Annotated in this window: 54 protein-coding genes (2 of these 54 only partly in view); 33 read left to right on the top strand and 21 right to left on the bottom strand. The window is 65.8% G+C overall.

The genetic code is table 11. From position 1 onward, the window contains the following. Positions 1-164, bottom strand: partial view of a carbohydrate kinase family protein gene (locus OHB26_RS38420; protein ID WP_330182138.1) — the 5' portion only. 808 nt of this gene lie to the left of the window's left edge; the window shows 164 of its 972 coding nt (coding positions 1-164); it begins with the start codon at positions 162-164; its stop codon lies off the left edge, out of view. Positions 165-575: 411 nt separating this feature from the next. Next, complete coding sequence (locus OHB26_RS38415) at positions 576-926, bottom strand: HesB/IscA family protein (RefSeq protein WP_067565240.1); 351 nt, start codon at positions 924-926, stop codon at positions 576-578. 198 nt (positions 927-1124) lie between these two features. On the opposite strand from OHB26_RS38415, the gene OHB26_RS38410 reads away from it, so the two are divergent. Next, complete coding sequence (locus OHB26_RS38410) at positions 1125-1778, top strand: DUF3043 domain-containing protein (protein WP_330182137.1); 654 nt, start codon at positions 1125-1127, stop codon at positions 1776-1778. A 197-nt stretch (positions 1779-1975) separates the two neighbouring features. Here OHB26_RS38410 and OHB26_RS38405 read toward each other — a convergent pair whose 3' ends face one another. Further along, positions 1976-2206 (bottom strand): hypothetical protein, encoded by a 231-nt coding sequence (locus OHB26_RS38405; RefSeq protein WP_330182136.1) that lies wholly within the window; start codon positions 2204-2206, stop codon positions 1976-1978. Beyond that, positions 2203-2325, bottom strand: a complete 123-nt coding sequence (locus OHB26_RS38400) for a hypothetical protein (protein WP_330182135.1) — start codon at positions 2323-2325, stop codon at positions 2203-2205. Before OHB26_RS38400 ends, OHB26_RS38405 begins: the two co-directional genes overlap by 4 nt. Positions 2326-2411: 86 nt before the next feature. On the opposite strand from OHB26_RS38400, the gene OHB26_RS38395 reads away from it, so the two are divergent. The 5 genes from OHB26_RS38395 (at position 2412) to OHB26_RS38375 (ending at position 8406) form a co-directional block, all read left to right on the top strand. Further along, positions 2412-3380 carry a GlxA family transcriptional regulator gene (locus tag OHB26_RS38395; RefSeq protein ID WP_330182134.1) on the top strand — a complete coding sequence of 323 codons (969 nt, stop codon included), beginning with the start codon at positions 2412-2414 and terminating at the stop codon, positions 3378-3380. A gap of 46 nt (positions 3381-3426) precedes the next feature. Beyond that, positions 3427-5394 carry a nicotinate-nucleotide--dimethylbenzimidazole phosphoribosyltransferase gene (gene cobT, locus OHB26_RS38390; protein ID WP_330182133.1) on the top strand — a complete coding sequence of 656 codons (1968 nt, stop codon included), beginning with the start codon at positions 3427-3429 and terminating at the stop codon, positions 5392-5394. A 318-nt stretch (positions 5395-5712) separates the two neighbouring features. Further along, positions 5713-6456: an adenosylcobinamide-GDP ribazoletransferase gene (locus OHB26_RS38385; RefSeq protein ID WP_330182132.1), complete on the top strand. Its 744-nt coding sequence runs from the start codon at positions 5713-5715 to the stop codon at positions 6454-6456. A 122-nt stretch (positions 6457-6578) separates the two neighbouring features. Continuing rightward, complete coding sequence (locus OHB26_RS38380; protein WP_330182131.1) at positions 6579-7370, top strand: bestrophin-like domain; 792 nt, start codon at positions 6579-6581, stop codon at positions 7368-7370. 16 nt (positions 7371-7386) lie between these two features. Beyond that, a complete protein-coding gene (locus OHB26_RS38375; RefSeq protein ID WP_330182130.1) occupies positions 7387-8406 on the top strand; it encodes a hypothetical protein in 1020 nt (339 codons plus the stop codon). A 58-nt stretch (positions 8407-8464) separates the two neighbouring features. Here the strand turns inward: OHB26_RS38375 and OHB26_RS38370 are convergent, their stop codons facing one another. Together OHB26_RS38370 and OHB26_RS38365 are read right to left on the bottom strand one after the other, a co-directional pair. After that, the gene (locus tag OHB26_RS38370; RefSeq protein ID WP_330182129.1) at positions 8465-9175 is read right to left on the bottom strand and encodes a hypothetical protein; all 711 of its coding nucleotides are present in this window, start codon (positions 9173-9175) and stop codon (positions 8465-8467) included. Between the two features lie 131 nt (positions 9176-9306). Continuing rightward, positions 9307-10680 carry an FAD-dependent oxidoreductase gene (locus OHB26_RS38365; protein ID WP_330182128.1) on the bottom strand — a complete coding sequence of 458 codons (1374 nt, stop codon included), beginning with the start codon at positions 10678-10680 and terminating at the stop codon, positions 9307-9309. A gap of 96 nt (positions 10681-10776) precedes the next feature. On the opposite strand from OHB26_RS38365, the gene OHB26_RS38360 reads away from it, so the two are divergent. After that, entirely contained in the window at positions 10777-11172 is a 396-nt protein-coding gene (locus OHB26_RS38360) for an ankyrin repeat domain-containing protein (RefSeq protein WP_330182127.1), read from the top strand. A gap of 106 nt (positions 11173-11278) precedes the next feature. Here OHB26_RS38360 and OHB26_RS38355 read toward each other — a convergent pair whose 3' ends face one another. Further along, complete coding sequence (locus OHB26_RS38355) at positions 11279-12808, bottom strand: APC family permease (protein ID WP_330182126.1); 1530 nt, start codon at positions 12806-12808, stop codon at positions 11279-11281. Positions 12809-12849: 41 nt separating this feature from the next. Beyond that, the gene (locus tag OHB26_RS38350; RefSeq protein WP_330182125.1) at positions 12850-14394 is read right to left on the bottom strand and encodes an amidase; all 1545 of its coding nucleotides are present in this window, start codon (positions 14392-14394) and stop codon (positions 12850-12852) included. A gap of 391 nt (positions 14395-14785) precedes the next feature. On the opposite strand from OHB26_RS38350, the gene OHB26_RS38345 reads away from it, so the two are divergent. The 3 genes from OHB26_RS38345 (at position 14786) to OHB26_RS38335 (ending at position 19177) form a co-directional block, all read left to right on the top strand. Continuing rightward, the gene (locus OHB26_RS38345; RefSeq protein ID WP_330182124.1) at positions 14786-16255 is read left to right on the top strand and encodes an APC family permease; all 1470 of its coding nucleotides are present in this window, start codon (positions 14786-14788) and stop codon (positions 16253-16255) included. A 7-nt stretch (positions 16256-16262) separates the two neighbouring features. Then, complete coding sequence (locus OHB26_RS38340) at positions 16263-16991, top strand: IclR family transcriptional regulator (RefSeq protein WP_330182123.1); 729 nt, start codon at positions 16263-16265, stop codon at positions 16989-16991. Between the two features lie 266 nt (positions 16992-17257). Continuing rightward, complete coding sequence (locus tag OHB26_RS38335) at positions 17258-19177, top strand: sigma-54-dependent Fis family transcriptional regulator (protein ID WP_330182122.1); 1920 nt, start codon at positions 17258-17260, stop codon at positions 19175-19177. A gap of 58 nt (positions 19178-19235) precedes the next feature. On the opposite strand, the gene asnB is transcribed toward OHB26_RS38335, so the two are convergent. Next, positions 19236-21197, bottom strand: a complete 1962-nt coding sequence (asnB, locus tag OHB26_RS38330) for an asparagine synthase (glutamine-hydrolyzing) (RefSeq protein WP_330182121.1) — start codon at positions 21195-21197, stop codon at positions 19236-19238. A 589-nt stretch (positions 21198-21786) separates the two neighbouring features. Here asnB and ctaC point away from each other — a divergent pair. The 3 genes from ctaC (at position 21787) to OHB26_RS38315 (ending at position 24114) form a co-directional block, all read left to right on the top strand. Beyond that, complete coding sequence (ctaC, locus tag OHB26_RS38325; protein ID WP_330182120.1) at positions 21787-22782, top strand: aa3-type cytochrome oxidase subunit II; 996 nt, start codon at positions 21787-21789, stop codon at positions 22780-22782. Between the two features lie 13 nt (positions 22783-22795). Continuing rightward, the gene (locus OHB26_RS38320; RefSeq protein WP_330182119.1) at positions 22796-23212 is read left to right on the top strand and encodes a cytochrome c oxidase subunit 4; all 417 of its coding nucleotides are present in this window, start codon (positions 22796-22798) and stop codon (positions 23210-23212) included. Positions 23213-23328: 116 nt separating this feature from the next. Next, positions 23329-24114, top strand: coding sequence for a ParA family protein (locus OHB26_RS38315; RefSeq protein WP_330182118.1), 786 nt, complete (start codon positions 23329-23331; stop codon positions 24112-24114). 415 nt (positions 24115-24529) lie between these two features. Here the strand turns inward: OHB26_RS38315 and OHB26_RS38310 are convergent, their stop codons facing one another. The 3 genes from OHB26_RS38310 to OHB26_RS38300 all read right to left on the bottom strand — a co-directional run bounded on the left by OHB26_RS38310 (position 24530) and on the right by OHB26_RS38300 (position 28314). Next, positions 24530-25333: an SDR family NAD(P)-dependent oxidoreductase gene (locus tag OHB26_RS38310; protein WP_330182117.1), complete on the bottom strand. Its 804-nt coding sequence runs from the start codon at positions 25331-25333 to the stop codon at positions 24530-24532. Between the two features lie 122 nt (positions 25334-25455). Beyond that, positions 25456-26715 carry an FAD-binding oxidoreductase gene (locus OHB26_RS38305; protein WP_330182116.1) on the bottom strand — a complete coding sequence of 420 codons (1260 nt, stop codon included), beginning with the start codon at positions 26713-26715 and terminating at the stop codon, positions 25456-25458. A gap of 54 nt (positions 26716-26769) precedes the next feature. Further along, positions 26770-28314, bottom strand: a complete 1545-nt coding sequence (locus tag OHB26_RS38300; protein ID WP_330185914.1) for an alkaline phosphatase D family protein — start codon at positions 28312-28314, stop codon at positions 26770-26772. A gap of 143 nt (positions 28315-28457) precedes the next feature. Between OHB26_RS38300 and OHB26_RS38295 the strand changes: the two genes are divergently transcribed. After that, positions 28458-29663, top strand: coding sequence for a hypothetical protein (locus tag OHB26_RS38295; RefSeq protein WP_330182115.1), 1206 nt, complete (start codon positions 28458-28460; stop codon positions 29661-29663). A 151-nt stretch (positions 29664-29814) separates the two neighbouring features. Next, the gene (locus OHB26_RS38290) at positions 29815-30363 is read left to right on the top strand and encodes an NADAR family protein (protein ID WP_330182114.1); all 549 of its coding nucleotides are present in this window, start codon (positions 29815-29817) and stop codon (positions 30361-30363) included. A 4-nt stretch (positions 30364-30367) separates the two neighbouring features. Here OHB26_RS38290 and OHB26_RS38285 read toward each other — a convergent pair whose 3' ends face one another. After that, positions 30368-31534, bottom strand: coding sequence for an FAD-dependent monooxygenase (locus OHB26_RS38285; RefSeq protein ID WP_330182113.1), 1167 nt, complete (start codon positions 31532-31534; stop codon positions 30368-30370). A 105-nt stretch (positions 31535-31639) separates the two neighbouring features. On the opposite strand from OHB26_RS38285, the gene OHB26_RS38280 reads away from it, so the two are divergent. Further along, complete coding sequence (locus OHB26_RS38280) at positions 31640-32215, top strand: TetR/AcrR family transcriptional regulator (RefSeq protein WP_330182112.1); 576 nt, start codon at positions 31640-31642, stop codon at positions 32213-32215. An 84-nt stretch (positions 32216-32299) separates the two neighbouring features. On the opposite strand, the gene OHB26_RS38275 is transcribed toward OHB26_RS38280, so the two are convergent. After that, positions 32300-33133, bottom strand: coding sequence for a helix-turn-helix transcriptional regulator (locus OHB26_RS38275; protein ID WP_330182111.1), 834 nt, complete (start codon positions 33131-33133; stop codon positions 32300-32302). A gap of 290 nt (positions 33134-33423) precedes the next feature. Beyond that, positions 33424-33735, bottom strand: coding sequence for a hypothetical protein (locus tag OHB26_RS38270; RefSeq protein ID WP_442942815.1), 312 nt, complete (start codon positions 33733-33735; stop codon positions 33424-33426). A gap of 426 nt (positions 33736-34161) precedes the next feature. Here OHB26_RS38270 and OHB26_RS38265 point away from each other — a divergent pair, with 426 nt between their 5' ends. The 6 genes from OHB26_RS38265 (at position 34162) to OHB26_RS38240 (ending at position 40045) form a co-directional block, all read left to right on the top strand. Beyond that, complete coding sequence (locus OHB26_RS38265; RefSeq protein ID WP_330182109.1) at positions 34162-35499, top strand: helix-turn-helix domain-containing protein; 1338 nt, start codon at positions 34162-34164, stop codon at positions 35497-35499. Continuing rightward, positions 35496-36077 carry a GNAT family N-acetyltransferase gene (locus OHB26_RS38260; RefSeq protein ID WP_330182108.1) on the top strand — a complete coding sequence of 194 codons (582 nt, stop codon included), beginning with the start codon at positions 35496-35498 and terminating at the stop codon, positions 36075-36077. The genes OHB26_RS38265 and OHB26_RS38260 overlap by 4 nt, the downstream gene beginning before the upstream one ends. Positions 36078-36279: 202 nt before the next feature. Then, the gene (locus OHB26_RS38255) at positions 36280-36795 is read left to right on the top strand and encodes a hypothetical protein (protein WP_330182107.1); all 516 of its coding nucleotides are present in this window, start codon (positions 36280-36282) and stop codon (positions 36793-36795) included. 103 nt (positions 36796-36898) lie between these two features. Further along, positions 36899-37195, top strand: a complete 297-nt coding sequence (locus OHB26_RS38250; protein ID WP_330182106.1) for a type VII secretion target — start codon at positions 36899-36901, stop codon at positions 37193-37195. Next, positions 37192-39138: a hypothetical protein gene (locus OHB26_RS38245; protein ID WP_330182105.1), complete on the top strand. Its 1947-nt coding sequence runs from the start codon at positions 37192-37194 to the stop codon at positions 39136-39138. The genes OHB26_RS38250 and OHB26_RS38245 overlap by 4 nt, the downstream gene beginning before the upstream one ends. Positions 39139-39259: 121 nt before the next feature. Continuing rightward, the gene (locus tag OHB26_RS38240; protein ID WP_330182104.1) at positions 39260-40045 is read left to right on the top strand and encodes a hypothetical protein; all 786 of its coding nucleotides are present in this window, start codon (positions 39260-39262) and stop codon (positions 40043-40045) included. 76 nt (positions 40046-40121) lie between these two features. Here OHB26_RS38240 and OHB26_RS38235 read toward each other — a convergent pair whose 3' ends face one another. Continuing rightward, positions 40122-40292: a hypothetical protein gene (locus OHB26_RS38235; protein WP_442942814.1), complete on the bottom strand. Its 171-nt coding sequence runs from the start codon at positions 40290-40292 to the stop codon at positions 40122-40124. Between the two features lie 85 nt (positions 40293-40377). Between OHB26_RS38235 and OHB26_RS38230 the strand changes: the two genes are divergently transcribed. Next, the gene (locus OHB26_RS38230) at positions 40378-41124 is read left to right on the top strand and encodes an SDR family oxidoreductase (RefSeq protein WP_330182103.1); all 747 of its coding nucleotides are present in this window, start codon (positions 40378-40380) and stop codon (positions 41122-41124) included. A gap of 77 nt (positions 41125-41201) precedes the next feature. Here the strand turns inward: OHB26_RS38230 and OHB26_RS38225 are convergent, their stop codons facing one another. From OHB26_RS38225 to OHB26_RS38215, 3 genes are all read right to left on the bottom strand, one after another. Further along, entirely contained in the window at positions 41202-41723 is a 522-nt protein-coding gene (locus tag OHB26_RS38225; protein WP_330182102.1) for a L,D-transpeptidase, read from the bottom strand. A gap of 205 nt (positions 41724-41928) precedes the next feature. After that, entirely contained in the window at positions 41929-42462 is a 534-nt protein-coding gene (locus tag OHB26_RS38220; protein ID WP_330182101.1) for an NUDIX hydrolase, read from the bottom strand. 115 nt (positions 42463-42577) lie between these two features. Beyond that, on the bottom strand, positions 42578-43489 hold the full coding sequence (locus tag OHB26_RS38215) for an IclR family transcriptional regulator (RefSeq protein ID WP_330182100.1): 912 nt from the start codon (positions 43487-43489) through the stop codon (positions 42578-42580). Between the two features lie 296 nt (positions 43490-43785). Here OHB26_RS38215 and cysD point away from each other — a divergent pair, with 296 nt between their 5' ends. The 6 genes from cysD (at position 43786) to OHB26_RS38185 (ending at position 51213) form a co-directional block, all read left to right on the top strand. Further along, positions 43786-44691, top strand: a complete 906-nt coding sequence (gene cysD / locus OHB26_RS38210; protein WP_330182099.1) for a sulfate adenylyltransferase subunit CysD — start codon at positions 43786-43788, stop codon at positions 44689-44691. Continuing rightward, positions 44691-46577, top strand: coding sequence for an adenylyl-sulfate kinase (gene cysC, locus OHB26_RS38205; RefSeq protein ID WP_330182098.1), 1887 nt, complete (start codon positions 44691-44693; stop codon positions 46575-46577). The genes cysD and cysC overlap by 1 nt, the downstream gene beginning before the upstream one ends. 17 nt (positions 46578-46594) lie before the next feature. Then, entirely contained in the window at positions 46595-47794 is a 1200-nt protein-coding gene (locus OHB26_RS38200) for a hypothetical protein (protein WP_330182097.1), read from the top strand. Then, a complete protein-coding gene (locus OHB26_RS38195; protein ID WP_330182096.1) occupies positions 47791-48585 on the top strand; it encodes an SDR family oxidoreductase in 795 nt (264 codons plus the stop codon). The genes OHB26_RS38200 and OHB26_RS38195 overlap by 4 nt, the downstream gene beginning before the upstream one ends. Positions 48586-48605: 20 nt before the next feature. After that, the gene (locus tag OHB26_RS38190) at positions 48606-49739 is read left to right on the top strand and encodes a sulfotransferase family protein (RefSeq protein ID WP_330182095.1); all 1134 of its coding nucleotides are present in this window, start codon (positions 48606-48608) and stop codon (positions 49737-49739) included. 154 nt (positions 49740-49893) lie between these two features. Next, positions 49894-51213, top strand: coding sequence for a TIGR03118 family protein (locus OHB26_RS38185; protein WP_330182094.1), 1320 nt, complete (start codon positions 49894-49896; stop codon positions 51211-51213). A 424-nt stretch (positions 51214-51637) separates the two neighbouring features. Here the strand turns inward: OHB26_RS38185 and OHB26_RS38180 are convergent, their stop codons facing one another. Then, complete coding sequence (locus tag OHB26_RS38180) at positions 51638-52522, bottom strand: peptidoglycan recognition protein family protein (RefSeq protein WP_330185913.1); 885 nt, start codon at positions 52520-52522, stop codon at positions 51638-51640. Positions 52523-52722: 200 nt separating this feature from the next. Beyond that, the gene (locus OHB26_RS38175; RefSeq protein ID WP_330182093.1) at positions 52723-53355 is read right to left on the bottom strand and encodes a TetR/AcrR family transcriptional regulator; all 633 of its coding nucleotides are present in this window, start codon (positions 53353-53355) and stop codon (positions 52723-52725) included. A gap of 96 nt (positions 53356-53451) precedes the next feature. Between OHB26_RS38175 and OHB26_RS38170 the strand changes: the two genes are divergently transcribed. The 4 genes in view from OHB26_RS38170 to OHB26_RS38155 are tightly spaced (at most 39 nt apart) and all read left to right on the top strand, a layout consistent with a single transcriptional unit that may run on beyond the window. Beyond that, positions 53452-54603, top strand: coding sequence for an acyl-CoA dehydrogenase family protein (locus tag OHB26_RS38170; protein WP_330182092.1), 1152 nt, complete (start codon positions 53452-53454; stop codon positions 54601-54603). A gap of 39 nt (positions 54604-54642) precedes the next feature. Further along, a complete protein-coding gene (locus OHB26_RS38165) occupies positions 54643-55395 on the top strand; it encodes an SDR family NAD(P)-dependent oxidoreductase (RefSeq protein WP_330182091.1) in 753 nt (250 codons plus the stop codon). A gap of 21 nt (positions 55396-55416) precedes the next feature. After that, complete coding sequence (locus OHB26_RS38160) at positions 55417-56574, top strand: acyl-CoA dehydrogenase family protein (protein ID WP_330182090.1); 1158 nt, start codon at positions 55417-55419, stop codon at positions 56572-56574. A gap of 36 nt (positions 56575-56610) precedes the next feature. Next, positions 56611-57671: the 5' portion of a long-chain-fatty-acid--CoA ligase gene (locus OHB26_RS38155; RefSeq protein WP_330182089.1), read on the top strand. It continues 424 nt past the right edge of the window; the window shows 1061 of its 1485 coding nt (coding positions 1-1061); its start codon is at positions 56611-56613; its stop codon lies off the right edge, out of view.

The raw sequence follows: 57671 nt of genomic DNA, 5'->3' as shown, positions 1-57671 counted from the left end.
TAGGCGATATTGCCCGCCACGCCGCCGCGGCGGATAACCAGGTCGTCGACGAGGAAGCTCAGGGATACATGCTGCAACTGGTCGGCGAGCAGTACATCGGAGAATTTCCCCGGGAAGCGCATGAGATGGTCGGTCGCAATGGAGGCGGACACGGCGATGGTCACGGGTGTCGATCCTTCGGTGACGTGCGCTGCGCACACCTATACGAGACGGGGCAGACGCGGGGCCGGGTGGATTGGGCGAACCGACAGGTCCGCACCTTGAAAATACACTGTCCGAGACGGGGAAACCCAACTCTCGGGGCTCTCAGGGGCTTCGCCCCCGAACCCCCAGGAGCATTCCAGGGGCGCTGCCCCCGGACCCCCGGAGTTGGCAGGGGTGCTGCCTCCGGTCTCCTGGAGTTGGCAGGGGTGCTGCCTCCGGTCTCCTGGAGTTGGCAGGGGTGCTGCCTCCGGTCTCCTGGAGTTGGCAGGGGTGCTGCCCTGGACTCCCGAAGTGGGTGGGGTCCGTTCTGTTCGGACATGCAACAGCGCGGAACCTCCTGTCAAGGAATGTTCCGCGCTGGATGCGTCAGATCAGTTGAAGCTGTCGCCGCAGGCGCAGGAGCCGGTGGCGTTCGGGTTGTCGATGGTGAAGCCCTGCTTCTCGATGGTGTCGACGAAGTCGATCGAGGCGCCCTGGATGTACGGGGCGCTCATGCGGTCGACGGCGAGCTTGACGCCACCGAACTCGACAACCAGATCGCCGTCGAGCGAACGATCATCGAAGAAGAGCTGGTAGCGCAGACCGGCACAGCCACCGGGCTGCACGGCGATCCGCAGCGCGAGGTCGTCGCGGCCCTCCTGGTCGAGCAGCGCCTTCGCCTTGGCGGCAGCGGCGTCCGTCAGAGTCGCACCGTGAGTGGTGGTCTCGTTCTGCACAGTCATGAACTCTCCTAAAGGACCTGTTTTCAACCCGTGAGAAGGGGCACGGCTCGATGCGTGTCAACGCCTCTTCGCGGACGACTATTCCCAATCCTACGCGGCGGTGATTCTGTCGGCGGAGCGGCCGCGCCACCGCTGGGATATCAAAGATGGGCGGACCAGGTTTTTCCGGCGGACAGGTCATCGAATAGCCTGGTCGCCGTGAAGTTCCTGCGCCGTGGCGATTCCGACACCACCTCCGACACCTCCGCCGTCGATGCCGGTGGCGCCGCGACGGTCCAGGACCGGCCGTCGACCGCCGGTAAGGGGCGGCCCACTCCCAAGCGCCGTGAGGCCGAGGCCCGCCGTCGCGGGCCGGTCGCACCCGCGCCGCTGACCTCGAAGGAAGCGCGTGCGCGTCGCAAGGAGCTGCGTGGTTCGCGGGCCGAGCGCAAGGTCGACGCGGCCGAGCGCAAGGCCGCGACGCAGGATCGCCGCGCGCGCATGCTCGCCGGTGAGGAGCAGTACCTGCTGCCGCGCGACAAGGGGCCGGTGAAGGGTTATGTGCGTGACATCGTCGACGCGCGCCGCAATCTGCTCGGTTTGTTCATGCCCCTTGCGCTCGTGCTGATTCTGAGCATGATTCTCTCGCCCGCACTCCAGGCGATCGTGACGCTGGCAATGCTGGTGATGATGGTCTTCATGATCATCGAGGGCATCATTCTCGGTCGCATCGTGAACAAGCGGGTGCGTGAGCGCTTCCCGGATGCCACCGATTCGAGCTTCTCGCTGGGCTGGTACTCGTTCGTGCGCGCCTCGCAGATTCGCCGCATGCGTGCGCCGAAGCCGCGGGTCAGCGCGGGGGACAGCATCTAGTCGCAGCATTGAGACGACGAGGGCCGCCGAATCATTCGGCGGCCCTCAGTTGTTGGTGGATTCACCACTCGCGCTGCGACACGAGGGTGGTGGTTCGGGCGGGTGGTGTGGTCGTTCGTCGCCGAAGCGGACCGATGTCGCCGTGGTGCCCCAGTGCCGCGGTGCGGGACCGACCAGGGCCGCTGCCAGCCAGCTCATCAGCCGTGCTCGCGCATGGAGGCGATGGCGCTCAGTTCGAGCGCGGCGCGGGCCTGGTCACGGTCGGTGATGCCGGTGGATCCGATGCGGCCCCAACCGGATTCGCGGTGGAAGGGGACCGCACGCCCGGCGGCGGCGAAGAGGGTGAAGAACCTGGTGAACATCGCGGATGCCTTGTGTTCGGTGGTGCTGCGGGTCGGGGATACGAACCCGGTGCTGATGGTGGTCATGCGCGTGCCTCGCCTTCGTCGGTGGAATCGGTTGTGTCCCATGCCATGGCGGCGTAGGTGAGATATCCGAGTGCGCTCATCGCGGTTCCGGCTGCGGTGATTGCGGTTATCGCTTGCATGGCAGTAAGTTTTCTCCAATGCGGTTACTGCCAACAGTGGCTGTTCTGACATTGATCGCAAAGATTCAGCCAGGTATGGTGGGGGCATGCTCTCGAAGGTCGCGGTCGTACTGAACGAACGCCTCGCCATGTTCGAATTCGGCGTGGTCTGTGAGGTTTTCGGGCTGGATCGGACCGCGGACGGACTGCCGCCCTTCGACTTCCGCGTCTGCGGAGCCGATCCGGGTAAGCTGCTCGCGTCCAGTTCGCCGGGGATATCGGTGACCGCGCAATACGGACTGGAAGAGCTGCGGGACGCGGATCTGGTGGCGATTCCGGCCTTTCCCTACTCGACCGAAGGGGCGATGGACCCGCGGGTCGTGGATGCGGTGCGGGACGCGTCGCAGCACGGTGCCACCGTCTTGACGGTGTGCTCCGGGGCGTTCCTCGCGGGTGAGGCCGGACTGCTCGACGGGCGCAAATGCACCACGCACTGGCGGTACGTCGATCAACTGGCCGAACGGTTTCCGCTCGCCACCGTCGATCCCGATGTGCTGTTCGTGGACGAGGGCAATCTGATCACCAGCGCCGGGACGGCCGCCGGGATCGATGCCTGCCTGCATCTGGTGCGGCGCGAACTCGGCAGTTCGGTCGCCAATGCCATCGCCCGGCGCATGGTGGTGCCGCCGCAGCGGGACGGCGGACAGCGGCAATTCATCGAGCGGCCCGTGGTGGATTGCAGCTCGGACAGCCTCAGCGAGACGCTGCACTGGCTGGAGAAGAACCTGGAACTACCGCATACGGTCGAATCGCTCTCCGCGCGCTCGAATATGTCCACCCGCACCTTCGCCCGCAAATTCGCCGCCGAGACCGGCACCACCCCGGTGAAATGGTTGACCGGGCAGCGCATTCTGCATGCCAAGCAGTTGCTCGAGGACACCGATATGGATTTGGAAACCGTCGCCCACCACTGCGGATTCGGCTCCGGCGCACTGCTGCGCCACCACTTCCAGCGCCTGGTCGGTATCGCCCCCGCGGAATATCGACGCCGATTCGGTGGGGTGCGCAGCGCATAGCGTGCCTAGTCGGTGCGGGAGTGCGGGCTGTTGATACCGTGCTGACGTGTCGCACAGTGCTCAGTCAACCGATCGACCGCTACGGACGCTGGTGCTCGGTGGAGCCCGGTCCGGGAAGTCGGCTTTCGCGGAACAGTTGGTTGCCTCGGAGGCGGTGCGATATATCGCGACCGCGATCCCGGACCCCGAGGATGCGGATTTCGCCGAACGCATTGCGGCACACCGGGTCCGGCGACCCGCGAATTGGACCGTGGTGGAGGGTGATCCGGTCGCGGCGCTGGCCCAGGCCGTTCCGGCCACCCTTGTCGACGATCTCGGTACCTGGCTGACCGCTCGTATCGATGCGCGCCAGGCCTGGGAATCGCCGCGCGGGACCATCGCGCCCGAGGTGGACTCGCTGGTCGCCGCCGTGGCCGAGTACCCCGAACGCCTCATTATCGTGAGCCCGGAGGTCGGGCTCGGCGTCATTCCCGCCACCCACTCCGGGCGGCTGTTCCGCGATGAGCTCGGTGCGCTGAATCAGCGCCTGGCGCAGCTCTGCGATGAGGTGTACCTCGTGGTCGCGGGTCAGGCGATGCGCGTCAAACCCGATCGTGCTTTCGTCTCGGGCGCAGCTCTCACCGACGCCGCCGCGACCGCGGATGCTCAGTCGGCCGCGGTCGTGCCGGGTGCGCCCGCCGCCAGCGTGGCGGATGCTCCTGCCGCACAAGCGGACTCGGCCGCCTCCCCGGGCAGCGCCGCAGTGGATTCGACGGCTGTGACCGCCGCCGGTGGGAGCGCGGTGGATCATTCTGCTGCGCATGCGGATCAGGCTGTGGCTGCCGGGGACGCTCACACGGTGGTCGTGGGGTCGACGGCCGGGCTCGATGCCGCTCAGGGTGCGGTCGATGTCGCTGGTGCGGCGAGTGTTGCCGGGGCCATGAGTCTTTCGAAGCCGGTACGGATCTCGTTCGGACCCGTGCCGGGGCCGGACGCCGGGGTGCGGTCGGCCGCTGAAGGGCGGCAGCTGGAGCTGACCAAGCCAGCCGGGGCGTTGGGGCGGCTGGAGACTCTGGGCAATTGGGTGGCGGCCTGCCAGGGCCTCTGCCCGCCCAAGCAGTTCGAGCGGGCGCGGATTGTGGTGTTCGCGGGCGATCATGGCGTTGCGGCGCATGGTGTTTCGGCCTATCCGAGTGAGGTGACCGCGCAGATGGTCGCCACCTTCCTGGCCGGTGGGGCCGCGGTGAATGTGCTGGCGCGGTTGGCCGATGCCACGGTGCGGGTGGAAGACATCGCGGTGCAGGGGGATACGTCTCCGGAGATTTCACGGCACAAGGTGCGGCGGTCGAGTGGATCCATCGATCGCGAGGACGCGCTGAGCGAGGCCGAGGTCCAGGCCGCGCTCGCGGCCGGTGCCGCCATCGCCGACGAGGAGATCGATTCCGGCGCGGACCTTCTCATCGCCGGTGATATGGGCATCGGGAACACGACGCCCGCGACCGTCCTGATCGCGACGATCACCGATACCGAACCGGTGGTGGCGGTCGGTCGTGGCACCGGTGTCGACGATGCCGGGTGGATTCGCAAGACCGCCGCGATCCGCGACGCCATGTGGCGCGCGCGGCCGGAGGTCAAGGACCCGATTGCCCTGCTGCGCATAGCCGGTGGCGCGGATCTGGCCGCCATGGCCGGATTCCTCGCGCGCGCCGCCGCCCGCCGCACCCCGGTGATTCTCGATGGCGTGGTGGTCACCGCCGCCGCGCTCGTCGCGAACCAGCTGGCGTTGGGTGCGCGCGAATGGTGGGTGGCGGGCCATCGCTCGAGCGAGCCGTCGCACACCATCGCCCTGGAGAAGTTGCAGCTCGAGCCGCTCGTCGAGATGAATATGCGCCTCGGCGAAGGCTCCGGCGCGGTAACCGCGCTGCCCGTCCTGCGCGCCGCCGTCGCGACCCTCGCCGAAATGGCGACCTTCGCCCAGGCCGGAGTCAGCACCGCCGACGATCTGGCCGACAGCGAAGCCGCCGACCGCGCATGATCGGCCTGATGCCGATCGGGCAGGCGTCAACGGCTGGCCGTGGATCGTGCGGAGGTCGGTGGTGGGGCCGTCGATGACGACTACCGAGATTCGACGCGCAATGCCGCCTCTCGTCGTCCCGGCAGGCTTTTGGCCGGGATCCGCACCGGCTATGGTCCAACAGGTTTCGATGGATCCCGGCCAAAAGCGCGCCGGGATGACGGGGCGACTTCATGCCGCACAGCTCAGTAGGACAGTGGCGGAACTGCCGGTCGTGTGTCCGTTGATCGCTGTGCCGACGTCGCGCACGGCGGAAGTTCCGCTGGCGCGTAGGCGTTCGTGAACGGGCTGCGGCTGGCGGTTTCGTGGTTGACGGTGCTGCCCGTGCGTGGACCGGACGAGGTGGATCGCGCGGCCGCCGGACGAGCTATCGGGTGGGCTCCCGTGGTGGGAGCGTTGCTCGGGGTCGGCGCGGCCGGGGTCATGTGGGCGCTCGGCGCGGCCGGAGCCCCTTGGTTGCTCGCCGGGTTCGTGGCGGTGGCGGGGCTGGCGTTGATTACGCGCGGGATGCATATCGACGGGCTCGCCGACACCATGGATGGGCTCGGCAGCTATGGGCCGCCGGAGCGTGCGCGCGAGATCATGAAGAGTGGCGGGGCCGGTCCATTCGGAGTCGCGGCGCTGATCTTCGTGATTGCGATTCAAGCGGTTTCGTTCGCGGCGCTCGCGCAGGACGGGCGATCGATGGCGATTGTGTCGGCGGTCGCGGTGGGGCGGGTCGCGGTGGTCCTGGCCTGCCGTCGGGGCATCGAGGCTGCGCCAGGAGCCGGATTCGGAGCCTTGGTCGCGGGCACACAGGGCCCGCTGATCGGATTGTTCTGGGCTGGAATCGCCCTGTTGGCATCGGTTTTCGCCGGTGGCCACTGGTGGCTCGGCCCGATCGGTGTGCTCGCCGCGCTCGTTTTGTCGCTGGTCCTGGTGCGCCACTGCGTGCGTAGATTCGGCGGTCTCAATGGCGATGTCCTAGGCGCCGCACTGGAACTCGCCGTCACTCTCGCGGCCGGAGTCTTCACCCTGACCTGAGTTCGGCGTGCCGGGGATCGCCGTCTCTCATAACAGTTGGTCGCCCGGCACAATCCGACCGCCCCGTGGCCGCGAATAACTCGTGATCGAAGTTGCCCGGGGACTGGGAGGCGGAGCCGAGTATGGCATTGCAATTGGGTGTGCTCGCGCTGTTCGCGGTCGTGGCCGTGACGGTCTTCCTGGTGGGGGATCGGGTGCGGCCGAAGTCGTGGCGGCACAGTGACGATGAGGCATCCAGCACCATGGTGCTGGATCTGGTGAATATGTTCTTCGCGGCGATCGTCGCGTTCATTGTCGTCATCCTGTGGCAGCAGTACGACAATTCGCATTCGCACACCGTCACCGAGGCCAAGGCGCTCCTCGCGGTATACGAGGCGGCGAATGATCTGCCCGATTCCGAACGCGCACAGGTGCAGGGGCTGGTGCACGACTACACCGCGCGGGTGGTCGGCGAGGAGTGGCAGGTGATGAGCCGTGACGCCAAGCTCAGCCAGAACACCCAGGACACCTTCGACGATCTGCGCGCGGCCGTCTCGGCGCTGCCGACCGCCGATCCGAGTGTGAAGGATATTCAGGACAAGATCGATACCGGGCTCGACGCGGTCGCGGACGCTCGCTACGACCGCGGGATGGATGCCGAATACCGTTTGCCCACTTTCCTTTACGTGGCGCTGTGGTTCGGCACCGGCATGCTGCTGCTGGGCACGGTCTTCTCCGGTGTGGTCGTCACCAAGCGCAGCGTGATCATGACCGGACTCTTCGGTGTCGTGGTCGGTGCGGTGATTCTGGCCGTGTACCAGCTGGATCGGCCGTTCGCGGGCGGGAACACGGTCTCCAGGGATGCCTATGAGCTGGCGCTGTCGCGGTTCCAGCACATTGTCTCCGGTGCCACGCCGACCGGATTGCCGCGCTGAGAAGAGGTTTTCGCATATGAGTAAGAGAAAGCACGGCGGCGCGGGCAGATTCGCGGCGGCGACGGCGGCACCGATCGCGGCGGCGATACTGGCCATGCATGCGGGGGTGGCCGCGGCGGATCCGGGAATTCCCGATTCGATCGGCGAGATCCTCAGTGGCAGTGCGGGTTCGGATGGCCTCGCACCCATCGACGGGCCGACCGGAAGTTCACTGGGGTTGGGCTCCGGCAGTAGCGGCTCCGGCAGCAGCTCGGGCGTGGGCGCCGGAGCCTCGGGTAGCAGCTCCGCCAATGGTGGTGCCTCCTCGGGCAGCAGCACCGGTGCCGGTGGCGCGACCTCCGGCAGTGCGCTGGCCTTGAATCCGGTCGCCGAGGGTGCCTATCCGAGTACCGGCAGCTCGGCGACCGGTAGTGCGGGCAGCAGTGGCGCGGATCCCGTCGCGGCCGGAATCGCGCTGGCCGGTGGGGCCATCGCGCACGCCTTCGGCGGGCCGGTGCGTCCCGCCGCGGGCACGCTCGGCGACAAGCTCGGCCTGGAGCCCGGCAGTGTGCTGACCGCGTGTGCGGGCAGCGCCGTAATCGGCAGCGCCGCCATCGGTCTCGGCTTGATCACCGGCAGTGGATTCGGCTCCGGACTGATCGGTCCCGGCTTCGTTCCTGGCTCCAGTGGGCTGGTCGGCCCCGGCTCGGCGGGTGCGGGCAGCGTCATGCTGGGCAGCGCGGTCACCGGCAGCGCGCTGCTCACCTGCCTGCTGCTGCTCCCGGTCCCGGACGAACCGGCGGGCATTCCATTGCTCTTCCCGTCCGCACCCGCCGCGGCCCCGGTCGTCGCGCCTATTACGCCGCCCGAGGTGCCCGCCCCGGTCGCCGTGCCGCCCGCTCCGCCGGTGGTCAAACCGCCGCCGCGCCAAATTCCCATTGCCGCAACACTTCCCGCCGAGCCGCTGGACTGGAACACACTCCAGATGATGACCGTCATGATCCTCACCATTCTGGGTGCGGCCCGGGTGAAGGCCGCTCGCGGCCGGCGCGGCTGAGCCACCTCCCGAATGTGCCTTCGATGGTTGGAATGGGTGGGGAGGATCGGTTGCGCGATCACCGCTTGCCCGGGGTCCTTGCGCCACCGAAGCGTTGTGCCAGTTCATATCTGCGCGCGGCTTCGCCGGCCTCACCGCGCGCTTCCGCCAGCTCGGCCAGCCGCAGGAACCAATCCGACCTGCTGGCCGGGCCGAGGGCGTACAGCACCTGCCATACCGGCACCGATGACCCGGAGAACTGATAGCGCTCGAAATGCCGGTCCACCAGCCCGGTCAGATGTTCGCGGGCCAGCCGCCGGAACTCGGCCGACACCACCTCGGCGCGCACCGAATTGGCCAGCCACACACCGAGTTCGGCATTGTCCTCGATCAGGCATTCGGCCGCGAACCAGGTGCGCGCGAACTCGGCGGCCACCGGTTCCCGCGTCCACACCGTGAGGGCCTGCCGCCCGGCCTCGGTCTCTATCCCGCACCGATCCGCCACATCGCACAGCAGCCGCAATGCCGCATCGGGTGCGATCCGCGCCGCCTCGACCAGACGCTCCTGCACCAGCCGCCGATCCCGGGCCAACTCGGCGTCGTCATCGCGTCCGAGCAGTTCGCGAACCGCGGTCAATACCAGTCGAGTTCGCGCCTCGGGCTCGGCATCGGCCGCGCGCATAGCGGTCTCGAAAACCGATGGCCCGCGCGGTTTCACGGCTCTGCGCACCGGCTCGACCCCGGCGGGCTTCGCCGGTTCTTCCTCGCCCCGAGACCATCGCCACTTCACGCGCAACACTCCTGCCGGGGGCCCTATGGACAGCTGCGGGAGATTACTGCCCGGACCTCGCCCCTAACAATGCCCGACAATCTCCTCCGCTGAGCTATTCCCGTCAACTCCGCCGGTATTCCCCGCCGATTTCACCGATTGCGCTCCACCGCGAGCGCGGCCTTGCGGGCGGCGACCAGGATGGGGTCCCAGACGGGGGAGAAGGGGGGTGCGTAGCCGAGATCGAGGGCGATCATCTGCTCGACGGTCATGCGGGCGGTGAGCGCCACGGCGGCGATGTCGATCCGTTTGGCCGCGCCTTCGCGGCCGACCAGTTGCACGCCGAGCAGGCGACCGGTGCGGCGTTCGGCGAGCATTTTGACGGTCATGGGGGCGGTGCCCGGGAAGTATCCGGAACGGCTGGTGGATTCGATGGTGACGGTCACGAATTGCAGGCCCGCGGCGTGAGCGTCCTTCTCCCGCAAGCCGGTTCGGGCCACCTCCAGATCGCAGACCTTGCTGACGGCGGTACCGACGACGCCGGGGAAGGTGGCATAACCGCCGCCGATATTCGCGCCGATGATCTGGCCGTGCTTATTGGCGTGTGTGCCCAGCGCGATATGGCGTTCGGTGCCCGAGACCAGGTCCAGCACCTCGACGCAGTCACCGCCCGCCCAGATGTCCTCGTACCCGCGCACCCGCATGGATAGATCGGTCAGCAGCCCGTCGTGCAGGCCGAGGGGAAGCCCTGCGGCACGGGCCAATTCGGTATTCGGGCGCACGCCGATACCGAGTACGACCACATCGGCCGGAAATTCGGCCTCGGCGGTGGCGACGGCGCGCACCCGGCCGGTGTCATCGGTCAGCACCTTGGTGAGCTCGGCGGTGCAGAGCACGCGAATACCCATGCCCTCCATGGACTTCCGGATGAGCGCACCCATATCCGGGTCGAGGGTGGCCATGGGCTGCGGGCCACGGTTGATCATGGTGACCTCGTAGCCGCGATTGATCAGCGCCTCGGCCATCTCGACGCCGATATAGCCCGCGCCGACCACCACCGCGCGCCGGCCCGGATTCGATTCCAGCGATTCGATGAGCGCCTGACCGTCGTCCAGGGTCTGCACCCCGTGCACGCCGGGTGCGTCGATGCCGGGAATCGGCGGCCGAATGGGTGTCGCGCCGGTGGCGATGACGAGCTTGTCGTAATCGACCCAGGTCTCGGTGCCCGCCTCCAGATCTCGCGCCCGCACCCGGTGACCGGGGACATCGAGCTCGAGCGCCTCCACGCGCATCCGCAGGTCGATATCGCGGGCCCGATGCTCCTGGGGTGTGCGGGCGATGAGTTCGTCGCGCTCGCGCACCTCACCACCCACCCAGTACGGGATTCCGCAGGCGGAGAAGGAGGTGAAATGCCCGCGCTCGAAGACGATGATCTGCAACTGCTCCGCGGATTTCATTCGCCGTGCCTGCGAGGCCGCCGACATGCCGGCCGCATCCCCGCCGATGATCACCAGACGCTCAGTCATACCGATGACGTTACGTCCCGGTCCGGGTCGTGCGCCGACGCGGCACCCGCGAATCGCCTGTTCCGGACTGCACCCGGTGGTGGTAGTACTGGACCAATGAGCGCGAACGACCCCGATGCCGACAAGGTCCTCGAGTTGGCCGGTCAGATCTTCGACTTCGCCCGCCAGGGTGACGCCGAGAAATTGGCGGCCTACCTCGATGCCGGTGTACCGGCCAACCTCACCAACGAGAACGGTGACAGCATTCTGATGCTGGCCGCCTATCACGGCAACGAAGCCGCCGTGACCACCCTGCTCGCGCATGGCGCGGACCCCAATGTCACCAATGACGCGGGCCAAACACCTTTGGCGGGAGCGATTTTCAAGGGTGAGACGGAGATCTTGAAGGCGCTGATCGCCGCCGGAGCCGATCCGGACGCGGGGAGCCCCTCGGCGCGGGACACGGCCGCCATGTTCGATCGGACGGCATTTCTGGAGAGCTTCCTGAAGTAGAAGGCTGCTGGTACGGGTGGATCCCGGCCCAAAAGCATGCCGGGATGACGGGCAGTTGACAGCCGAAAGGCGGGCATCGAATGCGATGCCCGCCCTCGTCTTGTTGTCAGCGCTTGTGCGTCTCCTCCAGGACCGTCCGGCCCAGCAGTGCGTAGCGGTTCGGGCTGCGCTTCTTCAGGTATTGTGCCGCGGCGAGACCACCCACCGCGATCACGCCGACCAGCCACGGTGTCGCGTGCAGCACCAGCGAACCGGATTCACTGCCCGCCGCCACGCCCATATTCACGATCAGCAGGCCGACCACCGCGAGCATGGCCAGCCCGCCCGCGAGCGGGGCCACGAAGGTCCGGAACCAGTGCCGGGTCTCGGGATGGTTCTTGCGGAAGTACCACAGCACGGCGAACGAGCAGGTGGACTGCACCACCAGGATCGCCATGGTGCCCAGGATGGCCAGCAGCGTGTAGGTGCCCGAGTACGGATCCTTGCCCGCGAGACCGAAGGCCAGCACCAGCAGCGCGGCGAACACCGTCTGCACCAGGCCCGCGATATGCGGTGACCCGTGCCCGGGATGGGTGCGGCCGATGGTGCGCCGCAGCGCCGGGATCACGCCTTCGCGGCCGAGGGCGTACAGGTAGCGGGCCGCGCAATTGTGGAAGGCCATACCGCAGGCCAGCGATCCGGTCATCATGAGCCACTGCATGGCGATCACGGCCCAGTGCCCGACATAGGCATTGGTGGGATTGAAGAACACATCCATCGGACTGTCCGAGGCGGCCAGGCTCGCGGATTCGCCGATGCCGTTGCCGGACATGGCCATCCACGACACCAGCACGTAGAACACGCCCACGCCGAGCACCGCGATCATGGTGGCCTTGGGGATGATCTTCTTCGGATTCTTGGACTCCTCGCCGTACATGGCGGTCGATTCGAATCCGACCCACGACCAGAAGGCGAAGAACAATCCCAGCCCCGCAGACGGTCCGGCGAAGGCGTTCACCGGATTCAACGGTTCGAACGAGAACCCGTGCGGCCCACCGCCGTGCAGCGCGACCGCGACCGCCATGACCGCGAGCACCAGCACCTCGGTGCCGAGCAGCAGTACCAGCAGCTTTTCCGCGACGGCGATGCCGAACCAGGTGCCGATCGCATTGATCCCGAGCATGATGATGGCGAACACCCACCACGGCACATGGATACCGAATTGCGCCCCAACGGTATTGGTGCCGAAGCTGGCGAAGATGCCGACCAGCGAGGGCTCGAACACCATGTACGCGAAGGCGGCGAGCAATCCCGCCGCCAGGCCGACGGTGCGGCCCAGCCCGTAGGAGATGAATCCGTAGAACGCTCCGGTGGCGGTGATGTGCTTGCTCATGGTGGTGAATCCCACCGAGAAGATCGCCAGCACCACCATGGCAATCAGGAATCCGGCGGGCGTGCCGGTCCCGGTGCCGGAGGAGATCATGAACGGTACATTGCCGGTCATGGCGGTGATCGGGGCCGCGGTGGCAATGGCCATGAAGACCACGCCGAGCAGTCCGACCGCATTCGGCTTCAATCGGTGCACACCCGATGCGCCACTGGATGATTCGGCTGATGCGGCCGGGACTACCGCCTCGGCCTGTATTTGCTGGGTCATGAACTCATCTCTCTACGAACCGATTTCAGAGCTGTGGTAATTCAGCGGACCGGGGGCCGGGTATTCGACCACGGCCGGGCCTGTTCGATCTGCGCGGCCAGGGAAATCAGCCGCAATTCGCTGTTCGGCGGGCCGATCAATTGCGCGGACAAAGGTAGTCCGGCACCGGAGAATCCGGTGGGAATGGCGGCGGCCGGATTACCGCAGACATTCCAGATATTGGTCCAGCTCGCCGCCGGAAGGGATTTGAGCGCCGCACCGTGGAAATCCATTCCGGTGAGCTGTCCGACGGGCCAGGCGGGACCCGGCGTGGTCGGGGTGATCAGTACATCGGCGGTATCGAAGAACGGCATGACGCGCGCGATCACATCGTCGGTGGCGGCGCGGGCGGCGGCCATGGCGGCGGGATTGTCGAAAGGTATGGCGTAGAGCGCGAGTTCCTTGGTGCGCAGCTCCAGCAGCTCCGGATGATCGGCGCGCCGGGATTCGGCGGCGGGGGAGACCAGCCACATCGGCTCGAAGGCCGCGGTGATGTCCGGATAGGCGGGCTCACCGTGAAAGACGTGGTGGCCCAGCGATTCCAGCAGATGGCCGAGGGATTCCAGCGCGGCCGCGGTCTCCGGGTCCACCGTGGCGGTGAGACTGGCCGGTTTGGTGGAGATGGCGATGCGCAGGGGGCCGGGCGGGGTCGCCGCGGCTTGGACGAAGCTGCCGTCCAGCGCGGCCGCGCTGTACACGTCCACGTCGGGCGTCGAGCCCTGGGTGATGTCGTAGAACAGCGCCGAATCCGCGACCGACCGCGACAGGCAGCCGATGACGCCGAGGTTGTTCCACAGCTCCCGATTCGGGGCGGCGCTCACCCGCCCCAATTGCGGTTTGAGCCCGAACAGTCCGCACCAGGACGAGGGGAGCCGAATCGATCCGCCACCGTCGCCGCCCACACCCAGCGGGGCCAGCCCCGCCGCGACGGCGGCCGCCGTACCACCGGATGATCCCGCGGTGGACCGCGACAGATCCCACGGGTTCCGGGTGATGCCGTGTGCGTCGGATTCGGTGAACGCCCAGATTCCGAACTCCGGCATGGTGGTTTTGCCCAGCATCACCGCACCGGCGGCCCGCAGCCGCGCCACGACCGCGCTGTCCCGTGCGGCCGGAACCGAGAACGCCCCGCCGCCATAGGTGGTGACAATGCCCTCGACATGGTCCTCGTCCTTCACCACGATCGGCACACCGTGCAGCGGGCCGAGTCGTTCACCCCGCGCCTGCCGCGCATCGAGCTCGGCGGCCTGGCGCAGCGCCTGGTCGCGCATGACGGTGGTGAAGGCATTGAGCGCCGGATTCAACCGATCGACGCGATCGAGGAACAGCGTGGCGAGCTCGGTGGCCGAGACCTGCCCGGCCGCGACCAGGCGGGCCAATTCGGTCGCTGAGGTGAAGGCCAGCTCCGCGGCGTCGGGCGCCTCGGCGGTGGCGGGAGCGGCGCGGAGCATACCGATCGAACCGGCGGCCAGCGCGGCCGTCATCGCCGCTTTCGCCGCCAATCCCATTGCGGTGCGGCGATTCACGGCCCGCGTACTGCCGACCATCGGACCCGTTGTCGAGGGCGGAAACTCATGCGGCGCGGGTGTCGAATCATGTCGTGACGCGGCAGTGGAATTCCGCGCTCCGGAATTGTGGTCGGCAATTCCCCTTCGGGAATTCTCGCCGCGCTGTTCGGCCACCGCTGATTCCACCTTCCGTAGCTATGGTGCGAGTCACTGTCCGCGGATTCGGTATGCACCGCGTGCTGTGTTGCTGCGAAACCGTAGTCGGCGGCTGTAACGGGGGAGTCGTGTCACGGTGACCGGGAACGAGAGAATCGGGGCGGGAATTCTCTCACCTCGCGATAAATGGTCGTAACCGGAATTAACCTGCCCGACATCGGCATCGAGCACGCTGTGGGACTTCGACCGACCGCAGCAGGGAGCCGGATCCAGCATGCCCACCTCCACGCCCAGTCCGCCACTGGTGGTGCGGCGGTCGTCGCTGCGTGGGCTCACTCGCCGCAAACTGCCGTTCCTGCCGGTGTTCGCGCAGTCGGTGGCGGCCATCGCGCCGTCCGGAACCGCCGCTGTCACACCACCTTTCGTGATCAGCGCGGTGGGCGGGGGCGCGAGTGTGCTGGCCTTCGTCGCGGCCGGGCTGCTGGCGACCTGTGTGGCGCTGTTGATCCGGCCGATGGCGCAGCGGCTCGCGGTCAGTGGCGGGCTCTATACCTATGTGGCACAGGGGCTCGGGCCGACCGTGGCGATTCCGGTGGGCTGGTCCGCGATCGTGGGATACGGCAGTGTGAGCGTGGCCGGGTTGATCGCCGTCGGCACCTACGCGGGGCAGATCGGCGTCACCGCCGGAGTGAGCGGATTCGGTTCCACCGTGGCCGTTATCGCGGTGCTGCTGGTGGCCGCGGCGGTCGCGGTCCTGCTCATGGTGCGCGGGATTCGCATCTCGGCGGGGGTGACGCTACTGGTCGAATGCGTTTCGGTGGGCGTGATGCTGGCGCTGATGGGGTATCTGCTGCTGCGCGGCGGAGACGGGCCCCGGGTGCCGCACGAATATGTCGCGCATCCGGGTACCGGCAATCTGGCCATGAGCGCGGTCGTCGCGATCAGCGCCTTCGTCGGCTTCGAGAGCGCCACCACGCTCTCCTCGGAGTCGTATCGCCCATTCCGTTCGGTACCCCGGACCCTGGTGTGGACGCCGGTCGCGGCGGGCGTGATCTACGTCTTCGCCGTCTGCGCGGAATCGATTGCGTTGAGCGGAGGTTCGGGCCTGGGTTCGGCCAGTGAGACGCCGGTGACCGATCTGCTGCTGCGGCAGCACGCGTCGGCGCTGGCCGCGATCGTGGACCTCGGTATCGCCGCCTCCTTCTTCGCCTGCACCGTCGCGTCCGTCAACGCGCTGGTCCGGGTGCTGTTCACCATGGGCCGCGAGGGTATCGCCCCGGCGATCGTCGGCCGCGCGCATCCGCGCTTCCATACGCCCGCGCACGCCATCGTCCTGACCATGGGTGTGGTCACCGCCTGCGCGGTCGGCGCGCTCGTGGCGGGCACCGAACCGCAGGACGGAATCCGCTCCTTCCTGACGCTCAGCGCGCTCGGCTATCTGGGCAGCTATCTGCCCGCCTGCCTCGCCGGGCCCGCACTGTTGCGCCGGATTCACGAATCCAGCCGGGCGCTCACCATTTTGGGTACGGTGACCGCCGGGCTGCTGGCACTGCTGGTCGCGGCGGCCGCGTTCTCGAATCAGGCCAATAACTCCGAACTGCTCACCGGCTATGCCGCGGTACTGGCCGCGGCGCTGGTCTACACCGCCTGGCTGCGGGTATTCGCACCGAATCGGCTGCGCGGCATCGGAATCTACGATGAACCGCGCCGCGTCGATCTGCTCCAGACCGCGACGTTCCGGTAGCGCCGCCGTGAAAGACCCGCGCCGCGCGAACGCGGTCTCCAACTCCCTGGCCATTGTCGAGGTGGTCGCCGAATGCGGGGTCGGCGTGACCGCCAAGGAGATCGCGCATCGTCTCGATATGGCACCGGCGACGGCGTATCGCCTGATCAACGCCCTGGTCGCGGACGAATACCTGGTGCGCACAGCGGATTTGCGCGGCTTCGGACTCGGTGTGCGACTGCACGGTCTGGCCGGGGCGCTGAACACCCCCGTCGTGCCCGGTGCGGCGCGGCAGTGCCTGGCCGAGTTCCGGACGACGACCCGATTCGCCGTACATCTCATGCATTTGCGCAGTGCGTCGGTGCAGGTCGCGAATGAGGATCCGGATCATCCGGTGCAGGGTGAGCGTGAACTCGTACGGCATCCGCACGCTTCGGCCGCGGGCAAACTGCTGCTCTCCACCCGGACCCAATGGCGGGCAATGGTTTCCGATCCGGCGCGGATCACCACGCACACCCATGTGGAGCCCGCGGTGCTGGCGGAGGAGATGCGGGTCATCCGGGAGACCGGGTATGCCACCGCGGTCAATGAATTGGTGCCCGGAATCGCCTGCCTGGCCTATCCGGTGTACAGCGAACACGGCACCGCCGAAGGCGCACTCTGTGTTTCGGGACCGAGCGGCCGGTTCGCGGCGCTGCTGGAACATGACGAGTCGGCCCGCAAATACGCGAAACTCCTTGGCCCGCTGCTGTATTGATTCGGCATCTCGATATATGCCGCACCACCTGCCCCGGCCCAGGACGTGACCTTGGGCGGTTGATCACGGGTGACAACACTGGCACCGTGGCCGGGGCGGGCGGGCACTCCAACAGGTGCCACAGCCGAATGGGGCACGTATCCGTCAGCGGCTGTGGTCACAGTCGTTGGTGTCATCAGTTTCAGGTGGAATCACCCGGATACGATGTCCCACTTTGGGACACTTGAGGCGGTGAACGCGGCAACAAAGGGCGAGAGGGGGCCTCGGTGAGTCTGACCGGACGCAGCATCCCGGTCGTGCGGGCGCGCGAAACCTTTCTGAGCTCGGGTGATGTACCCGTCGACGGGGTGTCGGGATTGGTGTCGGCATCCTGGCAGCGATCGCTCGCGGCGGGCGTCAGCGATCTGACCAATGTGCTCGATCGCGGCTATGTCGCCGATCTGGATCTGCGGAGCAGGTTCGTCCAGTGCGCGCTGCCCGTCATCGACCGCCTCGAGGCCGAGTTGAGCGATCTGGCGGTGAGTATCGCGCTCACCGACCGGAATTCGCGGGTGCTCATCCGGCGCGACAATCAGCGGCTGCTGGGCGGCCGGTTCGACACCGTGTTCTTCGCACCCGGCTTCAACTACAGCGAGGACGATGTCGGCACCAACGGGGTCGGCACGGCGCTGGCCTCGGGAAAAGCCGTATTCATTACCGGGCATGAGCATTTCGCCGAGAACATCACTGTCTTCGCCTGCGCGGGCGCGCCGATCCGCGATCCGCTCACCGGGCTCATCCAGGGCGTGCTCGATCTGAGCTGCCTGGCCAAGGACGCCAGCCCGTTCATGCATTCGCTGGCACAGCAGGCCGCGCGCAATATCGAGATCGAACTGCGTGTCAGCGGATCGGTGCATCAGCAGGCGGTGCTGGAACGCTTCCTGCGGGTGAGCCGCACCGGGCGCGGGCCGGTCATGTCACTGGGCGGCGATGTGTTCATGAGCGATACGCGCGCCAATCAGCAACTGCTGCCGCAGGAGAAGGCGTATCTGCGCGAAATCGCCACCGGGCTCACCGGATTGCGCGACAGCATGGTGCTGGATGTGGAGTTGCCCACCGGCCGCACCGCGCGTGTCCGCCCCGAAACCGTCACCGTCGGAGCCGAGATCGCCGGTGTGGTGCTGCGCGTCGACCTCACCGCCCCCGAACCACGGCCCCGCCGTGCCGCGGTGAAAGCGGTCGGTATGCCCGAGGTCCCCGGCAACTCCACCTCCTGGCGACGCGTCACCGGCGAGATACTCGAGGCCGCTAGCACCAGCACCCCGATGGTAGTCACCGGTGAATCCGGTACCGGCAAACTGACTTTGATCACCGCCGCGCACCGCCGCACCTTCCCCACCCGCTCCCTGGTCATCGTCGACTGCCGCGGCGAAAACCCGTTCGCCCATCTCCCCGCCACCCTGGCCGCCGCCCGCCAGCCCACCCTGGTCCTGGCCCACCTCGACGAATTGTCCACCGACCAAGCGGATCTCGACCGCACCCTGGAATCACTCAGCACTGACGGCTGGCTCGTCGCGACCATGGCAAACCCGAATTCCGAAGGCGCACTGCCCGATATCGAGCGACTGACGCCGGATGGGGAGCGCCTACCGCTGGACAGCGAGCGCGAACCACTGGGCGAGGGGCCGGTGCCGCCGGACGGGCATGACCACGCTCGGTCATCCCGGCGTGCTTGTGGCCGGGATCCACACTCCGAACTCGAAGTCGTGCTGCGGCATTTCGCCGGTTCCATCAGTGTGCCGCCGCTTCGGCATCGGCTCGATGATGTGCCGCAATTGGTTTCGCACCTGCTCGGCGCGCTGGCACCACGACGGACGGTTGCTTGTACACCCGGCATGCTGCGGGTGCTGCTGGGTCACGACTGGCCCGGCAATGTAGCCGAGCTGCGAGATGCGTTGCGCACCGCGCTGACTCGGCGTCCGGTGGGGGATCTGCGGGCCGAGGATCTGCCGGAGACCTGTTTCGTCTCCGGTGGTCGCAGGTTGACGCCGATCGAGGCGGCCGAGCGGACGGCCATTGTGCGGGCGCTGATTCAGACCGGCGGGAATCGCCGGGACGCTGCGGAACTGGTCGGGATCGCAAGGTCCTCGCTGTATCGCAAGATCCAGGCGTACGGAATTCGAGTGGGGCAGAAGCTGACCGGTTGATCGGCCTCCGCGCTGTTACGCGCGGAGGCCGACCGGTCGAATCAGTCGTGCGCCTCGCTCAGAGGTTGACAGGGTAGACCGGTTCCTGGATCTCCGGCTTGATGCGCTGCTCGACGAAGATGCCGTGCCAGACCATGAACACCAGCAGCGTCCACAGTCGACGCGAATGGTCGATCGGGCCGGTGCGGTGCGCCTCGAGCATGGCCGAGACGGCCGCCTTGTTCAGCAGGTGATCGGTGCCGGAGTCGGCGATCTGCTGGCTGGCCCAGTCGTAGAGCTCCGGGCCGCGCAGCCAATGCCGCAGCGGGACAGGGAATCCCAGCTTGGCGCGGTGCAGCACATGCGGGGGGACGATGTCCTCCAGCGCCTGGCGCAGCGCGTATTTGGTGGTCTCCTTGGTGATCTTCTGCTCGAACGGGATCTGCTCGGCGACCTTGAAGACCTCGTTGTCCAGGAACGGCACGCGCAGTTCCAGCGAGTTGGCCATGGTCATCTTGTCGGCCTTGACCAGGATATCGCCGCGCAACCAGGTGAACAGGTCCAGATGCTGCATGCGCGCGACCGGATCCATACTCCGGTCCTGCACGCCGTAGATGGGACCGGTGACATCCTGATGCGTCCACTCCGGGCGGAATTCGCGCAGCACCGAACGCAATTGGGCATCATTGAAGCTGCGCGCGTTGCCGTAGTAGCGGTCCTCCAGCTTCAGCGAACCACGATGCAGCAGGCTCTTACCGCGGGTCCCCTCCGGAATCCGATCCGAGATCATCCCCGCCAGCTTGCGCACTCGCTTGGGCAGGTATTCGAACGGCTTGAGCGACAACGGCTCCCGGTAGATCGTGTACCCGCCGAACAGCTCGTCCGCGCCCTCACCCGAGAGCACCACCTTGACGTGCTTACGGGCCTCCTTGGCCACGAAGTACAGCGGCACCAGTGCCGGATCCGCCACGGGTTCGTCCAGGTACCAGACGATCTCGGGAATCGCGTTGGCGAAATCCTCGGGCGTGACCATGCGGATGAAATGCTTCGCGCCGATGGCCTCGGCGGTCTCGGCGGCCACATCGGCCTCCGAATACCCCTGGCGCTCGAACGCCGAGGTGAAGGTCAGCAGATTCGGATTGTGCCGAATCGCCAGCGCCGCAATGGCGGTCGAGTCGATACCACCGGACAGGAACGAGCCGACGGTGACATCGGCGCGCATATGCTTGGCGACCGAATCCTCCAGCGCGGCGGCGATCTCCCGGTACCGGGTCTTGGCATCGCCGAACGGCCGCACCCGGAACTGCGGGTTGAAGTATCGGGTGAAACGCGGGGCCTGACCGGGTTCGATCCAGGCGTAGCAACCGGATTCGAGGCGGCGAATGCTCTTGTGCAGCGTCTCGGGCTCGGGCACGTACTGCAGGACCGTGTAGTGCTCCAGCGCCCGCGGATCCAGCTCATCCGAGAGCTCCAGCGCCGGAAGCAGTTCCAGCAGGCTCTTCTTCTCGCTGGCGAAGGCGGTCCCGCCCGCCCCGGTGGCCAGGAACAGCGGCTTGATGCCGAAGGGATCGCGCGCCACGAACAGCTTCTGCTGCTCGGTATCCCAGATGGCGAAGGCGAACATGCCGCGCAGTCGCTTGGCCGCCTCGGCGCCCCAGTAGTGGAAGGCCGCGACAATCGCCTCGGAGTCGCCCTCGGTCGCGAACATCGGCTCATCGCCGAACTCCGCGCCGTGCGCGGCCCGCAACTCCTCGCGCAGTTCGAGGTAGTTGTAGATCTCGCCGTTGAAGGTGAGCGCGTAGCGTTCCCGATTCTCCGGCGGGCCCCAGCGCAGCGGCTGATGCGAATGCTCGATATCGATGATGGACAGGCGGTTGAAGCCGAAGATCATCCGATCGTCGTTCCAGGTGCCCTTCTCATCGGGGCCGCGATGCCGCTGGCAGTGCAGCGCCTCGTACACCTGCGCCGCCGTGGTCTCGACCGTCCGCCCATCCGGGGTGGTCGCCGTCTGAGCCGTCAGAAATCCGAGCAGTCCACACACTGCGGGCAGAACCTCGCTTCCGGGAATCACGATGATCGCGCGCCAACACGCGAAACCTACTGTCCGAGTATGCCGCACCCGCGGTGATCCCACCCTGGCGGCCGCATGAAAGGTTCGCGGCCGTCCCACTTCTGGACTGAGCGGAGCGGGGGAGCGAAGCGGAGGAGTGGAGGGAGGGAAGAAGTGAGACCGAGGGGTCGCGAACCCCCGCCCGGAGCGAAGCGCAGGGCAAATAAACACTGCCGCACGCGCGTTGATCGCGCCGCCAGAGGCCGTATCCACGGCTTATGCAGTTTCCGGAGTGTCGAAGTCGACCCCACCACAAAGGCATGCCCGGTTTGGTCTACGCTGCGTAGTACTCGGGAACTCCCGGGCTCGATCATGCGTTGTGCGCGACCGGGCTCGGAGCTCCCAAACGTGCTGTAGTTGTGTCGCCCGGCGGAAGGGAGCCCGGGCGACGCCAGTCGAATAGACGACCAGGAAGGCGTTGAGCGTGGCGCACAAGGCGAGCGAAGCGATAGGGGCACGACCCGCCCAGGGTCGGCAGGGCCGCATCCTTCGACGGGCCGGGCTGGCGGTGTCCTTGGGGATGACCGCGATGCTCGTCTCCGGCTGCTCGATCGACAACCCGTGGCTCCGGTTCGGTTGGCCCTCGGGTGTCACCCCCCAGGCCACCCGGATGCGTGAACTCTGGACATGGTCCGTCCTCGCCGCGCTGGCGATGGGCGTACTGGTCTGGGGTCTGACCTTCTGGACGATCGCGTTCCACCGTAAGAAGGCGGACTCCCCGGAGTTCCCGCGGCAGACCGGTTACAACGTTCCGCTGGAGCTGAGCTACACGGCCGCTCCGTTCGTGATCATCGCGGTGCTGTTCTACTTCACCGTGGTGGTGCAGAACTACGTGCACGAGAAGGTCTCGGATCCGGATGTCGTGGTCGATGTGACCGCGTTCCAGTGGAACTGGAAGTTCGGCTACCAGAAGGTCGACTTCAAGGGCGGCTACCAGTTCGACGGTGTGGATCACGTCCGTCAGGACATGAACCAGCAGATCAAGGACGAGTACGCGGAGCGCACCGAGGACGGTCACCCGCAACCCGGCCCGAACAACGGTCTGCCGGCCAATGACATCTCGTACCTGAACTACGACAAGGTCGAGACCGTCGGCACCTCGAACGAGATCCCGGTGCTGGTGCTGCCGACCGGTAAGAACATTCAGTTCGAGCTGGCCGCCGCGGACGTCATCCACTCCTTCTGGGTGCCGGAGTTCCTGTTCAAGCGGGACGTCATGCCGAACCCGAAGCAGAACAACTCCGATAACGTCTTCCAGATCACCAAGATCGAGAAGGAAGGCGCGTTCGTCGGCCGTTGCGCCGAGATGTGCGGCACCTTCCACTCGATGATGAACTTCGAGGTTCGCGCGGTGTCCCCGGAGAACTTCCAGAAGTACCTGGATGCGCGCCGGGCCGGTAAGACCAATGCCGCCGCCCTGGCCGATATCGGCGAGGCCCCGGTCGCGACCACCACCAAGCCGTTCAACACCAAGCGCGATGCGCGCGGCAACGAACTCGCCTCCGAAGTCAAGTGAGGGATGAACTGACATGAAGGTCGAAGCTCGCATCTTCGAACTGCTCGCGGTCTTTTTCGCGATCGTTGGCGTCGTCTACGCCTACTTCACCGCCCAGTCGCGGACCGGCGTGGAATGGGCCGGTACCACCGCCATCGTGCTGACGGCGGGCCTGGCGATCATCGTCGGCACCTACTTCCGCTTCGTCGCCCGTCGACTGGACCTGCGTCCGGAAGACTTCGAAGAGGCGGAGATCGCGGACGGTGCGGGCGATCTGGGCTTCTTCTCGCCCGGCTCGTTCTGGCCCATCCTGCTCGCGGGCGCGGGTTCCATTGCCGCCCTGGGCTTCGCGTTCTTCCAGTACTGGCTGATCGGTATCGGCGTGGTGTGCATTCTCGCCGCCGCCGCCGGGCTGGTCTTCGAGTACCACATGGGACCCGAGAAGCACTGAGCCACAAGCTCTCGAAGCGCCCCACCGGAGATTTCCGGTGGGGCGCTTTGCGTTTGTGAGCGATTACTCCCGCGTCGCAACGACACGCCGACGCGACGTAGGGCTAGCCTGGCAACATGTTGGCAACCCCTGAAGCGCAGATCGTGGCCCTGTGCAATCAGAAGGGCGGCGTCGGGAAGACAACCTCGACCATTAATCTCGGTGCGGCGCTCGCCGAGCAGGGACTCAGAGTCCTGCTGGTCGATCTCGACCCCCAGGGTGCGCTCTCCGCGGGCCTCGGCGTCTACGTCAATGACCTGGAACTGACCATCTACGACCTACTCGGCCGGAACGCGCCCTCGGTGGACGAGGTGCTGATGAAGACCGGCGTCGAGAACATGCACCTGCTACCCAGCAATATCGACCTCTCCGCGGCGGAGATCCAGCTGGTCAACGAGGTCGGCCGCGAACAATGCCTGCGCCGCGTGCTGGACCCCATCCGCGACCGCTACGACTACATCCTCATCGACTGCCAGCCGTCCCTGAGCCTGCTCACGGTGAACGCCCTGGCCTGCGCCGACGGCGTCATCATCCCCATGGAACCGGAGTACTTCGCGCTGCGCGGCCTGGCCCTGCTGACCGACACCATGGAGAAGGTGCGAGACCGGTTGAATCCCAACCTGAGCCTGTCCGGCATCGTGGTCACCATGTTCGATCGCCGCCTCCTGCACTCGCGCCAGGTCCTGACCCGAGTCAAGGAAGTCTTCGGCGACCGCGTCTACGACATCCAGATCTCCCGCACCGTCCGCTTTCCGGACGCCACCCTCGCCGGTGAACCCGTGACCACCTGGGCCCCAAAATCCGCGGGCGCGGACCAATACCGAGCCCTCGCCAAGGAGTTCCTGGCCCGCGCGGGCAAGTAGTACGGCCGCTACGCGGTCGCGGCGCCGTTAAGCGATGGCGAAAATCAGGGCCGGGAAGATGGCCACCACTGCCATCAGTACGACCGTCAATAGAACAGCGACGACCATCGAGCAGCAGAAGAACACCAGGGCGGGCAGACCAGTTCGACGCGCTGCTGCTCGCGCCCGTTCCTTGTTCCCGCCGGAGACCCCCGCGTTCTGACCGGTATATAAGCGCTCGGACAGCGCACGCACTCCCGAGGGTTGGCCGGTGCCATACGTTCGGCGCGGCACTGGCGACCTCCAACTGCTCTTCCGAAGTGGACTCGGAGGAGAGTATATGAACCAGCCGGTCTGTGCCGACACCGGAAATGGGGGCACGAGGCGGGGTGCCCGGCGGGTGGGCACCCCGTCTCCCCTCATCGGTGGAGCTGGTTCAGATGCCCAGGGCGTGCTTCAAACGGGTTGTGCGGGGCGACATTCCGGTGAGGCCGAGCAGGGCTCGGGGGAAGCGGGGCTGGATATGCGTGGGGCGGGTGCGGATGGCGGTGGCTATCCATTCGGCGGCCTCGGTGGCATCCAGGGCCGGTTGTTCGGTGAAGTAGGTAGGGGCGGTGGCGTCTATGCGGAAGGCCGGATAGTGCACCGCGGTGACGTGGATGCCCCGGGGGGAGAGTTCGGCGTCGGCGCATTGACCGAAGGTGGTCCAGGCCGCCTGTGAACTGGCGTAGGAGGCGAAATTCGGTGCGGCGCCGGTGGTCAGGGACCAGGGCCCGACATTGACCACGTGACCGGAGCCGCCCGCGAGCATGGCGGGTAGCAGGCCGAGCGTTAGTCGTAGGGGTCCGAAGTAATTGGCGGCCATCATGCGCTGGTAGTCGCTGAAGCGGTCCAGGGATTGCAGGACGGGGCGGCGGGCCGGGCGGCCGGCGTTATTGATCAGGACATCGATGCTGTCGAAATCGGTGAGCAGCCATTCGACGAGTTGGTCCACATCGCCGAGGGCGGAGAGATCGCAGCGATTCCAATGCGCCCGGCCGCCGGAATCGACTATGGCGGCACAATCTTGGGCCAATTGACTCCCGCGGCGCGCGACGAGGAGAACCTCTGCGCCGTGGGAGGCGAGTAATCGTGCGGTGGCCCGGCCGATATCGGAACAGGCATCGGTGATGACAATGCGTTTACCCGCAATGGAGCTGTCTGCGGGACGGGGACGGCGAGCAGTACGGAATTCCATCATGGGACAGGCAACCTTCAGTCATGAATGGGCTGAACCATGCACCGATACCCCGCCGACAGTATCGAAGCCGTCCGCACCACCCCGGCTGCTAGCCGATTGCTGGCGGTGCGGCGGAACACATTCTAATCGGTCGGGTCATAACGCCGGGCGCGTTCGGCCACGCAGATTTCATCGATCGAGGAGACGATGTCCCGCAACAGTTCCGAGGGCAGCGCGGCCGGCCGCAGCCGGCAGGTGAAGGTGATGAAGCCATGATCTTCATGGTCGAGTTCGCGCAGGTAGTTCGAGCGCACACCGTAGGTGAGCGCGGAAATGACGGTGAAGCAACCGGTTTGCTCACGATGCCCGGAGAAGAGATCGTGCAGCCGGTGGAACACCCGCGGATATGTCGACATGGGTGCGAAGACCGAGATCCGGTACGCCGCACCACGCTCCGAGGAGCTGATGACGGTATCGGCCAGATACTCCGCATCGCGCAACGTCAGCACCTTCGGGGCGAACATGAGCGCACCCGCCGCAGCATTACGCACCGGCATACCCGCGCGCCCGCCCGCCGATGCGGCAATGGCTCCCAGCGACTTTCGCGCCCGCGAACCGACCTCACGCCGCGCGCGCAGCGACAGATTCGGTGCGGTGGGGTGCAGGCTGGACCATTGCCCGAAGCGCACGGTGCCGAGTTGCACGGTGCCCGTGCCGACCGGTCGCGCCACCTTCAGCGGTGCGGTGTCCACCCAGCGCCCGACCTGCAGCATGGCCTCGCCGGGTGACTGAATCTCCTTGTACGCCTGCTCTACGAAGGTGTCGAAGTCCAGGAAGCGGTGCGCGTCGGTGGTGAGCCAGGTGCGGTCCTTGTCCACATCGGTCACCTCGAGGGTGAGTGCGGTGATGATTCCGGTGCGCCCACCGCCGCCCAGAATCCGCCGGAACCGCTCGGTGTGATGGTTGCGCCCGCAGGTGCCGAAACGCCCGTCCTGATCGACGTATTCGACCTCGACCACATTGTCGCTGAACATGCCGAAGCGGTGCGAGGCCGCGGAGAGCCCGCCGACCGCCGCGAATCCGCCCGCGGTGATATCCCGGTGGTCGCCGACGATCGGCAATCCGAGCCCGTGCGCGCCGAGGGTGCGGTCGATATCGGAGAGTCGCGCGCCCGCCTGCACCCGCACGGTGCGGGCATCGGCGTCCACCACCTGCACCCGATTCATTTTGCGCAGTGACAGCACCGCGCCCTGTTCGGGCGGGGCGAGCTCCTCGTCCGGCCGCTCCCCACCGCGGATGATCAGCGGTTTCGTCGATTTGCGCGAATCCCGAACGGTACGAACCACATCCGCGGTATCGCGGGGGAGGAACTCGGACGGGAGGGTGGAGACGGACGTGCTCATGGCGCTACAGCTAACCATAGTCACGCCCGTCCTGCTCGGACTTGGACCGGCGTCTCAGTGTGCGGGGGTGAGACGCTGTGTGAACAGCACGTTTCCGGTTGCGTCACACAGGTTCACTGTGAGTTCGCGGGACCGGCCGTCAATGCTGACCTCGCCGAAATGCTGGAACGCGCCATCGAGCGGAGAGGCATTCTGTACGGGCGGTGCGTGCACGAAAACCGCTTCGGGCCCGAAGGTTCCGTCCAGGGGATTCGGGCCGAACGCTCCGGCGTTCAGCGGACCGGAGACGAATTCCCAGAATTCGTCGAAATCTCCGAATGCGGCGCGCTCGGGCGAATAGTGGTGCGCGGCCGTGTAATGCACATCCGCGGTGAGCCAGACGACACCGGAAACCCTATTGGCCTTGATGGACGAGAGCACCTGGGCGATCTCGGTCTCACGCCCGGACGGTGCGCCCGGATCATTGTTCGCGGGGCCCTCGAACGCGGTGCGATCAGGCTGTTCACCATCCTTCACGACCAATCCGAGCGGCAGATCATTGGCGACGATCTTCCAGGTCGCCTTGGAATCGCGCAAAGCGCCGATGAGCCATTGGGTTTGGGCCGGGCCGAATATCTTGCCCGCGGGGGAGCGGTTCTCGTCATTGGCGTCCTTGTACGTGCGCATATCCAGTACGAAGACGTCCAGCAGCGGACCGTACGAGATCTTGCGGTACAGGCGACCGTCGACGGCCTCCTCGGGCTCCACCGGCATCCACTCGTGAAATGCCTGCCAGGACCGGGTGGCGAGGGTGTCCATACTGCGTTCGGTATAGCCCTTGGTCGGTCCGACCATTCCGCCCGGATACCAGTTGTTGACGGTCTCGTGGTCGTCCCACTGCACGATCTGCGCCACCGAGGAGTTGAAGCGCCGGTAATTCTCGTCGGTCAGGTTGTAGGCGAAATTGCCGCGGAACTGGTCCAGAGTCTGTGCCACAGCGCTTTTGGCCTCGGAGACGGTATTGCGCCAGATCCGGCCGTCCGGCAGCGTCACCGAATCCTTCAGCGGCCCATCGGCGTAGATGGAGTCACCGGAGTGGATGAAGAAATGCGGATCGCGCGCGGCCATGGCGGAGAAGATCTTCATCCCGCCGAGGTCGGGATTGATGCCGTAACCCTGGCCGACCACATCGCCGGACCACAGCAGTTTGATATCCGAGGCCCCGGTGGGCACCGTCCGGAAGACGCCGGTGATCGGTTCGGAGGTGGCATCGCCTTCGAGGGTGACTCGATAGTGCACCTGCGCTCCGGCGGGCAGGCCGTTCACCCGCACCCGGCCGGTGCCGTCGGTATCGGGGGTCAGTAGGGGCCCCTCGAAACGCTTTGCGTCCTTGAAGGATTCGGTGGCCGCGGTCTCGACGATCAATTTCGCGGGCTGATCCGAGCGCGCCCAGATGAGTGCGCCGTCACTGCGCGGATCACCCACCGCCACGCCGTGCGTCAGTTTCGGGCGCTGTTTGACCAGCGCGGGACCGTCATTCGACGAGCACGCCGCGAGCGCCGGAGCGACGATCAACCCGGCGGCGGAGGTGCGCAGCAGGGTGCGCCGCGAGAGATGCATAGCCATGTGCCGACCCTTCAGCAGCGAGCCCAACATCAGCTGAACTGTGCCGCACAGCTCCGCGAATGATCGGCTACGGTGCGGCGTGTCGGGGTATCGCTAACCCTGGGGAATTGTCGGTGCCGCTCCGTATAGTCCGGACCATGAGTTTTCTGGGCGGGGTGTTCGGTTCGGCACGAAAGAGGTTCGGCGAGAAGGTGCTTGCGCAAGTCCTGGGCTACGACGGTATCGAATCCGCCGAATTCGACGCCGACGCGTTCGAGGTGCGGTTTCGCTTCCGCGACGCGGGCTACGGGAAGCTGGTGCTGGATACGCTGTTCAAACGCTGCGAGGGGCAGCCCGACGCCGAGCGGGAACGCCGCGTCGGCGAGCTGCTGCGGGATTTTCTCACCGAGAACGAGCCGGACACCTGGGATTCGGTGGTGGGGCGACTACGCCCGGTGCTGCGCGGCTCCGAGCGCATGCATGTCGAGTTGACGGGTTTCGAGGGCCGGGATGTGATGGTGTGGCGGCCCGCGCTGCCGTATCTGATCGAAATGGTCGTGGTGGATATGCCCGCCACCATTCAATTCGTGAATACCCTCGACCTGGAGCGCTGGGGAGTGGACGCCGATCAGGTGTTTCGCGCCGCACATGTGAATATGGCCGGGCTGGCCATGAATACCCTGGCGGCATTCGAACCGCCCAGCGGCACAAAGGTACTCGAATTCGCCGATGACGACGGTGAGAGCTATGTCGGTTCGCTACCGCTGATCGCGGGCTGGCTGGCGGGTGTGCGGACCCGCACCGGGACCTCGCCGATCGTGCTCATGCCCGGACATCTCGGCATGTTCGTGGTGCTCGGGGCCACCGAGGAGCAGCTACCGGTATTCCTGGAGATGGTGCGGGAGAAGTACGACGAGGCGCTGCGCCCGCTCTCGCCACTGCCGTACACGGTGGATGCCGAGGGGGAGGTGGTGCCGTTCCAGGTGCCCGAGGGCCATCCCGGCTGGCATGAGATTCGCAGTGCCGAGGCCAAACTGGCCGCGCACACCTATCGCGTACAGACCGAACACCTACGCGCCGAACGCTATCGGGAGGAGGCGGTCAGCGAACTCATGCATGTCCGGGCCCCCGATGGCACCGAACACACCATGACGCCCTGGACCGACGGCGTGCCCACGCTGCTGCCGCGGGCGCACTTCATCTGCCTGGTCACGGTGAACGGGGAGGTCTTCCGCGTCGCCTGGGAGGATGTGGCCGCGCATGTGCGGCTCACGCCCGCACCGGGTTTCGACCCGCCGCGCTATCGGGTCGAGGACCATCCCTCGGCCGAGGTGATGAATCGGCTCCGCGCGCTGGCGCGCTGAAATCCTTCGCGAGTGTGGATCCCGGGCAAAAACATGCCGGGATGACGGAGGGGTAGTCGCCGACATGCCGAGTGATGGTCGCCGGGGTGGCGGGGGTGGGGTGGCGAATATCGGGGCGGGGGTGTCGGGGTGGTCGACTAGGGTCGGGCTCGTGGATAGGGCGCAGCTGACGGCTGAGATGGCCGATGGGGCCGAACCGGAGTTTCTGTTCTTCTGGGGGCATACCCGCACCCCGGGGCACGAGATCGGTAAATGGGTGCTGAGCCAGTGGTGGCCGGTGGAATTCACCGTCGACGGCCAGACCTACCGCAGTGCGGAGCATTTCATGATGGGGGAGAAGGCCCGGCTCTTCGGTGACGAGGAGATTCGCGCCAAGGTGCTCGCCAGCGCCACTCCCGCCGATGCCAAGCGCCTCGGCCGCGAGGTGCGCGGCTTCGATCCGGACGCCTGGGTAGCGCACCGCTTCGACATCGTCACCCGCGCCAGCATCGCCAAATTCGGCCAGCACGAGGCACTTCGCGACTTCCTCATCGCCACCGGCGACAAGGTCCTGGTCGAGGCGGCCCCGCGCGACGCTATCTGGGGCATCGGCCTCGGTGCCGAAAACCCCGCCGCCGCACATCCCTCCACCTGGCGCGGCGAAAACCTCCTCGGCTTCGCCCTGATGGACGCCCGGGAGGCTCTCGTCTCGGTGGCCTGACCGATCAGCGGTTGTCGAGTTCGGCGATGCGGTAGGCGAGGGTGCGGCGAACTGCCGGGATGCGGGTTGCGGTGCTGATCAGCAGGTTTCGCATGAGGCGGGCGGGCGCGGGCCGGAGGGTGGCCATGCGGGTTACGCGGTCGGTGAAGGTGACCACGCCGAGCGCCACCGGGCGGCGGGTGGTCTCGTAGGTGTCCAGGAGATCGGGTTCGCCCCGGGTGGTGCGGGCCAGCAGGGTGCCGAGCAAGGCGGCGTCCTGGATACCGGTGTTCATGCCCTGACCGCCCGCCGGGCTGTGCACATGCGCCGCATCGCCCGCCAGGAAGATCCGACCCGCACGGTAGTGGTCGGCCAAGCGGTGGTGCACGCGGAAGCGTGAGCTCCACAGCACCTCGTGCACCTGGACCTGCGAGGCCGGGCGGCGAGCGTCCAGGATCGCTTGGATGTCAGCGAGATTCGGCTTCTCGGGAGCCTCGGCGATGGTCGCGACGACGCGGTAGCGATCACCCTGCTCATCGGGCAGGGGCGCGATGACGGTGACGCCCTCGGGGGACAGGTGCAGCGCCACCTGATCGCGCGGGTCCGGCCAGGTCATGCGCACATCGGCCAGGACGAACGACTCCGGGTAGCTCGCGCCGGTGAAGCCGATCCCGGCGGCCGCACGCACTTTGCTGTGCATCCCGTCCGCACCGATCACGTAATCCGCGCGCACCGAACCCGCACCGTCCGGACCGGTGTAGTCGAGGGTGACCCCGTCCGCGTCCTGGCTGAGCCCGGTCACCTCGTACGGCCGATGCACCTGCCCGCCCGCCTTCTCCAACCGCGCCAACAGGATTGCCTCGGTGGTCTCCTGCCCGATCATCAGGGTGTACGGGTAGCGAGTCGGCAAGTCCGCGAACGAGATTCGAGCGATCGCGCGCTCACCGTCGCGCATGACGAAGTTCGGCACCACGATTCCGCGCTCATGCATCTCCTCGGTGATGCCGAACTGCTCGAGCACCTCCAGGGTGCGGGCATGCACCACGGCGGCGCGAGAAGTATTGGCCCCCTCGGCGAGTCGATCCAGCAGCAGCACATCCACACCCGCGTCGGCCAGGGCGATTCCGGTGGTGAGACCGGCCGGGCCCGCGCCGACGATGGCGACCGTGGTGGTGGCGGGGATGGTGTTCATATCGACTCCTCGACTTTGCCAACATGTGTTGGCCAACATCTGTTGACTAGAACGGTAAACCCCCGATGCTTGGGTGTCAACACTTGTTGGCCTACAGTTGTTGGCATGACAGCCGAACCCGCCCCGCGCCGCTCCGACGCTACCCGCGCGGCCATTCTGGAGGCCGCGCGCCGCAGATTCGCCGAGGACGGCGTCCGCAAGGCCACCATTCGCGCCATCGCCGCCGACGCGGGTATCGACCCGTCCATGGTCATGCGCTACTACGGCAGTAAGGAGGGTCTCTTCGCCGCGGCCGTGGACATTCAGCTCGAACTACCGGATCTCTCTGTGGCGCAGCCGGATTCCCTCGGTGAACTACTCGTCCGCCGCTTCCTGGAACTGTGGGAGAACCAACCCGGCAACGAGGTCCTGCTCACCCTGCTGCGCTCGGCGGTCACCGATGACACCGTCACGGATCGCGTTCGCCAGATCTTCGCCGAACAGGTCATGCCCACCGTGCTGCGCTTCGGCGAACCCGCCGACGCCCCCCGCCGCGCCGCCCTCATAGTCACCCAGATGCTCGGTATCGCCCTGTGCCGCTATGTGCTGCGTATTCCGCCGGTGCTGGCTCTCACCCCGGATGAACTGGTCGCGGAGGTCGGCCCCACGATTCAGCGCTATCTCACCGCTGTCCCGGCCTGAGGTGGATCCCGGCCAAAAGCATGCCGGGATGACGGGGCGGGAGCTGCCGGGATGACGGGGGAGTTGCCCGGATGGCGGGGCGGGTCAGCGCGCCCGGGCGGATTCTGTTGTGAGGGTGTGGAATACCTCGGCGGTCCGGGTGCCCGGGGTCGCGCAGTAGACGATCATCCGCTGATCGGTATCGGCGACATGCAGCACCTGGCATTCGAATTCGAGCGGGCCGAGATCGGGGTGGTCGATGCGCTTGTGATGCGCCCGCCGGGCCTCGACATCGTGTGAGTTCCACATCTCGGCGAAACGCGGTGCGGTGCCGAGCAATTCGGTGATCAGCCGGGCCAGCTCCGGATTGCCGGGATAGCGGGCGTAGGCGACGCGCAGGTCGGCGACGGTGGAGCGGAGGAAGTGCAGCGTGTCCTGCTGTGACAGGCGCGGGTGGTCGGTCGGCTGCCGGAACATCCAGCGGACCATATTGCGCTCATGGTGCGGTTGGGCATCCAGATCGCCGATGAAGGAGATGGCGCTGCGATTCCAGGCGAGGATCTCATAGCTGGCGTCCACGACGTAGGCGGGCGAGCCGAGCGTATCGAGCATGATGCGCACCGATCGGGGCACCGTGCGATCGGGTCCGGCCACGGTGGGCGGATGCTCCCCGCCCATGCGGAACAGGTAGTCGCGCTCATCCGCGGTCATCATCATCGCCCGCGCCAGCGCCGCCAGCACCTGCCGTGACGGTTTCGCACCGCGCGCCTGCTCTATTCGGATGTAGTAGTCGACCGAGATGCCCGCCAACTGTGCGACCTCCTGTCGCCGCAGTCCGGGGGCGCGCCGATTGTTCCCCTCGGGTAGTCCGACATCGCTGGGCCGCAATCGGTTCCGCCGGGTGCGCAGGAATTCGGCCAGTGCGCTTCGATCCGCCATTCCTCCAGTGTCGGTGCTGCGGGCGCGCCGTGGGTGGTACAACTTGGTCCTCCCTGCACAACCGCGGCAGCGCAATGCTGCTGTCATGACCACAGCGCTCATTACCGGAGCCAATAAGGGCGTCGCCGCGCAGGTATCCGCGCAGTTCGGCGACGAGTTCGGCGGGTGCGAGGTTGAAGACGAACCGAGCGGCCACCAGCACCGATCCCGCGAGCACCACAACAGAGGTCCCCGCCGCAGCTACCACCGCCGCCAGCAACTCGACCCGGCGCATTGGCCCGCCCGACCTGTTACGCGCCATCGGCACGGCGAACCGGCGGGAGGTCTCGGACCGGTGGCATCATTCGCCGGGCGTAGGTCTCCTCCGGGGTCACGGTGATCACGTCGAGTTGGACCACCAGCGTCCCCGGGACCTCCGCGCCCTCGAAATGTTCGAGGCTCGGGACTATGACCGCTTCGGCGTCCAACCGGCTCGCTTGCGCTTTCAGCCGCGCCAGCGGTGGCCGCCCGAAGCGGGGGTCATAGATCACCATGTCGGCGAAGTCATAGCCCAAACGCGTTGCAAGCTTGCGGATCTGGCTCTGGTCCCACAGTTGCGCCAACCCGGACACATCAGTCCGAAGGTAGCCCAAACACGTTGGCTTGTAACGCATTACAGCCCCTCTCTCCTCATGTCCGTCGAGTACGTAAGAGTCTTTGAATTGGAGATAGAACCCGTCGTAATCCTCGGAATCGTCTCCATTTGCCTGGAGTTCGAACACGCCCCCGGGGAATTCGTAGAGCCGTGTGCGCCGGTTCATATCGCCCCTGTCCTTCGTTGGTGCAGCAGCCCGGGCCAAGCAGCAATAGAGACTGAACAGTCTCAGGTTTGCGGTATGTCCGAAATTTCAACCCCGCAATCGGGAGGTCCGCCTCGGACCGGGGGTTGATCTAAGCTTGCGCGCAACGATCGGGGAACTTCCAGAGAAGAACGCGGAAGAATGAGGGTAGTTTCGCGCCAGTACCGTCCGCACCGACCCGGAGAGCCCATGGTCGATATCGACTGGACACCAGATGAACTCGAAGCCCTTCGCGCGGCGCTGCGGATGAACAAAGTCGAGTTCTGCAAGCGAATCGGGGTTACGGCGCGCGCACATCGCGACTGGCTGACTGGACAGACCCAGAACATGCGTGAGGCTAACCGGCGGCAGTTGTTCGAGGTTCTCGCAGATGCCGAGCCCGAGCAACGAGCTCGGTTCTGGGAGCTGGTTCGCAAGGGGACGACCGCCCCGGGCGCCGATGAGCAAACCACGGAAGGTGTTGCCAGCAAAGGACATTCCGACGGTACCCAATTCGGGCTGTATTCCTGGGAAGTCGGAGATGACGACGTGAGGCGACGAGATTTTGGCAAGGCAGCGCTAGCGAGTTCGGCGATCGTGCTGTTAGGGGCGAAGCCCGGTCAGATCGGCATGTCCGATGTGACCCGGTTGCGTGAGGGAGTCGCGGCCCTGGAATTGGAGGACCAACGTCTTGGTGGTGGGCGGCTGGTGGATTATGCGGTTATGGAGTTGGCCAAGGCCAAGCACTGGCGCGAGGTTGGCACCTACGACACCGCCGCTGGTGACGCGTTCACGATCGCGACAGGGGAATTGGCGGTCATGGCCGGATGGCTGGCCTACGACGCCGACCGTCAGGCGCTCGCGCGCCGCTGCTACGCCGATGCCATGGCCCTCGGATGCGAGGCCAACGACCCCGCCCTCATCACACGTACCTGCCTGATCGGCGGCGGCCAACTGTTTGGGCTCGCGCGGCGTGGTAGAGCTCGCCCACAGGTCGCACTGAACCTTGCGACCCGCGCTAGGGACCTCATGCGGGGCACGCCGCCGGGTCGAATTCACGCTCTCATCGCTGTACGTGAGGCGCAGGCGTACGGACTCCTGTGCGAGCGTTCGGCATTCGAGCGCGCCATTGCCACCGCGTGGAGAGAGATGGATCAGGCGTCCAATCTCGAGCCGCTCGACGAGTGTCCGCGCTGGCTGTGGGCCGTCACCCCGGCCGAGATCGCCGCGCACGAGGCGCGAGGCCGTGCCGAATTCGAGGAGTACGACCGTGCGATAGCGCTGTTCGACTCGGTTGCCGACATCGAACGCTTTCCGCGAAACGTGAACAACATCGCCGCCTGGCGAGCCGTCATCCGGGCGCGCGCGGGCGATCTTCGTGGGGCAGTCGCCGAGGCCGTGCCCGTCCTCCACACGCTGACCGGTCTGACGTCAATTCGCACGCTGCGTAACCTGGAGCCCATCCGTGCGTCCGTCGATGAGAACCCGGTCGGCGGCGAGTTTTCCGAAATGTTCGACGCCCTCCTGACGAAAGCGACGACAGCATGACTACTCTGCCCGTCGGCCTGGAATTCGAGCACTACGACAAGGCCCAGGCGCGCGAGTTGCGCGCCGTCGTCGAAGACATCTACCGGCGGTCATACGTCGAGGCCATCGCATCCGGCGACGCGTTCGACGAACCCGAGGCATTCATGGCCCGGTTCGACGCGTACACCAACCCGGCCCAAATGTCGCGGCTCGAGCTGGTTATCGCGCGAATCGATGGCGAACCAGTCGGCCAGGCTTGGGGCTGGCCACTTCGCCCCAACGCCGCATGGTGGGGCAACCTCGAACTCGACGATCCAGACGCCGACCGTGACGAGTTCATCGCCGAAACCGGTAGGCGCACATTCGCACTCAGCGAACTTATGGTGTGCGCTGAGCATCAAGGTCACGGGATCGCGCGCGCCCTCCATGATGACCTGCTCCACCGCCGACCCGAGGAACGAGCGACATTGCTTGTCGAGCCGGACAACTCGCGCGCTTACGCCAAATACCTCAAATGGGGCTGGCGTCGAGTTGGCACGCTGCGCCCGCGATGGCCTGAGGCCCCACGCCTCGACGTCCTGATTCGCGACCTCAGATGAAGACAATCACTGGCCTCTGAACACGCCTTGCGTGACCGGCGCGTGCCAGCCCCGCCGAGACGGTGGCCGATCAACTTCGACGTGCGCATGGGTTTTCGACGTGCGCATGGGTTGGCGCTGCTGAGATAGCTAGCGCTTCTTCATCATTGGCCAACCGTTCAGTTGCTGATAAAGTCCGCGCTGACCCGAATTGGTTGAGGGGGTGCCACCCACGGCAATGGTGATCAATCACACGCACTTCGGAGACTTCAAGGACGACTGGGACGATCAGCCATCGCCTGCCGCCCGGTCGTCCGCGCGGCAGAAGCCGCCGAGTTCTCCACAACAGCACTCGGAGTCGCTGGTCGCGCGGGTAGATCGGTTGACGAAAGCCGTGGCCGAAAGCCACGCCGTTATCAGAGGAGACGGCGTCGCCGTAGACGTGAAGGCCAACGGCCATGTCGTCGCGGTCCTACTCGACGAGCGGTACTTTCCAGGCGGCAACCGCCTCGGTGCGATGCTCGCCGAGATGATCAACAGAGCCCGGGACCAGGCGCAGAGTCAGGTGGGTGACGTCGCGAGCGAAATCGCCGCGGATCCGCGAGTGACGCGCATGGTCAAGCAGATTCACGATGCCCCGGACCTCGATTCACCCGGACCGGCCGCGTCCACCGACATGGGGTACGACCCCGACAGTGCCTACATCCACGGCAGGTCGCGGGTCGCCGCCGACGACTGATAGAACACGGTCGCGTCCTGCCGAACGAGCAGCCCGACGGGAGGTACACGGCGCGGTGACCAGATATAGTCGGCCCGAAATCTGTTGTGTGTAAGGGGGAATCGTGTCGTTCAAAGTCGACCCGGATGCGTTGCGAGCGTGGGCGAAATGGCTGGACGGGTTGGCCGACGACCTCCGCGAGGTCGCGGGCAAGGCGACCGCCGACGCCAGCGAGGCGTTTCCCGGCACCGAGTTGGGTGCCAGCGTAACCAGCATCCGAGATGGGGTGCAGTCGGCGTTGAAAAGTTTCGCGTCCCGCCCGGATGAGATGGCCGACATAGCTCGCGGCGCGGGCGGCACCTACGAGATCACAGACGACGACCTCGCCGCCGGATTCAGGGCGATGGGCGGCTTGCAGTGACCGGTGAGCAGCCTGCTCTACTGATCTCGCAAGTCGAGAAGTGGAACCCCGGCGCACTCGGCACCGACGCCACCAACCTGGCCACGGTCGTGACCGAGGGGCGGTCGTTGTTGCAGTCGATGCTCACCGAACAGGATGATCTGGCCGAATCGTGGAACGGCCCCGGTGCCAGCTCCGCCGCCACACGAGTGGCGAAGGAGAACACCGCCGGTACGCACATCGTCGACAAGATCGACAGCATCGACCAGCTCTACACCACGTACGAGCCCCAGCTGTCCAACGCCAAGGACAACGTCCTCAACACCCGCACGAACATCAAGAACATGGGGTTCGACGTATACGACGACGGCAACGTCAACGCCGAGACCATGCGGAACTCGCTCATCTCGACCGCCAAGAAAAACGGAAACAACGACGGCGTCCCGGGGTATGTCGCCGCCGCCATCCTGCAATTGGATTACGCGGCGGCAGAACAGCGGCCGATCATGAAAGCCGCATTGCAGACTGCCAACAACGTCGCCGTCGCCGCCAAGACCGCGCTCGATCTGGCCAAGTCCCAATTGACGCGGCTTGTGCTGACCGAAGCATCCAGCAAAGCGATACGAATGCTGTTCCCCGGGCTGGTAGACCCCGAGACCGCGCAACCATCCGAACTACCACCGGATTTCACTCCGGTCGGAGCCATGTTCTCGTTGCAGAACGGCATTCCGGTGACGACCACGTTGGCCGACGGATCAACTGAGACGATCACCCCCAATCCGGACGGCACGGTCACGGTCAGCACCACGGCGAAACAGCCCGATGGATCGACCATCACCACCTCGACCACCAACGGCGGCCCATCGACGACGACTGTGTCCACGCCCCGGACCGACGGCTCCGGGATTACCGATGTGAAGGTGACCGGGCCGGATGGCAAAACGCAGCGGCTGCAAACAACTTCGACTGGCGAGGGTCGATCGATTACGCAGGCGGTCAACGAGGACGGTTCACTCGGGCGAGTGGTGTCGGAGACCTATCCCCAGAACGGAGGTGTGGTTACCGACCTGTACGGCGAGAACGGTGTAATCGACCGCCAGTGGCAGCGACCGGATGGGTTTCGCGCGTTTGAACAATATGTCCAGGGAGCCGACGGTCAACCACAATTGGTTGGAACGTCGAATTCCGCTGGGATGCAATCAGTCCTGAACACCGACGGCTCAATTTCTACTACCTACCCCGACGGTCAGACCGCGCATACGGCTCAACTTGCCGACGGACGTGTCGTGACCCGATTCCAGGACGGTTCGATTCTCGAATATGATCCAAGCCAAGCGAAATCGGGTGCGCCACATGAATCCGCTTGGGATGTGGTCAAATCATGGTCTGGCTCTCAGTGGAACACCATGGTTGACTCGACTCGAAGTGGCCTCGAACAGCATACCGTCGGAAATCAGATCGGTACTGCGGCGACCGCGACCAGCGTGTGGGCTAGTAGCGCGGGTTCATCCATGGCCGAGCAGGCAGCGAAGTCGGTGGAGAATTCTATGGCAGCTCAGACTCGGGCGTTGAGTATGCTCGACTCGGGAATTCCGGGTGCAGGGAAGGCATTCGTCGGCGCAATGGACTCCGCTACTGATGCCAGCGCTAGATTCGCTCTGGCCGACACCTTGAAAGCTGACGCAAAGCTTGCGGGCTGGCCTGCCCTGATCGGAACCAACGCGTATATGAACTACGAAGACTGGGCAAATCATACGAAGTCTGGTCAGGCTGCAATTGCAAACACCGTGGGAGCTACCATTGGCGGCTGGGCTGGCGCGGAAGCTGGCGCGTACGTCGGTGGCTTGGCCTGCGCGCCATTGGGACCAATCGGTGCAGCATTCTGCGCAGGTGTCGGTGCGGCAGCCGGAGGTCTCGCCCTGGGTTCATACGCAGGAACCATCGCCGAGAAGCCATTCAACTGACATCTGAGGTCGCGAGGAGAAATTGTTGACAGGAAGCGCTGACGCTGAAGGAAATTTGCTGTCGTGGCCGTCTGAATGGGGTGCAGAGAGGCCCCCGGCGCGCCTACTACTGTCCATCGCTGTGTTTGTCCTCGGCATCATCATCGCAGCGTACTATGCCTACGATTTTGCAGGTCGTGGCGATTCGGTCCATGCGATATTCGGTCTAATTGGATGTCTGCTGTTCATTACGTTCGTCGGGTTGGCTGCTCCGCACGTCCGAGTACGGCGAAGATTACTGCCGCGCAGTATGCTTCCGGCGCATAGTGACTCCGACAGGGCCGGACTGCGCCTCACGTTTCTTGCCGCATGGAAGATGCTGCTGACAGCCTGGCTCGCTATCGCGTCGGTGTTCTTGATTGCGAGAGGCGTGCTCTTTCTGGCTGAAGTTCCGGAAGCCAGCGATTCGATGCACGCAGCTCTTATCATCGGCGGGTTCGGCGTTTCCGCCGCAGGCTTGGCGTTGGCAATCTTCATGGCGCGCTATCTGATGAGCTGGCGAAGGGAACACGATTCGATTCTGTTGAGCGAATACGGGATTGAATTGTCGCTAGGATCTTCCGCTCGGTCGATTCGCTGGGATGAGATAGGAGATGTTCGACCATGCATCGTCAATAATTCTCGCGTAGTACGGGTCGCTCCCGTGCCTGGCGAGAGGGTCCACGTTGAGATCGGGCGGAGTTTGCTAGACCGTATGCAGCGCAGCTTCTATGAACAGAGTCTTGACCTGCACCCGGGCGTTCTCTCGGTAGATCCTGCTTTGCTATTCCACCTCGTCCGGTTCTATTGGAAGCACCCCGAGGCGCGCCGAGAGCTGGCTTCCGAATCTGTGCTCGACCGCTTACATCGAGGTGACCTGCCTGAATAGCCGTTCGACATTCGAAATGGAGAACTGGTTACAGTAGCTGAGCGCCTACACCCGCGGGCGGTCGCACACCTCCCGGTCAGCAGTCGGGGAGTGCGTGACCAACATGGCCCCCCGCCAACTGTGCGACCTCCTGTCGCCGCAGTCCGGGGGCGCGCCGATTGTTCCCCTCGGGTAGTCCGACATCGCTGGGCCGCAATCGGTTCCGCCGGGTGCGCAGGAATTCGGCCAGTGCGCTTCGATCCGCCATTCCTCCAGTGTCGGTGCTGCGGGCGCGCCGTGGGTGGTACAACTTGGTCCTCCCTGCACAACCGCGGCGGCGCAATGCTGCTGTCATGACCACAGCGCTCATTACCGGAGCCAATAAGGGCATCGGATTCGAAACCGCCCGCCAACTCGCCGCTCGCGGCATCACCGTGCTGATGGCGGCCCGCGATAAGGACCTCGGCCAGGCCGCCGTCGACAGTGTGAAAGCCGAAGGCGCACAGGCGCACTTCGTCCACCTCGATGTCACCGACGCCGACTCCATCGCCCGCGCCGCCGAATGGATCGACTCCGAGTTCGGCAGTCTCGACATTCTGATCAACAATGCCGGTATCACCGGCGGTCTGGATTTCGACGGCAAACCGTCCTCCACCACGGTGGCGACCCTGCGTCAGGTCTACGAGACCAATGTCTTCGGGGTCGTGGCGGTCACCAATGCGCTGCTCCCGCTGCTGCGCCGCGCCGCGGCCGCCCGCATTGTGAATGTCTCCAGTGAAGTCGGATCCCTGGAACTGATGATGAATCCCGAGGGTCCGATGTGGCAGCTGGCCGCGATCTCCTACCCCTCCTCGAAGTCCGCCCTGAACATGGTGACCGCCATGTACGCCAAGGAACTCTGGGGCACCCCGATCAAGGTCAATGCCGCCAACCCCGGCTACTGCGCCACCGATCTCAATCACCACAGCGGGTTCCGCACCCCGGCGCAGGGCGCCGAGCCCTCGGTCTATCTGGCCACCCTCCCGGAAGACGGCCCGTCGGGCCAACTCTGGGGTTTCGAATGGGATGAGCAGGGCGGTTACGGCCGACTGCCCTGGTGAGATCGGGTTCCCGGGGCTTTCGCGTGGCGCTCATGGCGGGGAGTTTTACGTGGCCGCCATGAGCGCACTGTCGCGAATTAGTGGACTACCTCGATGATGTCGCCGGGGGAGACCCAGCGGTAGAGGGTCTCCGCGCCTTCGGGTGTCATGCGGATACAGCCGTGCGACTGCTCTTCGATCGGGCCGATATGGGTGGCGATATCGCCGTTGAAGAACACGGCCCACTTCATCTCGGCGTTATGCATGGTCGACCAGTGGTACTCCTTCTTGGAGGCCACGTGGAAGACCCCCGGGGGTGTCTCGAAACCGGGGCGGCCGTGCGAGATCGGGGTGGGGCCGTAGATGACCTTGCCGTTCTCCATGAGCCAGGCCTCGTTCTCGGACAGGCTCATACACACCCGCGCACCCTCGGTGGCGCAGGGCGCTACCACCGGCGCGGGGGCCGGCGGCTGAATGATCGCCGGGACGCCGGGGACATCGGGGCCGCCGGGCCATAGCGGTTCGGCCTGGGCGGTACCGGCCATGGCCAGGGCCGCCGACGCCATACCGGTGAGTACCGCGGTACAGGCCGATCGCTTACGGAATTGATTGCCGCTCATGACGTTCCAACCTCGCTCATCCAGGGCGCAGTGTTGCGCGACGGCGGTTCTGGTGACCGCCTCGTGGTCATGCATGGGAACTATCAGTGCATCTTATAAGCGCAAAGCGAGGATTCGTGCGGAATCGCCACGCGGGAGAATCGGCGTGTATCGCGTGCGGCGATCATTGTCCCGCTCGAAGCCGAACTCGCCCCGAACGGCCGACTCAGTCTGTGCGCTCGTGCAGGAGCAGCAACATATAGGCGGCGACACTGTGCGAATCGACGATCACCCCGTCGGCGATCATCGATTCCAGCTCGGCGCGGGTGAACCAGGCGGCGCGCATATCCTGTTCGGTCGACTCGCGTTCGGGCTCGCCCTCGGTGAGGTCGGTGGCCAGCACCACGTGGCCGTAGTGGTTGCTCGTCGCCGGGGCGGCCGCGAGCTTGCCGAGGTAGGTGAGCTCCGCGGCGCGCAGGCCGGTCTCCTCCCGGAGCTCCTGCTGGGCCACCTCGATGGGATCGAACTCCCGCGCACCCGGCACCGAACCGCCTGGGAACTCCCAACAGCGTTGCCGCAGCGGGTATCTGAACTGTTCCACCAGATGGAACCGCGCTCCGTCGAACGGCACGATAATCGCGAAGTCGGACTTGTCGATATGCGCGTAGATGCCGCTCTCGCCGTTGTCATGGCGAATGACGTCCTCGCGGAGCGTGATCCAGCGATTCGAGTAGATCTCCCGGGATGTGATCGTCTCCATCCACCGATCGTGGCGTATCCGGGGCTGATGCGTCGGTGTTGCGCGGCAGATCCATTCGCGCGGCGGCGCACTTCGGCGCGTGGTGGGCCGCGCGGTCCGGCCCGCTGCGGCGCGATCAGCGATGTACTGCCGCGCCCACGACGGATGCCGCCGCGACGGTGGCCTCGGCCAATTCGACCAGGCGCGCCGCCGGGAGCTGGGTGTCCGGGCAGGCCACGATGGAGGCCACCACCTCGCCGTCCGCGCCGAAGATGGGCGCGGCCACCGAGACCACGGCATTGTGCTCGCCCAGTTCATCGGGGAGATAGTCGATGGTGATGAGCTCGGTGATCATGGCGCTGAGCCGATGCCGCAGCGGATCGGTCACCGGTGAATGGCGCAGTGCGGTAAGCGCTTCCAGCATGGGGGCGGAGTCGTCGGCGAGGCGTTCGACCGAATAGCCGCGGGTGCGGATCGCATCGAGCACCAGCTCCAGGCGGGGGCGGTGGATCGGCTCGGCCGCCGCCAGCCAATGCTCGCGCGTGGCCGCGGGAGCCCAGGCGACGAATTCGCGACACACCGGCGGTACGAACGGGATATGCCGCCCGGCGCGCATCCACGGCACCGACGGCGTGCCGATCACCTCGGTGATGACGATCGAATCGCCTTCGCGCTCAGCCAGAAACGCGGGGATGCGGTGCGCGTCGGCCAGTCGCTGGATGGCCTCCGCCGCCAGCCTGCGCAGCGGAAACGCCGCCTCGGCGCGCCGCGCTACCGTCATCAACCCCAGCCCCAGGCAGTAATTGCCGTCGCCATCGCGAATGGTCCAGCCGTCGGCGGTGAGCTGGGTCAGTACCGCGTGTGCCGTGGCGCGGGACATTCCCGTGCCACGCACAATTTGTGCGAGCGACAGATGTTCGGCGGGGTGGCGGGAGAGCAATTCGATCGTCTGTACCACGCGTCGCGTCGGGGGAGAGGCGGCGCTCGGCTCACCGCTGGTGCGGGTGTCCGCGGCGGATAGGGCTGCGGGGGAGACGATTTCAGCCAAGGCCGTCCTCTGTGCGGGGTGGATCCCGGCCAAAAACACGCCGGGATGACGGGCGGGGGCATGACGGGCGGGGCATGACGGGCCGGCCGTGGGCGGCTGGGTGGGGCGGGGCGGGTGTGGGCGGCGGGCCGGGTGCGTCGGAGTGGCGGGCGGGATGACGGTGTTGCGGCGAATTGGGCGTGGGTATTGACCGCGACTGGTCGGGCGACCTATCGTCGGTGTCACATAATCGAACAATAGCGTCGAATATTCGACAACGCAAGTTGGACATGATCGACGCGGCGAGTGAGAAACGAATGCGCGCGGGATACGAGTTGTCGCACCTGGACGCCTTGGAGGCGGAGTCGGTGCACATCATTCGGGAGGTGGCGGCCACCTTCGAACGACCGGTGCTGCTGTTCTCCGGTGGTAAGGATTCGGCGGTCATGTTGGAGCTGGCGCGGCGGGCGTTCTGGCCCGCACCGCTGCCTTTTCCGCTGCTGCACATCGATACGGGCCGGAACTTCGACGAGGTCCTCGACTTCCGGGATCGGACCGTCGAACGGCTCGACGCTCAATTGCTGGTCGGGCGGGTGCAGGACGATATCGACGCCGGGCGCGTCACCGAGAAGGCGGGGGAGTCCCGCAATCGGTTGCAGACCGCGACCCTGCTGCGCAGTATTCGGGAGAACCGCTTCGACGCGGTCTTCGGCGGGGCCCGTCGCGATGAGGAGAAGGCCCGCGCCAAGGAGCGCGTCTTCAGCTTCCGCGACGAGTACGGCGCCTGGGATCCCCGCGCGCAGCGTCCCGAGGTGTGGAGCCTCTACAACGGTCAGCACAGCAAGGGTGAGCACATTCGCGTCTTCCCGCTGTCGAACTGGACCGAGCTCGATATCTGGGAGTACATCGAGCGCGCCGAGGTGGCACTGCCGCCGCTGTACTACGCGCACCGTCGCCAGGTACTGGAACGCGACGGAATGCTGTTGGCGGACAATAAGTTCGTCCCCCGCAAGCCGGAGGAGCCGCTCTTCGAGGCGACCGTGCGCTTCCGCACCCTCGGTGACGCCGACTGCACCGGTTGCGTGGAATCCACCGCCGCCACCCCGGCTGAGGTGATCGCCGAAACCGCCGTCACCCGCCTGACCGAACGCGGCGCCACCCGCGCCGACGACCGCATCTCCGAATCCGGCATGGAAGATCGCAAGCGAGAGGGCTACTTCTGATGCGCCGCAACCTTTTACGGCTCGCCACCGCCGGCAGCGTCGATGACGGCAAATCGACGCTCATCGGCCGCCTGCTCTTCGATTCCAAGTCGCTGTTCAGCGATCAACTCGATGCCATCGAACGCGCCAGCCTGGCCCGCGGCAATGGCGGACCGGACCTGTCCCTGGTCACCGACGGTCTGCGCGCCGAGCGGGAACAGGGCATCACCATCGATGTCGCCTACCGCTACTTCACCACGCCGCGAAGGAAATTCGTCATCGCGGACACCCCGGGGCATGTGCAGTACACCCGCAATATGGTGACCGGCGCGTCCACTGCGGACCTGGCGCTGATCCTGGTCGATGCCCGCAAGGGCGTCTCCGAGCAGACCCGCCGCCACGCCTTCCTGTCCTCGCTGCTCGGTGTCGGCCACCTGGTGCTGTGCGTGAACAAGATGGATCTGGTCGACTGGTCCGAGCGGCGGTTCGAGGAGATCCGCGAGGAGTTCGCCGATTTCGCCACCAAACTCGATGTCGGCGATCTGAGTTTCCTGCCGCTCTCGGCGCTGCACGGTGACAATGTGGTCGAAATGTCCACGCACACACCGTGGTACGCGGGGCCGCCGCTGCTGCGTCACCTCGAAGAGGTGCATATCGCCTCCGACCGCAATCTCATCGACGCCAGATTGCCTGTGCAGTACGTGATTCGGCCGCACGGTGAGAATCAGCGCAGCTATGCGGGCACCATCGCGGGCGGCATCTTCAAGCCCGGTGACGAGGTGGTCGCTCTGCCCTCGGGCCGTACCAGTCACGTGACGGAGATCTGGGGTCCGGGCGGCAGCAAGATCGAGGAAGCCTTCGCGGGGATGGCGGTCTCGCTCACCCTCGATGACGAAATCGATATCGGCCGTGGGGATATGCTCGCCCGCCCCGGTAATCAGCCGCATCAGGATCGCGATCTCGACGCCATGATCTGCTGGTTCTCCGATACCAGCGTGCTGCGCGCCGGGAACGACTACAGTATTCGCACCGCCACGCAGAACTCCAAGGTGAAGGTCACCGAGCTGGACTATCGCCTCGATGTGAACACCCTGCACCGCCAGACCGAGGCGGATCAGCTGGCGCTCAATGACATCGGGCGCGTCACCCTGCACACCCGGCAGCCGATCATGTTCGACCCGTACCGGGACAATCGCGCCACCGGCAGCTTCATCCTGGTGGACGACACCACGAATCAGACCGTCGCGGCGGGCATGATCACCGCGCGCACACCCGGAATCGCCGAGGCGACCAGCGATCGTGGGCACCGCGCCACCGGTCGCCGCCCACGCGCGAATGTGGTGTGGCACAACTCGGCCGTCGAGCGCACGCAGCGCCTGAGTGAGGGTATGACCATCTGGTTGACCGGGCTGTCCGGCTCCGGAAAGTCCTCCATCGCAGTGGAATTGGAACGCCAGCTCATCGAGGCCGGGCGTCCGGCCTATCTGCTCGACGGCGACAACCTGCGGCACGGATTGAACAACAATCTCGGCTTCACCGATGAGGACCGCCGCGAGAACATCCGCCGCGTAGCCGAAGTCGCCTCGCTCTTCGCCGATGCGGGCACCATTGCCATCGTTTCGCTGATCAGCCCGTTCCGCGAGCAGCGCCGAGACGCACGAAAGCTGCACGACGACAAGCGATTGCAGTTCCACGAGGTCTTCGTGGACACACCCCTGGAGGAGTGTGAACTGCGCGATCCCAAGGGCCTGTACAAGCGCGCCCGCTCCGGTGAACTCCCCGAATTCACCGGCATCTCATCGCCTTACGAGCGCCCGGAGTACGCCGAGCTGACCATCACGCCCGAACAGGGCACCCCGACCGACATTGCCCAACTCATCCGCCGAGAACTAGGCATTAGCTCTTGAAAGAAGGCAGACGCCTGATGGAACAAAACATCGAACAGGCCGAACTCCCGCTGACCGAGCCTCTGCTGGCCGCGGTCGCCGAGGCCGAGAAGCTCATAGCCGCAGCCGATTTCATCCGCGACGAGCATGATCTCGCCGAAGGCTACGACTACCTTCAGGGCAGTATCGCCGCGGTCATGCAGCTTTCCCGCGCGCACGGCACCTCGCACCCGTACTTCGTGACCTCCACCGGCCCGTACACCAAGATGGGCCTGGACAACCCGGACACGCTGTACTACCACGCGAATGTGGAGTCCACCGGCGAATACCTGCTCACCGGCGTACGCGGCAGCACCGTCGACCTGAGCTTCCAGGTGCTCAAGGGCGATTACACCGCCACCGACGTCCCCAACGGCGACGACGCCTTCGACGATCGCCGTCTGGAGATCGCCGAAGACGGCAGCTATCAGCTGCGTTTCGGCCCGCCCAAGGAGAACCCGGGCCCGAACTACTTCGTCCTCGGCGAGGGTGCGTCCATGCTCGCGGTGCGAGAGGTGTACGGCGACTGGGCCAATGAGCGCAAGGGCAGTATTCGCATCGAACGCGTCGACACCATCGGCACCGCACCGGTCGAACCCGATGTGGCCGCGCTGCGCAAGCGCTACCGCGCCGCCGGTCGCATGCTGCTGACCCGGGTCAACACCTGGTTCAACTTCCCCAAATGGTTCTATCTGAACCTGCCGGTGAACACCCTCACCGAACCCCGGCTCACCCCGGGCGGTTTGAGCACCCAGTACTCCTCGGTCGGTCACTTCGACCTGGCCGACGATCAGGCGCTCATCATCACCGTGCCGAAATCCGATGCGCCGTACCAGGGTTTCCAGCTCGGTAGCCGCTGGTACATCTCGCTGGACTACAGCAACCATCAGACCAGCCTGAATCACGCTCAGGCACAGGTGGATCCGGACGGCATCATCCGCATGGTCGTCTCGGCGCGAAACCCGGGCATTGCCAACTGGATCGAGACCACCGGCCGCCGCCTGGGCATTCTCCAGTTCCGCTGGCAGCGCGTCGCCCGGCCGATGACCGAGGCCGACGGGCCCACCATCGAACTGGTGCCCTTCGACAAGGTGGCCGAACGGCTACCGCACTACGCCCACAATCAGATCGACGAGGCGGGCTGGCGCGAACGAATCGCCGGCCGCCAGCGCGCTTTCGCGGAGAGGATGCTCGGATGACCCGGCTCAGGACAGGACTGCTCGACGGCAAGGTCGTGGTGATGAGCGGGGTGGGCCCCGGCCTCGGCCGCTCCATCTGCCTCGAAGCCGCCGCGGCCGGCGCGAAGGTCGTGCTGGCCGCTCGCACCGAATCCCGGTTGAAGGAGGTCGCCGCCGAGATCGAGGCCGAGGGCGGTGAAACCCTGTGCGTGCCCACCGATATCACCGAGGACGAGCAGGTGCGGAACCTCCTCGATCGCACCGTCGACACCTTCGGCAAGGTCGATGTGCTGGTGAACAACGCCTTCTCGGTGCCGTCCATGAAACCCTTGGCGCGCACCGACTATCAGCAGATCCGCGACAGCATCGAACTCACCGTGCTGGGCGGCCTGCGCATGACGCAGACCTTCACCGACGCGCTCGCCGAGACCAAGGGCAATGTCGTCATGATCAATTCGGCGGTGCTGCGGCACTCCGAACCCCGCTACGGTAGCTACAAGGTCGCCAAATCCGCACTGCTGGCCATGTCGCAGACCCTGGCCACCGAACTCGGCGATAAGGGTATCCGGGTCAATACCGTTGCCCCCGGCTACATTTGGACCGATCAGCTGAAGTGGTACTTCGGCGAGATCGCCAAGAAGTACGGCATCACCGAGGAGCAGGTCTACCAGCAGACCGCCGCCAAATCCGATCTCAAGCGGCTGCCCCTGCCCGATGAGATCGCCCGGACCGTCGTCTTCCTGGCCTCACCGTTCGCCAATGCCATCACCGGCCAGACCATCGACGTCAACTGCGGCGAGTACCACGTCTGATGTCAGAAGGAGTTCAACCCATGAGCGCACGCACCTCCGTCGGCACCGTCGAGGATCTGCACGCCTCGGCCACCCGGGTCTGCGGCCTCGAAGACTTCGGCGCGGACGACTACCTGGAGGGCCTGAGCACCCTGCTCGAGTCCTATCAGCGCGATGCCGGACTCACCGAGCTCGGCTCCAAGATGAGCCGCTACTTCCTGCGCGGGGCGCTGGTCGCCCGCGCGCTCAGCGAAGCCTCCTGGAAGGCCAATCCGGCGTACGCCGAAACCAAGGTCACCAGGCCGATTTTCGTCACCGGACTGCCCCGCACCGGCACCACCGCCCTGCACCGGCTGCTCGCCGCCGATCCGGGTCATCAGGCCCTGGAGATGTGGCTGGCCGACTTCCCGCAGCCGCGGCCGCCGCGCGAGACCTGGGCCGAGAATCCCATCTACCAGCGCATCGACGCCGGATTCGCCCAGCACCGCATCGAGAATCCGGAGTTCATGGGCGTGCACTACATGAGTGCCGCCGATGTGGAGGAGTGCTGGCAGCTGCTGCGCCAGACGATGAAGTCGATCTCGTACGAATCGCTGGCGCACCTGCCCACCTACTCGCAGTGGCTGCGCAAGCAGGATTGGACCGACGCCTACACCCGGCATCGGAAGAACTTGCAGCTCATCGGGATCGGTGACGAACGCCGCTGGGTGCTCAAGAATCCGAGTCACCTTTTCGCCCTCGACGCGCTCATGGCGGTGTACCCGGACGCGCTCATCATCCAGACCCATCGCGACCCGGTGACCATCGTCGGCTCATCGTGCAGCCTGTCGGATCAGGCCGCGCGCGGCTGGTCCACCACCTTCGTCGGTGAGACCATCGGCAAGTCGCAGTTGGAGCTGTGGTCGCGCGGTCTGCGCGAATTCAATTCCGCGCGTGCGCGTTACAACCCGGAGCAGTTCCTGGATATCGAATTCGACGAATTGCGCGCCGATCCGATGGGCACCGTCGAAAAGATCTACACCGCTTTCGGAATCGATTTCACGAACGCGGCGCAGAACTCCATGGGCGCGCTCGATGAGGAGAGCAAGAGTGGTGACCGGAAACCCGTTCACCGGTACTCGCTGGCCGATTACGGACTGACCGAAGCGCAGGTCAGGGCCGAATTCGAGGTCTAGTAAACCGTCCGAGTCCTTCCAGATATGGTTAGCGTCACCTAAACCAGCTATGGTTAGCATCTCCTAACCGCTGGTAGTGCGGTCCGGACTGGAAGGACGAGGGAAATTGAACGGACGCTGGAACGGCTCTGCGCGCACCACGGGCGCCACGCCCATGCGTAAAAACCTGATGCGTGTCTCGGCACTCGGCGTGGCCCTGCTGGTCGCCGCCGCCTGCTCGAAGTCGGAGCCGGTAGCCGACAACTATCCGCAGGCACTGGAGGGCAACCAGTACGCCCAGATCAACCTGGCCGCCAACAAGGACTCGTACAGGGCGCAGTTCACCTACCCGGAGATGGTCAATGCCTGGGGCCTGGCGAACCGGCCGAAGGGCGCGGGCGGTCACTTCTGGGTCGGCGGTGGCGGCTACTCCTTCCAGTTCGTCGGTGATGTCACCAAGTCCTCGGACCCCAAGTTTCAGAAGCTGTTCCAGGATCCGTTGAAGCTCATGAACGTCCCCGGCGCGGACTCCGACACCTCGGACAAGAGTGTCGGCAAGACCACCGGTGTCGTCTACAACCCCGCACCCATCACCTCGGATCTGTTCGTGGTGAAGGATCAGCCGGTCAGCTACGACGGCAAGGACGAGAAGCTCACCGGCTCCTCACGATTCATCTTCGCCACCGACTCCGGCAAGATCTCCGCGTGGACCGAACAGGGCGCGGGCGGCCAGATCGTGCGCCATGACGGCCCGGCGCTGGTCGAATTCGACGGCTCCGATAAGGGGATGCAGTTCTTCGGCATCGCCCTGACCCCCTCCGCCGATAAACTGCTCGCGGCCGATTTCGGTGAGAACCCGCAGATCCGGACCTTCGACAAGAACTGGAAGCTGATCCCCACCGCCGGCTTCGCCAACCCCTTCGCCACCGGCGACAATCTCGACCCGGCCGATCCGGCCAAGGGTAAGAAGGTCAAACCCGGCGATCCGGCCCCGTGGAATGTCACCACCATCGGCCAGCGCGTCTTCATTTCGTACGCCACCACCAAGCCCGATGAGGTCGACGCCTCGAAGATCGATGTGGGCGAAGAGGATTCACTCGACAAGGATGCCGACAAGGCGTCGGGTGGCAAGCCCGGCAAGGGTAAGGTCGCCGAGTTCGACGCCGCCGGCAAGCTGGTCCGCGCCATCGACGGCGACGACCGCTTCAACGCCCCCTGGGGCGTCACCATCGCCCCCGAAGGCTTCGGCCCGCTCAGCGGCAAGATCCTGGTAGGCAACTTCGGCGGCCTCGGCCACATCGTCGCCATCGACGACGCCACCGGCAAGCCCGTCGACTACCTCCGCAACACCACCGGCAAGCCGATCGAAATCCCGGGCCTGTGGGCCCTGATGTTCGGCAACGGTGAGGGCCTCGGCGACTCCGACGCCCTGTACTTCACCGCCGGCCCCGAAGACGAGAAAGACGGCCTCTTCGGCAGCCTGCGTCTGCAGTAGCCGTGAATGTCCCGAGTCGCCCCGCGGCTCGGGACATTTCGCCGTCAAAGGCACAGAAATCTGGACGAGAAGTCCGTAGTCCCGATCTCGAGCAACGACACAAACCCCAAGACCAAACCCCCGCCCTCGAGGTGATCACACCCCGTGTCTAACCCGCACACCCCTTGTGCGGGGTGTGATCCCAGTACAGGGGGTGTGATAGCCCTGTGTCGGTGGTGCGGTCGCCTCGGAAGAGGGGCGCGGGCACCGTGAGACGCTTCACTTTGACTGGATTGTCCACTTCGAGTGGGTGGTTCTTGTGGGAACGACGTAACCAGCTGTGCCAGTTCTGCTTTGCAGCCCGGTTGAGCGAAGGCAAGACCATTCGCGAATCGGCCGGACACATGGGTCGGCCACGGAACTCCGTACCACTGGCAGGGCAATCTCAGCCGAGCTGGGACAGGGCGGTGAGCAGGGGGAGGATGGTGTGCAGGAAGTCGCCGGGGCACGACGTTTCGCCGCAAATGTCTTGCCAGTCACCGTGACCGGAGACGGCGGGCTTGGTGGCGGTGATGCCATTCACGGGGTTGACGTAGTTGATCTGGGCGAAGGGGTGAATGCCCAGGCCGGTGCAGAGGCGGGTCAGGACCGCGTCGAGGCTGTGCAGGGCAGGTTTGCTGGGGAGGGTGTGGGTGAAGTCGCCGATCAGGCAGATGCCGATATTTCCCGAATTCGCGCCGCGCACATGGCCTGCCGTGACCACCTCGGCGCCGGGCTTCAGGTCTGTGCCGGGTTTGAGGATGGGGGCGTCGTCGGTGCCGGGGTGACGGGCGGAGTAGATGACGCCGTTCGGGTCGATCATGAGGTGGTAGCCGAGATCGCCCCAGCCTTGGCCGTCCGGATCGGGGAGGGCGTGGAAGCGGTAGACGCCGCGGACCGCGTCGCGGTAGTCGTCGTACTCCGCGCCGGTGGGGATCTGGGTGTGGTGCACGGTAATCAGCTGTGCCGGTGAGTATTCCGGTTCCCCCCAGGTCTGGAGGGATTCGTCCGCGCCCCAGCCGGAGCGGGTGACCGCCGGGAAACCCCAGGCGTAGGAGGTGGTTACCGGTGTTTTGAACGGCTGCGCTGTCACGGGCGCGAAAACGCTGGGGAGCGTGATGTTTTCGGCGATCACGTCGACCTTGTCGGCCCCCGCCGGGATCGGCACGATCTCCGAGAGCTTGCCGGGGCGATCATCGCGCCCGTGGGCGGTGCGGTGTACGGGAACCGGATCGGTCCATGCGCCCGCTACCCGGAATCGCACCGAGGCGGGTTTCGCGGTCGGTTCCACATCTCTCAAGGCGGTGAAAATACCGCCCTTGCAATCGGTTCCCGCTGTTGGCCCGGCGTGCGCGCTGCCACGCGCTCCGAGCATTCCGGCCGCCGCGACAGCAGCGGCCCCGGTTAGTAGTGTGCGGCGATCGATTCGATTGTTCTGTGTCACTTCAGTCCTCGCTCTTTCGTCCGATGAATCGTACGAAAGGGCAACGACTACTCGGTGACCCGCACCGGGAATCGGGCCGTGAGACCGTCGACGAAGGCGGTCAGCGCCAATTCGAAACTCTCGGAATCGATTTCGTCCGCGCGAGCGCGCAACAGATGCGCCTGCTCCAGATGCGGATAGCGATCCCGGTAAACCTGTACGTCATCGACGAAACCGCGGGAGAAGGAGCCGATGGTCGCGCCCATGACCAGATAGCGGGTGGCCGCGCCGATCATGGTGGCCTCGCGTGGCGGCCAGCCCGCGCCGACCAGTCCGCCGTGTACGGCGTCGGCGTGCCGCAGATTCTCCTCCCGCTTGCCGGGACCGGCCGCCAGATACGGCACGAAGTTGGGGTGCGCGACGAGTTCATCGCGGTAGGACCGCGCCCAGGACATCAGCCCGTGCTGCCAATCCCCGGAATCGAAGGCGGAGGTGTCGACGCGGCTCATGATGCCCGCGGCGATGTCATCGAGGAGATCGTCCTTGGTGGGGTAGTGGCCATAGAGCGAGGCGGCCTGCACACCCAGTTCGGCGGCGAGTTTGCGCATGGACAGCTCGGCCAGCCCATCGCGATCGACCAGCGTCAGCGCGGCGTCGCGAATGCGTTCGCGACTCAGCAGCGGCACCTTCGGTCTGGCCATTGCTTGAAGTTATCACCCGGGTCTTGAAAAACCGAACACCGTTAGGATAGCTTCGCAGGCATAAACCTAACAACGTTTGGTTAGGAGCCATTCAGCATGGACTTCGAGCTCGGCGAGGCACAGCGCGAACTACGCGAGGTCGCCCGCGCCTGGGTGGACAAAGAGGTCGTCCCCTTCGCCGCCGCATGGGATCGCGAAGAATCGGTGGACACCGCCATCGTCGGCAAACTCGGCGAGATGGGCTTCCTCGGTATCGAGATTCCCGAGGAGTACGGCGGCTCCGGCGGCACCGCCCTGGACTACTGCCTGCTCCTGGAGGAGCTCGGGCGCGGGGACAGTTCGGTGCGCGGCATCGTCTCGGTCTCGCTCGGGTTGGTGAGCAAGTCGATCAAGACGTACGGCACCGATGCACAGCGGCGAGAGTGGTTGCCGCGCTTGTGTTCCGGGCAGGCCCTGGGCTGCTTCGCGCTCACCGAACCCGAGACCGGCTCGGATGCGGGCAACCTCACCGCCAAAGCCGTTCGAAACGGCGATGATTGGCTCATCTCCGGCACGAAGATCTTCATTACCAACGGCACCTGGGCCGATGTGGCCATCGTCTTCGCACGCAGCGGCGGACCCGGGCCAAGGGGTGTGACCGCCTTCTTGGTGCCCACCGACGCGCCCGGCTTCACCCGCACCGAGATCAAGGGCAAGCTCGGACTGCGCGGCCAGGCCACCGCCGAACTCGTCCTCGATCAGGTACGGGTGCCCGACTCCGCGCGGCTCGGCGATGAGGGGCAGGGCTTCAAAATCGCCATGGCCGCACTCGACAAGGGCCGCATGGGCGTGGCCGCCGGATGTGTCGGCGTTGCCCGCGGCTGTCTCGAGGCGGCGGTGAAATACGCTCGGGAGCGCGAGCAGTTCGGCAAGCCCATCGCCTCCTATCAGCTGGTTCAGGAACTGCTCGCCGATATCGCCGTCGACGTCGAGGCGGCTCGGCTGCTCGCCTGGCGGGTGGCCGACCTGGTGGAGCGCGGTAAACCGTTCGGCACCGAAGCCTCGGTCGCCAAACTGTTCGCCAGTGAGGCCGCGGTCAAGGCCGCCAACAACGCGATTCAGGTGTTCGGCGGGTACGGGTACATCGACGAATTCCCGGCCGCCAAATACCTGCGCGATGCCCGGGTGCTCACGCTGTACGAGGGCACCAGCCAGATTCAGAAGCTGCTCATCGGACGCGCCCTCACCGGCGTGAACGCCTTCAACTGACATCGTTCCCAACAACATTCGCTGACAAGGAGTTTCGCTATGACTTCGAAGGTTGCATTCGTCACCGGCGCGGCGCGCGGTATCGGCGCGGCCACCGCCTCCCGGCTCGCGGCCGACGGATTCACCGTCGTCATCGCCGATCTGGACGAGGCCGCCGGTAAGACCGCCGTGGACACCATTGTGGCCGCGGGCGGTAAGGCCATCGCGGTGGGCTGCAATGTCGCCGACGAAGCCTCGGTGGATGCGGCGTTCGAACGCGTTGTGGCAGAGCTGGGTTCGGTCGACGTGCTGGTCAACAATGCCGGTGTGCTGCGCGACAACCTGCTGTTCAAGATGTCGGTCGAGGACTGGGACACCGTCATGTCGGTGCATCTGCGCGGCGCGTTCCTGTGCAGCCGGGCCGCGCAGCGGTACATGGTGAAGCAGAAGTCCGGAAAGATCGTGAACACCTCCAGCGTGTCCGCGCTGGGCAGCCGTGGGCAGGCCAATTACTCGGCCGCCAAGATGGGTATCCAGGGCTTCACCCGGACGCTGGCCATCGAGCTCGGCCCGTACGGGATCAATGTGAATGCCGTCGCGCCGGGTTTCATCGTCACCGATATGACCGATGCCACCGCCGCGCGTGTCGGCGTCGATCCGGCCGAATTCCGTAAGGCCGCAGCCGAAGTCACCCCGTTGCGCCGTGTCGGCTACCCCGAGGACATCGCCAATGTGGTGTCGTTCCTCGCCTCCGAAAACTCGTCCTTCGTGACCGGCCAGACGATCTACGTCGACGGCGGACGCAAGCTCTAACAACTCTCAGAGAAAAGAATCATGCAGCGAACAGTCTTCGACGCCGACCACGATGCCTTCCGTAAGACGGTGCGCTCCTTCATCGAATCGGAGGTCGCACCGCATTACGACGAGTGGTACGAGGCGGGCATCGTGCCGCGCGAGTTCTACTACAAGCTGGCCGAACTCGGCATCTTCGGTATCGAGGTACCGGAGGAGTTCGGCGGCGCGGGTATCGAATCCTTCAAGTTCCAAACCATTCTCATCGAGGAGTGCGCCCGCGCGGCCGTCTCCTTCGGTGGGTCCAGCGTGCACGTGGGCCTGTGCCTGCCGTATCTGAAGATGCTCGCCACCCAGGAGCAGAAGGAGCGCATGCTCCCGGGCTTCGTCAGTGGCGAGATCATGTTCGCGATCGCCATGACCGAGCCCGGCACCGGCTCGGACCTGGCCGGAATGCGGACCACCGCAAAGCTTTCCGCGGACGGCACGCACTATGTGCTGAACGGGTCCAAGACCTTCATCACCGGCGGCGTACATGCCGACCGGGTGATCGTCTGCGCCCGCACCGCCGCACCGTTGGAAAACGATCGCCGCCACGGTATTTCGCTGTTCCTGGTGGATACCAAGTCCCCGGGATATGTGGTGGGCCGCAAGCTGGACAAGCTCGGGCTCAAGACCTCCGATACCGCGGAGCTCAACTTCACCGATGTGAAGGTGCCGGTGGCGGATCTGCTCGGCGAGGAGAACAAGGGCTTCTCCTACCTGGGTCTGAACCTGCCCCAGGAACGGCTCTCCATTGCCGTCGGCGCGTACGCGCAGGCCACCGCCGCCATCGCGTTCGCCAAGGAATACACCAAGCAGCGCAATGTCTTCGGGCAGCCCGTCGCCAGCTTCCAGAACACCAAGTTCGAACTGGCCGCCTGTCAGGCCGAGGTCGATGCCGCCGAGGCCGTGGTCGATCGCGGGCTCGAGGCCCTGGACGCCGGGACGCTCACCCCGGCCGATGCCGCCTCGGCCAAGCTGTTCTGCACCGAGGTCGCCGCGCGTGTCATCGATCGCTGCCTGCAGTTGCACGGCGGCTACGGGTTCATCAACGAGTACCCGATCGCCCGCCTGTACGCCGACAACCGCGTGAACCGCATCTACGGCGGCACCAGCGAGGTCATGAAGATGATCATCGCCAAGGACATGGGCCTGTAGCCCGCATCCGACATCGCTCCAACCCATGAGGTCTCAATGAACGCGACTCTCTCCCTGGCCAGCATTCTCGCCGAACCGGCGCGACGACGGCCCGACCACCTCGCTCTCATCGAAGGGGCGCAACGGATTACCTTCGCCGAGCTGTGGCGGCAGGCCCGCGAACAGGCCGGGGCGCTCATCGCACTCGGTGTGCGGCCCGGGGATCGGGTCGCGCTCATGGGACCCAATACCGCTGACTTCCCACGCGCCTACTTCGCGATTCTCGCGGCGGGCGCGACGGTGGTGCCGGTACATCTGCTGCTCACCGCGCCCGAGGCCGAGTACGTATTGCGCGACAGCGGCGCTTCGCTGCTGATCGCCCACGATATGGTCGCACCGGTGGCCGAGGCGGCCGCCGAGAGCGCCGGGATTCGCTGCATCAGCCCGAAAGAACTTGTCGGCGACGCGATTCCGACGTTCATCTCGCGCAGTCCGCTCGATACCGCAGTGGTGTTCTACACCAGCGGCACCACCGGAACACCCAAGGGCGCGGAGCTCAGCCACCTCAATATGGTCATGTGCGCGACGGTGAACGCCTTCGACGCCAATGAGGTGCACCGCGATGACATCGCCCTGGGCGCACTGCCGCTGTTCCACGTCTTCGGGCAGACCGTCTCGATGAACTCGCACTGGCGGGTCGGCGCGACCCTGGTGCTGCTGCCGAGATTCGATGCGGCAGAGGCGATTCGGCTCATGAACACCGAGAACATCAATATGTTCCACGGTGTCCCGACCATGTACCTCGGCCTGTTGGAGGCGGCGAAACACGCCGAGAAGCTGCCCGAGCTCAAGCTCTGCATCAGTGGCGGCGCGGCCCTGCCACCCTCGGTGCTCGAGGAGTTCGAGCGCGTCTACGGCGCGAATGTGCTGGAGGGCTACGGACTTTCGGAGACCTCACCCACCGCGACGGTCAACCAGCCGCAGCTCGGCGCACGCGCCGGAACGGTCGGGCACGCGGTCTGGGGCGTGGACGCCGAGATCGCCGATCCGGATGTGCGCGACCGCATCGAACTGCTCCCCGCCGGGAGCATCGGCGAGGTCGTGGTGCGCGGCCACAA

Origin of the sequence: Nocardia sp. NBC_01503, assembly GCF_036327755.1 — a bacterium.
Taxonomy (GTDB): domain Bacteria; phylum Actinomycetota; class Actinomycetes; order Mycobacteriales; family Mycobacteriaceae; genus Nocardia.
The sequence above is the reverse complement of the archived record's forward strand: the minus strand, read 5'-3'. Positions and strand labels throughout refer to the sequence as shown.

Excerpts from the sequence above, each read along its gene's own strand:
- OHB26_RS38415 (WP_067565240.1), bottom strand. The coding sequence starts at position 926 with ATGACTGTGCAGAACGAGACCACCACTCACGGTGCGACTCTGACGGAC.
- OHB26_RS38405 (WP_330182136.1), bottom strand. The coding sequence starts at position 2,206 with ATGACCACCATCAGCACCGGGTTCGTATCCCCGACCCGCAGCACCACC.
- OHB26_RS38400 (WP_330182135.1), bottom strand. The coding sequence starts at position 2,325 with ATGCAAGCGATAACCGCAATCACCGCAGCCGGAACCGCGATGAGCGCA.
- OHB26_RS38395 (WP_330182134.1), top strand. The coding sequence starts at position 2,412 with ATGCTCTCGAAGGTCGCGGTCGTACTGAACGAACGCCTCGCCATGTTC.
- OHB26_RS38380 (WP_330182131.1), top strand. The coding sequence starts at position 6,579 with ATGGCATTGCAATTGGGTGTGCTCGCGCTGTTCGCGGTCGTGGCCGTG.
- OHB26_RS38375 (WP_330182130.1), top strand. The coding sequence starts at position 7,387 with ATGAGTAAGAGAAAGCACGGCGGCGCGGGCAGATTCGCGGCGGCGACG.
- OHB26_RS38365 (WP_330182128.1), bottom strand. The coding sequence starts at position 10,680 with ATGACTGAGCGTCTGGTGATCATCGGCGGGGATGCGGCCGGCATGTCG.
- OHB26_RS38360 (WP_330182127.1), top strand. The coding sequence starts at position 10,777 with ATGAGCGCGAACGACCCCGATGCCGACAAGGTCCTCGAGTTGGCCGGT.
- OHB26_RS38355 (WP_330182126.1), bottom strand. The coding sequence starts at position 12,808 with ATGACCCAGCAAATACAGGCCGAGGCGGTAGTCCCGGCCGCATCAGCC.
- OHB26_RS38350 (WP_330182125.1), bottom strand. The coding sequence starts at position 14,394 with ATGGTCGGCAGTACGCGGGCCGTGAATCGCCGCACCGCAATGGGATTG.
- OHB26_RS38345 (WP_330182124.1), top strand. The coding sequence starts at position 14,786 with ATGCCCACCTCCACGCCCAGTCCGCCACTGGTGGTGCGGCGGTCGTCG.
- ctaC (WP_330182120.1), top strand. The coding sequence starts at position 21,787 with ATGACCGCGATGCTCGTCTCCGGCTGCTCGATCGACAACCCGTGGCTC.
- OHB26_RS38320 (WP_330182119.1), top strand. The coding sequence starts at position 22,796 with ATGAAGGTCGAAGCTCGCATCTTCGAACTGCTCGCGGTCTTTTTCGCG.
- OHB26_RS38315 (WP_330182118.1), top strand. The coding sequence starts at position 23,329 with ATGTTGGCAACCCCTGAAGCGCAGATCGTGGCCCTGTGCAATCAGAAG.
- OHB26_RS38310 (WP_330182117.1), bottom strand. The coding sequence starts at position 25,333 with ATGATGGAATTCCGTACTGCTCGCCGTCCCCGTCCCGCAGACAGCTCC.
- OHB26_RS38305 (WP_330182116.1), bottom strand. The coding sequence starts at position 26,715 with ATGAGCACGTCCGTCTCCACCCTCCCGTCCGAGTTCCTCCCCCGCGAT.
- OHB26_RS38300 (WP_330185914.1), bottom strand. The coding sequence starts at position 28,314 with ATGCATCTCTCGCGGCGCACCCTGCTGCGCACCTCCGCCGCCGGGTTG.
- OHB26_RS38295 (WP_330182115.1), top strand. The coding sequence starts at position 28,458 with ATGAGTTTTCTGGGCGGGGTGTTCGGTTCGGCACGAAAGAGGTTCGGC.
- OHB26_RS38285 (WP_330182113.1), bottom strand. The coding sequence starts at position 31,534 with ATGAACACCATCCCCGCCACCACCACGGTCGCCATCGTCGGCGCGGGC.
- OHB26_RS38280 (WP_330182112.1), top strand. The coding sequence starts at position 31,640 with ATGACAGCCGAACCCGCCCCGCGCCGCTCCGACGCTACCCGCGCGGCC.
- OHB26_RS38275 (WP_330182111.1), bottom strand. The coding sequence starts at position 33,133 with ATGGCGGATCGAAGCGCACTGGCCGAATTCCTGCGCACCCGGCGGAAC.
- OHB26_RS38265 (WP_330182109.1), top strand. The coding sequence starts at position 34,162 with ATGGTCGATATCGACTGGACACCAGATGAACTCGAAGCCCTTCGCGCG.
- OHB26_RS38260 (WP_330182108.1), top strand. The coding sequence starts at position 35,496 with ATGACTACTCTGCCCGTCGGCCTGGAATTCGAGCACTACGACAAGGCC.
- OHB26_RS38235 (WP_442942814.1), bottom strand. The coding sequence starts at position 40,292 with ATGGCGGATCGAAGCGCACTGGCCGAATTCCTGCGCACCCGGCGGAAC.
- OHB26_RS38230 (WP_330182103.1), top strand. The coding sequence starts at position 40,378 with ATGACCACAGCGCTCATTACCGGAGCCAATAAGGGCATCGGATTCGAA.
- OHB26_RS38225 (WP_330182102.1), bottom strand. The coding sequence starts at position 41,723 with ATGAGCGGCAATCAATTCCGTAAGCGATCGGCCTGTACCGCGGTACTC.
- OHB26_RS38220 (WP_330182101.1), bottom strand. The coding sequence starts at position 42,462 with ATGGAGACGATCACATCCCGGGAGATCTACTCGAATCGCTGGATCACG.
- cysD (WP_330182099.1), top strand. The coding sequence starts at position 43,786 with ATGCGCGCGGGATACGAGTTGTCGCACCTGGACGCCTTGGAGGCGGAG.
- cysC (WP_330182098.1), top strand. The coding sequence starts at position 44,691 with ATGCGCCGCAACCTTTTACGGCTCGCCACCGCCGGCAGCGTCGATGAC.
- OHB26_RS38200 (WP_330182097.1), top strand. The coding sequence starts at position 46,595 with ATGGAACAAAACATCGAACAGGCCGAACTCCCGCTGACCGAGCCTCTG.
- OHB26_RS38195 (WP_330182096.1), top strand. The coding sequence starts at position 47,791 with ATGACCCGGCTCAGGACAGGACTGCTCGACGGCAAGGTCGTGGTGATG.
- OHB26_RS38190 (WP_330182095.1), top strand. The coding sequence starts at position 48,606 with ATGAGCGCACGCACCTCCGTCGGCACCGTCGAGGATCTGCACGCCTCG.
- OHB26_RS38185 (WP_330182094.1), top strand. The coding sequence starts at position 49,894 with ATGCGTAAAAACCTGATGCGTGTCTCGGCACTCGGCGTGGCCCTGCTG.
- OHB26_RS38175 (WP_330182093.1), bottom strand. The coding sequence starts at position 53,355 with ATGGCCAGACCGAAGGTGCCGCTGCTGAGTCGCGAACGCATTCGCGAC.
- OHB26_RS38170 (WP_330182092.1), top strand. The coding sequence starts at position 53,452 with ATGGACTTCGAGCTCGGCGAGGCACAGCGCGAACTACGCGAGGTCGCC.
- OHB26_RS38165 (WP_330182091.1), top strand. The coding sequence starts at position 54,643 with ATGACTTCGAAGGTTGCATTCGTCACCGGCGCGGCGCGCGGTATCGGC.
- OHB26_RS38160 (WP_330182090.1), top strand. The coding sequence starts at position 55,417 with ATGCAGCGAACAGTCTTCGACGCCGACCACGATGCCTTCCGTAAGACG.